The following is a 57,671-nucleotide window of genomic DNA, read 5'->3' as shown; positions in this document are numbered from 1 at the left end:
AGTCCAGGCCCACGTCGAAGGCCGACCTGCCGACCGTGACCTTCGTGCCCGGGGCGCCGGTCACCGTGTCGACGGGTGTGACGTAGTCCCCGGTGCTGGGGCTCACCCACAGTGTCCGGCCGTCCGGAGACAGGCCGAGTCCGTACGCCTGGCCGGTTACCAGGAGGGTCGGCTCGGTGTCGTTCGTCGCCGTGTCGATCGGGGTCACCGTCGAGCCGCCGGAGTTGGACACGTAGACCGTTCTGCCGTCGGGTGCGGCGACGACATTGAAGGGGCGGGGACCGACGGGGATGGCGGTCTCGGCCTTCTTCTCCGTGAGGTCGACCGGGGTGACCGTGTTGTCGTGGATGTTGGCCACGTACAGAGTCGTGCCGTCCGGGGTGATCGCCATGTTCTCGGGACCGTCGCCCACCATGACCGGCGTACCCGCCACCAGGGTCGTGGTGTTCACCGGCTGGACCGTCCCGTCCGTGTAGTTGGCCACCCACAGCGTCCCACCGTCCGGCGTGAGCGCGAGCCCGGCGGGAACGCGGCCCACGGCGACCGTGCCGGTGACCGAGCCGCTCGCCACGTCGATGACGCTGACGGTGTTCGAGCCCTGGTTGGCGGCGTAGGCGGTGCGGCCGTCGGCGCTCACGACGACCTCGCCGGGGTTGTCGCCGACCGCGATGTTCTTGGACGTGCCGGAGGCCAGGTCGATCGAACTGACCGACGCGCCACTGAAGTTGGCGGTCAGCGCCGTCAACGAACCGGTCTTCTCGGTGACCTGGACCGGGATCGCCCGGTCGAGGACGCCCGTACCCGACACCACGACCGAGTGGACGCCCTCGGTGACCCCGGTCAGCGTGACGGTGGCCGAAACGCTGCCCCCGGCCGGGACTGTCACGGTGCCCCCGGTCGGTGAGGCGGTGACGCCGTCCGGAACGTCCAGTCTCCAGGTGACCGTGCGGGCCTCCTTGTCCGAGAAGTCGAGCGTCACCGTCTCGGTGGCGCCCGGCTTCAGGGAGAGCGAGCGCGGGGAGAAGGCGGCGTCGACGCCCGGGTCGGGGGCGGTCTCCAGCATCGTCGTATAGAGGAACTGGTCCATCACACCCGGCGAGACCTGCTCCGGCATGGCATCCAACTCCTTGCGCGTGTCGCGCAGTTCGGCCCAGTACCTCGACACCGCCTCCGCGTCGCCCCGCTTGTTGGCGAGCAGCAGATCCACGGCTGTGCGCCCCGCGCTCCCGTACCGGCCGAGCTTGTCCAGCCACGCGGACGTCTCGTCGAGGAACCCCGGGTTGTCGAGCCGGGCGCGCAACTCGGCGGGTGTGGCGGCCATGTCGGTGAAGTACGAGCGCAGCGCGGCGGCGGCCCGGTCGAGGCCGCGGTCCTGCTCGTACGCCGTGCGGAAGTCGGCGATGAGCTCGGTCAGGGTGGGGGACTCGGTCGCGTCGAGCTGGGAGGAGTAGTTGTTCTCGGCGAAGATCCGCAGCCATGTGGCGGCGCCCGGACCCGCGAGGTCGCGGACCGAGGCGAGGAAGGCGGCCCGGGGATCGTAGGAGTCCGGGTTCCAGAGGTAGGCGGCCGAGGTGAACAGCGCGAGCCTGCTCGCCTCGCCCTGGACCATCGGGTTGGCGGTGACGCCGGTCGCCGCCTTGGCCACGCCGGCCTCCCGTCCCGTGTACGGGCCGAGGAGGAGGCGGCTGGTGACGTAGTCGTTGACCGGATAGTTGTCCCAGATCAGGATCGGGTGGCCGAACACCTCACGGGCCTGGGCGACCTGCGCGGCGGTGATGGCCGGCGCGATCACTCCCACGCCGGTCCACTCGACGACCACGGACGGGTCCAGCTTCTCGCGCAGGGCCGTCTTGTAGGGGGAGTCGGCGAGGTCGGAGTACTCGGTGGGGACCATCTCCAGGGGGTCGAGGCCGGTGTGGCCGGCCGAGAAGGACTTCCACGCCTTGTTGAGGAGATGCGCCTGGGCCGCGCCCGCCGCTCCTCCGCCCGTGCCGAACTCCCGCTCGTCGGCGGCGCAGTTCCACCTGGTGTAGCTGATGTCGTCCAGCGGGACCGCGAAGGACCGCACACCGATCGCGTACAGCGAGTCGAACTTGCGGGTGAGGGCCGCGATGTCGGAGTCGGACGAATAGCAGACCGACAGGCCGGGGGAGAGGGCGTAGGTGAAGCGGACGTGGTTGGCGGTGGCGCGGTCGACCAGTTCCTTGAGCCGGGCCAGTTCCGCGGACGGGTACTCGTCCCGCCACCGGTCGCGCAGATAGGGGTCGTCCTTGGGGGAGTAGACGTACACGTTCTGCTTGGTGCGGCCGTAGAAGTCGAGCTGGCTCAGGCGCTCGGCATGCGTCCAGGGAGTGCCGTAGAAGCCCTCGATGACTCCGCGCAGTGCGGTGGTGGGCCAGTCGCGGATCCTGGTCCCGGGCAACTTGCCCGAGGTGCCCAGGAGTTGGCGCAGGGTCTGGGCGGCGTAGAAGGTGCCGGTCGCGTCGGATCCGGAGAGGGCGAGAAGGGTACGGCCGTCCCGGCGCCCGGACGCCAGGGTGTAACCGCCGGAAGGGAGGCCGGCCGGGGACCGGGCGCCCAGTCGTTTCAGTGCGGCGGCGGTGCCGGGGCCATCGAGATAGACGGTGAAGGCGGCCGACGCGGGCGGCTTGTCGACCGTCACGATCCGGTCGGCGCCGGCCTCGCGCAGGGCGGACTCGACGACCTTGCGGGCCGAGGCGTCCGTGTCCGGGCCGACGACCTCCACGACCCGGTCGGGGACCGTGAACCGGTCGGGGCCGGTCTGCATGCTCCGGGGTTTCGGCCAGACCTCGGGGGTGTGGTGCCGGGGTGCGGCCGACGCCGGTGACAGGGAGGGGGTGGTGAGACCGGCGGCCATCAGCAGCACGGCGGCCACCCCCGCCGATCTCCTGGAGAGTCTCGAACGCAAGGTGAATTCATCCACCGGCAGAGTCTATTGATGTTGGTTGAATCATTCAATGGTGTCGTTGTCGGCAATCTTGACGGGCTGGATGTTACCGGTAACATTTCCTGTCGTGCTCCGAGAAACCCGTGTAGTCGAAGCCCCGGTGTTCAGCCCGGCCGCCGTCGTCGCCTCGTGCGTCGGCTTCGTTCTGATCGGTGCGCTCCAGGCTCTCTACGGGCCCGCCATCCCCGCCTTCCGTGAGGAGTTCGGGCTGTCCCCGTCGGCCGCCGGGCTGGGGCTGAGCGCGCACTTCGTGGGTGGGGTGGCCGGGGTGCTGCTCTTCGACCGGTGGTTCGGGCGGATCGGCAACCGGCGGATCCTCGGCGCCTCGTATCTCCTGATGGCCGCCGGTGCGGCGGGCTTCGCGCTCGCCCCCGACTGGCCGCTCGCACTCACCGCCGCCCTGCTGGCCGGGCTCGGCTTCGGCGGTATCGACTACGGGCTCAACCAGCTGTTCGCCGTCGGCTTCGGGCATCGATCGGCGGCGATGCTGAACATCCTCAACGCCCACTTCGGCATCGGCGCGATCCTGGGACCGGCCGTGATCGGCGCGGTCGGCGCCGAGCGCTACCCGGCCGTCTTCCTCGCCTTCGCGCTGGTCGACCTGCCGCTGCTGTGGTGTCTGAAGGGCGTACGGGACAAGGCGCCGCAGCCGTCCGACACGGTCCCCGACTCCGGTCGCGTCCTCGGCCGCAGCCTCGGCTCGGTGCTCGCCGTGTTCGTCGCGCTGTACGTCCTGCACGTCGGCATCGAGGCCGGCGTCGGCGGCTGGGAGCCCACCCACCTGGAGACCGTCGGCTACGGCGCCGGGATCGCCGCCACCGCCACCTCCGTGTACTGGCTGATGATGACGGTGGGCCGGTTCCTGGTCGCGCCGCTCGCGCTGCGCTTCTCGGCGCAGACGATCATCACGGTCTCGTGCGCCGGAATGACGGTCTGTCTCCTTCTCGCGTCCATCAGCGAGTTGGCGCCCTACGCCTATGCCGGCGTCGGTCTGTTCATCGCGCCGATCTTCCCCACCGGACTGCCCTGGCTCCACCAGGCCGCCCCACAGGCCCGGCGGGCCGGAGCCCTGGTCATCGCGGCCTCGATGGCCGGCGGTGTGGTGGCCGGACCGGCACTCGGCAAGGTCATCGAGTGGTCCGACATCAAGGCCGTACCCCTGCTGCTCGGAGGAGTTTCGGCGCTGTGCCTGGCCGCGACCCTCTGGCTGATCCGCAGTACTCCATCCCGCTCGCATTGAAGGGGAACACCCGCATGCCCGCACTGACGACGACGTCCGACGGTTTCCTGCTGCACGGCAAGCCCTTCCGCATCCTCTCCGGCGCCATGCACTACTTCCGCGTCCACCCCGACCAGTGGGCCGACCGGCTGCGCAAGGCCCGGCTGATGGGCCTCAACACCGTCGAGACCTATGTGCCGTGGAACTTCCACCAGCCCGATCCGGAGGGCGAGCTGGTCCTGGACGGCCTCCTCGACCTGCCCCGCTATCTGAGCCTCGCCAAGGACGAGGGGCTGCACGTCCTGCTCCGGCCCGGACCGTTCATCTGCGCCGAGTGGGACGGCGGCGGTCTGCCCGGCTGGCTCACCTCGGACCCGGACATCCGGCTGCGCAGCTCAGACCCCCGCTTCACCGGCGCCGTCGACCGCTACCTCGACCTGCTGCTGCCCCCGCTGCTGCCCCACATGGCCGAGGCGGGCGGTCCCGTCATCGCCGTCCAGGTGGAGAACGAGTACGGCGCCTACGGCGACGACGGCGCCTACCTGAAACACCTCGAACAGGCCTTCCGGAACAGGGGCGTCGAGGAGTTCCTCTTCACCTGCGACCAGGCCGACCCCGAGCACCTGGCCGCCGGCAGCCTCCCCGGCGTCCTGGCCGCCGGCACCTTCGGCGGCAGGATCGACGCCGCGCTGGACCAGTACCGTGCGCACCGGCCCGAAGACCCGCTGATGTGCGCGGAGTTCTGGATCGGCTGGTTCGACCACTGGGGCGGGCCGCACCACACCCGGGACGCGGCCGACGCCGCCGCCGACCTGGACCGGCTGCTCTCCGCGGGCGCCTCCGTCAACATCTACATGTTCCACGGCGGCACCAACTTCGGCTTCAGCAACGGCGCCAACCACAAGCACGCCTACGAACCCACCGTCACCTCCTACGACTACGACGCCCCGCTCACCGAGTCCGGCGACCCCGGCCCCAAGTACCACGCCTTCCGCGAGGTCATCGCCCGCCACGCACCCGTCCCCGACGAACCTGTCCCGGCCCCCGGCGCCAAACTCCCGCCCACGACAGTCGAGTTGACCCATCGCGCCGCACTGGTCCCGCACGCCGGCACCCTCGCCGCCCCGCTGCGCACCGAAGACCCCGCGATGATGGACGAGTTGGGCCTCAGCTCCGGATACGCGCTCTACCGGACCACCGTCCCCACGGCCGGCCAAGGCCTGCTGCACTTCGCGGGCGGCGTCGGCGACCGCGCCCAGGTCTTCCTGGACGGCGCCCCCGTCGGCGTACTCGAACGCCGCCACCACGACGAGGCCCTGGCCGTCCTCGTGCCCCGCGCCGGCGCCACGCTGGACGTGCTCGTGGAGAACATGGGCGGCGTCAACTACGGCCCCCGCATCGGCGCCCCCAAGGGTCTGCTCGGTCCGGTCTCCTTCAACGGCACCGTACTGCGCGCCTGGGACAACCACCCGCTGCCCCTGACCGACCTCACGGCCGTGCCCTTCACCCCGTCGGACGCCACGTCGGACGCCGTACCCGCCTTCCACCGCGGCGCCTTCGAGGTGGCGGAACCGGCCGACGCCTTCCTCGCCCTGCCCGGCTGGACCAAGGGCCAGGCCTGGGTCAACGGCTTCCACCTCGGCCGCTACTGGAACCGCGGTCCCCAGCACACCCTGTACGTGCCCGCCCCGGTCCTGCGCCCCGGCACCAACGAACTGGTCCTGTTCGAACTGCACGCCACCACCGGCACGACCGCCCATCTCACCGACACCCCCGACCTCGGCCCGGAGAATTTCTGATGCCGCACCGTCTGCGCGTTCCCGCGCCCTCCGGGCCGCCGCTCACCGGGCATCTCCCGTTCGCCGACGCGCCGGGCGTGCCCGACCCCATCGGGGTCACCAGCCGCTACCTCACCCGCGGTGGCCGTCCCTGGTTCCCGGTCTCCGGGGAGTTCCACTACACCCGCTACCCGGCCGGGGAGTGGGAGGAGGAACTCCTCAAGATGAAGGCCGGCGGTGTCACCGTCGTCGCCAGCTACGTCATCTGGATCCACCACGAGGAGATCGAGGGCCGCGTCCGCTTCGACGGCGACCGCGACCTGCGCCGCTTCGCCGAACTCTGCGCCCGCCACGGCCTGGACTTCATCCCCCGTATCGGCCCCTGGGTGCACGCCGAGGTCCGGGGCGGCGGCCTGCCGGACTGGGTGTCGGCCCGCGACTGCGTGCCGCGTACCGACGACCCGGTCTATCTGGAGGCGGTGGGCGCTTGGTTCGAGGCCGTCGCCGAGCAGCTGCGGGGCCTTGACCGGGCGAACGGCGGCCCGATCGTCGCCGTCCAGATCGAGAACGAGCTCTACGACCAGCCCGGCCACCTGCTCACCCTCAAGAACATGGCCCAGAAGGCCGGCATGAGCGCCCCGCTGTGGACGTCGACCGCCTGGGGCGGTGTCCAGCTCCCGCCCGACGAACTGCTTCCGCTGTACGGCGGCTACACCGAGACCTTCTGGACCGAGGCCGACGGCGGCTGGCCCGACACCTGCCGCAAGCACTTCTTCTTCACCCACCAGCGTGACGACGAGGGCATCGGATCCGACCTGCGCCCGGTGCACGTCCGAGGCGGTGCCCCGGACGCCAGTGCGTACCGATTCCCCTGGGCCACCTGCGAGTTGGGCGGCGGCATGGCCGTCTCCTATCACCGGCGACCGCGCGTGGACGCCGCCGACATCGCCGCGCTCGGGCTCACCAAGATCGGGTGCGGCTCGGTGTGGCAGGGGTACTACATGTTCCACGGCGGCACGAATCCCGCGGGCGAACTGACCTCCCTCCAGGAGTCCCACGCCTCCGGCTACCCGAACGACCTGCCCGTCCTGACGTACGACTTCCAGGCACCGCTCGGCGAGTACGGGCAGTACCGGGCCGCGTACGACGAACTCCGGCTCCAGCACCTGCTGTTGGCCGACTTCGGGCATCTCGTCGCGCCGATGGAGTCGGTGCTGCCCCCGACGCGGCCGCGAGGGCAGGACGACCGGGACACCTTGCGCTGGGCGGTGCGCGGTGACGGCGGTTCGGGATTCCTGTTCGTCAACAACCACCAGCCCCACGAGCCGTTGCCGGACCATCCGGGGACGTCCTTCACGGTGGAGTTCCCCGAGGGAGGTTCGGTGAGCCTCCCGAGCGCTCCCGTGACCGTCCCGTCGGGGGCCACCTTCTGCTGGCCGCTGCGGCTCGACGTGGCCGGGCTGCGCGTGGAGTGGGCGACGGCGCAACCGGTGTGCACGGTCCAGGACGGCGGTCGTACCGTGCTGGTGCTCGCCGCGGTGGCGGGGATCGCACCCGAACTCGCCCTGGACGAGGGCACGGTGGGCTCGCTGAGCGCGCCGTCCGGGGAGGTCGCGTACACCGCCGGCCGGGTACTGGTCACCGGGCTGCGGCCCGGTACCGATGCCCTGGTCGAGGTGGAGACGGCGGCCGGCGACCGTGTCGGGCTGCTGGTGCTGGACGCGGCCACGGCACGGACCGCCTACCGGGGGGAGGCGTGGGGTGCCGAGCGGCTGGTGCTGGCCGACGGCGGTGTGGTCTTCGACCGGGGTGAGGTACGGCTGCACAGCGCCGTGGAGCGGCCTTCGTTCGCCGTGTTCCCCGCGCCGCCCGGCCGGGAGGGAAGGCCGGACGGGGTGTTCACCCGGTACACCCTGCCGGCGGACGGCACCGGTGCGGGGGAGGCGTCGGTCACGCTCCTCAGACCCGCCGGTCCCGCGCCCGAGCCCGCCACCGGGGTGCAGGGGCGGGCCAGTGCGCCCATCGACAAGTACTTCGACAAGTCGGCCGCCGAGTACCGGGTCGACCTGCCGCAGGAGGTGCCGCCGGGGACGCTGCTGCGTATCCACTGGACCGGGGACGTGGGGCGCGCGTACGTGGGGGACACCCTTGTCGCCGACCAGTTCTTCTCCGGGCGGGTGTGGGACATCGGGCTGGACCGAATTCCGGCGGGGCCGCTGCGGCTGCGGGTGCTTCCTGGCTTCGAGGGCGCCGACGTGTACGTTCCGCCGGAGGCCGGGGACGGCTGGGGGAGGGCGGACATCGAGCGGGTGGAGCTGGTGACTGTTCGCCGTAGGGCCGTGGGATGACGTGTCGGCCGCGGGTGCGTGGGGGCTGGTCGCGCAGTTCCCCGCACCCCTTCGGTGCGTAGGCCGGCCGTATGCTGAAGCCGTTCCGGCAGCCTACCGAGGAAGCGCCTCCGATGAGCTCCAGCGCCGCTCCCGCCCCCAAGGGGCGCAGTCGACGCAACTTCGCGGGTGCGCGGCCGGTGATGGACGACGTGGCACGCCTTGCCGGGGTGTCCAAGCAGACCGTTTCGCGGGTGCTGAACGACAACCCGGCCGTCCGGCCCGAGACGCGTGAGGCCGTGCAGGCCGCCATGCGGAGCCTCGGCTACCGGCCCAGCCGCAGTGCGCGGTCGTTGGCCAGCGGGCGGACGCGGATGCTCGGGGTCATCTCGTTCGACGCGGCGAGGTACGGGCCCGCCAACATCCTCACCGCCATCAACACGGCCGCCCAGGAGGCGGGGTATCTGCTCAGTTCCATCGCCCTCGACGACACCGCCGACCACGACACGGTCACCGAGGCCGTGGACCGGCTGTCGGCCGAGGGGGCGGACGGGGTCATCGCCATCGCGCCGCAGCACCGCGTGGGGCGGGCGCTGGCCGACGCCGGGCTCGACACACCGTTGGTGGTGATGGAGAACGAGGTCAGGGGCAGCACTCCGCTCGCCACCGCCGACTCCTGGGCCGGCGCCCGCAAGGCCGTCGAGCATCTGCTGCGCCTCGGGCACGACACCGTGTGGCACATCGCCGGGCCGACCGGCTGGACCTCCGCCGACCAGCGCATCGGGAGCTGGCGGGAGACCCTGACGGCGGCCGGCGCCGAGATCCCCGAGCTCCTCGTCGGCGACTGGAGCTCGGACTCCGGGTACGAGACGGGGCGGCTGCTGGCCCGGCGCCCGGACGTCACCGCGATCTTCGCGTCCAACGACCAGATGGCCCTGGGCCTGCTGCACGCCCTCCACGAGGCGGGGCGCCGGGTCCCCGACGATGTGAGCGTCGTCGGCTACGACGACATCCCCGAGGCGGCTCATCTGCTGCCGCCGCTCACCACCGTGCGCACCGACTTCGCCGAGATCGGCACCCGTGCGCTACGGCTCCTGCTGGACCGCATCGACGGGCGCGCCGAGGAGCGGACCGAGCCGGTCATCCCCGTCGAGCTGATCGTCCGCCGCAGCAGCGGGCGGCCTCCGCGCGGCTGACAGGCCGCACTCCCATTTCCTCGGTCTTGGACCTTGGTCGTTCTGTGACTGGCATATGAAAATGATTATCGATAGCGTGTGCCGCGTCGAACCGGGGTGACCGAGGGGGCGGGACCGTTTGAAGACGTGGCATGAGGTGCGGAGTTTTCCGTTCGCCGTGCGGCTGTTGCTCGTCAACCAGCTGGGCGTCAACACCGGCTTCTACCTCCTCGTCCCCTACCTCGCCGTCCATCTCGGCGAGAACCTCGGTATGTCGGCCGCCGTCGTCGGGGTCGTCCTCGGGGTGCGCAACCTCAGCCAGCAGGGGCTGTTCCTCATCGGCGGGTCGGCCTCCGACCGGCTCGGGGCGCAGGGCGTCATCATCGCCGGGTGCGCGCTGCGGACGGTCGGGTTCGCGCTGTTCGCGCTCGGTGACGGGCTGGCGGTGCTGCTCGCGGCGTCCGTGCTCAGCGGGGTGGCGGGAGCGCTGTTCAACCCGGCCGTGCGGGCCTATCTCGCGCAGGAGGCGGGGGAGCGCAAGGCGGAGGCGTTCGCGCTCTTCAACGTCTTCGCCACCACGGGCGCGCTCATCGGCCCGCTGCTCGGCAGCGCGCTGCTGCTCGTCGACTTCCGTACGTCCGCGCTCACCGCCGCCGCCATCTTCGCCGTGCTCACCGTGGCGCAGGCCGCCGTCCTGCCCGCGCGGAAGGTCGAGCCGACGGGCGGCAGCGTCCTCGCGGACTGGCGTGAAGTCGTCGGCAACCGGGCCTTTCTGGCCTTCGCTCTCGCCATGGTCGGCATGTTCACCCTGGAGAACCAGCTCTATCTGCTGCTGCCCGCCGGGGCGCGTGCGGCGACCGGCTGGGACGGCGCGGCGGGCCTGGTCTTCCTCGTCGGGACACTGGCCAACCTCGCGCTCCAGCTACGGATCACCCGGGCCCTGAAGTCCCGGGGCGACAGGGGTCGTTGGATCGCCGCCGGGCTCGCCGTCACCGGCCTGGCATTCCTCCCGCCGGCCTTCCTGCCGGGTGTCGGGTCCGTCCTGGCCGGGGCGCTCCTGCTCTACCTCGGCCTCATGATCGCCGCGCCGTTCGTGATGGAACTGATCCCCCGCTTCGGCCGCCCCGAGCTGACCGGCACGTACTTCGGGATCTTCTACGCCGTCTCCGGCATCGCCGCCGCCCTCGGCAACACCGTCGTCGGCTGGGCCATGGACGCCGGGGAGCGCGGCGGCCACGTCTGGTTGCCGTGGGTGTGCTGCGCCCTGTTCGGGCTGGCCTCGGCGGGCGGGGTGGCATGGCTGCACCGACACGGAGCGCTGCCCGCCTCCACGGCGCCGGAGCGCGCGAAAACCACCGTCTGACCTTCGCCGCGCCTCCCCAACTCCACTCCTCGACACCACATCTGAAGGACAGTCATGTACGACGAACGTTTTCCCGGCCTGCGCCGACGCGGTTTCCTCGCCGCCACGACCGGAGCCGCCGCCCTCGCCCTCGTCGGCTGCGGAAGCGGTACGGACGACCAGGCGGACAGCGGCAGCCGAGGCACCCCCAAGCGCGGCGGACGACTGCGCGCCGCGTTCGCCGGCGGCGGCGCCAGCGAGACCCTCGACCCGCACCTGGCCAACCTGTTCGCCGATGTCGCCCGCGCCAAGGCCCTCTACGACAAGCTCGCCGACTACGGCGCCGACCTCTCCGCGCAGCCCCGCCTCGCCACCAGGTGGGAGGCGAACAAGACCCTCGACCGCTGGCAGGTCACCCTCCGCGAGGCCACCTTCCACGACGGCAGCCCGGTCACCGCCGAAGACGTCCTGTACAGCTACCACCGGATAGCCGACCCGAAGCAAACCTTCCGCGCCAAGGCATCTCTGGAACCCATCGACCTCGACGCAAGCCACGCCACGGGAGAGCGCGGCATCGAGTTCGTCCTGAAGCGGCCGACCGCCGAATTCCCCAACATCCTGGCCGCGTTCGGCGCGTACATCGTCCCGTCGGGCGCCAAGGACTTCGACAAGAAGCCGGTCGGCTCCGGGCCCTTCCGGTTCGTCTCCTTCGCGCCCGGCCGCTCCGCCGTCTTCCGCCGCCACGACGGCTACTGGGAAGGCGCCCCGCACCTCGACGAGCTCGAGTTCGTCGTCGCCAACGAGGAGTCCGCCCGCGTCAACGCCCTGCTCGGCGGCCAGGTCGAGTACGCCCACGAGCTCAACCCCACCACCGCCCGCGCCCACGAGGGCAAGGGCCGGATCGAGATCGTGCGGCTGCGGGGCAGCGCCATGCAGGCCTTCTGCATGAAGACCGACCGGGCGCCCTTCGACGACAAGCGGGTGCGCGAGGCGTTCTTCCTCATCGCCGACCGAAAGGAACTTGTCGACGGCGCACTGTCCGGGGCGGGCGTGGTCGGCAACGACCTGTTCGGCAAGGGCTACGAGTACTACGCCGCCGATCTGCCCCAGCGCGAGCAGGACCTCGACAGGGCCCGCGCCCTGCTGAAGAAGGCCGGTGCCGAGAAGCTCAAGGTCACCCTCGACACCTCGGCCGTCGCCGCCGGGTTCACCGAGGCCGCCGGCATCTTCCGCGACCAGGCCGCCAAGGCGGGCGTCACCGTCGACGTGAGGATGGGCAGCAAGGACTCCTACTGGAGCGACATCCTCGACTCCGGCACGCTGTCCTGCTACCGCTCCGGCGCGATGCCCATCGAGGCCCACATCTCGCAGCGGCTGCTCACCGACTCCACCACCAACGCCACCAAATGGCGGCACAAGGACTTCGACGCGCTGTACGAGCAGGCGCAGTCCCTCCGCGACAAGGCCGAACGGGCCGCCGTCTACGAGCGGATGCAGCGCCGGCTGTACACCGAGGGCGGCTTCCTCATCTGGGGGTTCGCCGACTGGATCATCGGAACGGGCCGCACGGTGAAGGGGGTTGAGACCAAGGCGCCCGCCAACACCCTCGACTGGGCGCGCTTCGACAAGGTGTGGCTCGCGTGACGGGACTCCGTTCCTTCGTCGCCCGGCGGCTCCTCCTCGGCGTGGCGCAGACCGTGGCCGTGGTGCTGCTGGTCTTCGCGCTCACCGAGGCGCTGCCGGGCGACGCGGCGGTGGCCCTCGCGGGCGACCAGCCCGACCCGGCGCGCATCGCCGCCATCCGCGAGGCCATGCACCTCGACCGGCCCGCCTACGAGCGCCTCGCCGACTGGGCGACGGGCCTGCTCCACGGCGACTTCGGCGTCTCCCTGGCCTCCGGCCGCCCGGTCACGCAGTACATCGGCGACGGCTTCGGCCCGACCCTGCTGCTGGCCGCGCTCACGCTCTCCCTCCTCGTCCCGGTCGGCTTCGGCCTCGGCGTCCTCGCCGCCCGCCACGAGGGACGGCTCGTCGACCGGCTGGTCAGCTCGGTGACCCTCGCGGTGTACGCCGTCCCCGAGTTCGCCCTCGGGGTGCTCCTGGTGACGGTCTTCGCTCTGAAACTGGCCTGGCTGCCGCCGACCGCGCTGGGATACGGCACGGACCTGCTCGCCCATCCGGCCGCGCTGGTCCTCCCGGTCCTGGTCCTCCTCTCCCGCCCGGTGTGCTCCCTGTCCCGCCTGGTGCGGGCCGGCATGGTCGACGCCCTCGCCTCGCCCTACGCCGCCCACGCCCGCCGCTACGGCATCTCCGGCGCTCGCGTCCGCTATCTTCACGCCCTGCCCAACGCGTTGGCCCCGGCGGTCCAGCAACTCGCCCGAACCGTCGACTGGTTGCTGTGCGGGGTGATCGTGGTCGAGGCGCTCTTCGTGATCCCGGGACTCGGGACGGTCCTGCTGAACGCCGTCGCCGAGCGCGATGTGCCGGTCGTGCAGGGGCTGGCGGTGGTGTTCGGGGTACTGACGGTCGTACTCAACCTGGGGGCCGATCTGGTGGCCCATCGGCTCACGCCCAGGTCGGCGGTGGCGGCGTGACGCGCGGTCGCTTCGCCCTGGGCCTGGCGATCCTCGCCGTCCCCCTCGTACTCGCCCTGCTCGGCCCCCTCCTCGTCGGCGACCCCGGACCCCGCGCCCTCTCCTTCACCCTCGGCGACGGCCACTGGCTCGGCACCGACTTCGTGGGACGGGACGTGTGGCAGCAGGTGCTGCACGGCGGACGTACGGTCGTCGTCACCGCCCTCGCCGCGACCGCGCTCGCCTATCTGGTCGCCGTACCCGTCGGACTCGTCAGCGCGCTCACCCACCTTCGCCGGCTGGAGGAGCTGCTCATGCGGCCGCTGGACGTGCTGCTCGCCGTACCGTCACTGCTGCTGATCCTGCTCGTGGCCTCGGTGTTCTCGCCCGGTGCCGTCGGCCTCGCGCTGCTCGTCGCGCTCGTCAACGTGCCCGACGCGGCGCGGATCGTACGGGCCGCGGCGGGGGAGGCGGCTGCGCGGCCCGCGGTCGAGGCGCTGCGGATGCAGGGGGAGACGTGGTGGCACATCGCCGTCGGGTACGTCGCTCGCTCCACTCTGCGCACCCTCGCCGCCGACGCCGGGATCCGGCTGACCGGCGTGCTCTACCTGGTGTCCACGGCCGCCTTCCTGGGCGTCGGCGTCGCGCCGGACGCCGCCGACTGGGCGGTCATGGTCGACCGCAACCGTACCGGCCTGTTCGTGCAGCCGTGGGCCGTGGTCGTGCCCGCGCTGCTGATCGTGGCCCTGACGACGGGCGTCAACCTGCTCTTCGACGCCGCGCTGGAGAAGAAGGGCAGGCGTTCGTGAGCGACATCGTCGCCGAGATCCGTGAGCTGCGCGTCGAGATCGACGGCCGCGCCATCGTCGACGGGGTGAACCTGCGGGTGCGGCCCGGGAAGGTCGCCGCGCTCGTCGGCGCCTCCGGCAGTGGCAAGACCACGACCGGGCTGGCGCTGCTCGGGGAGTACCCGGCCGGAGCACGCGTCTCGGGCGACGTACGGCTGACCGCGGACGGCCCGGTGGGATACGTGCCGCAGCATCCCGCGGCCGTCCTCAACCCCGCCCGCCGGGTCGGCACGCTGCTGTACGACATCGCCCGCGCCCAGGTCCGGCACCTGCCCCGGGCCGAACGCCGCGCGGCGGCCCGCGAGCGCGTCCTGCGGGCCCTGTCCGACGCCCAGCTCCCGGACGCGGAAGCCCTCTTGCGTCGGCATCCGCATCAGCTCTCCGGTGGTCAGCAGCAGCGTGTCGTCCTCGCCCAGGCCCTCCTCCTGGGCGCCCGGGTCGTCGTCGCCGACGAGCCCACCACCGGGCAGGACGCGCTCACCAAGAGCCGTGTCGTCGAGCAGCTCGCGGCGGTCGCCGCGCGCGGTATCGCGGTCGTGCTGCTCAGCCATGACCTCGACGTCGTGCGTGCCCTCGCCGACGAGGTCCTCGTCATGCGGGAGGGCCGGGTCGTGGAGTCGGGGCCCGCCGATCGGCTGTGGCGCGCTCCCCGGCACCCGTGGACGCGGCGGCTCCTCGACGAGCGGCGGGTCCCCGTCCGGGACGCGGTGGGTGGGCGGCCCGTCCTGGAGGTCCGGGACCTCACCGCCGTACACGGCACCACCACGGTGCTGCGCGCCCCGCGGCTCACGCTGCGCGCGGGCGAGTGCCTTGCCGTCGTGGGCCGTTCCGGCAGCGGCAAGACCACCCTCGCCCGCTGTCTGTCCGGCCTCCACCGCGACTTCGCCGGGGAGGTCCTGCTCGACGGTTCGGCCCTGCCGCGCAGTCTGCGCCGCCGCGACCGGGGGCAGTTGGCGGCCGTGCAGTACGTCTTCCAGGACGCCCGTGCCGCCTTCGACGAGCACCGGACCGTCCTGGACCAGGCCGCCCGCACCGCCGTCCGGCTGCGGGGCAGCGGCGAGCGGGAGGCGCGGGAGGAGGCCCTTCGGGCTCTCGCGGAGCTCGGGCTCCCGGAGGGGCTCGCGCGCCGGCGCCCCGGCGAGCTCTCCGGAGGCGAACTCCAGCGCGCGGCCCTGGCGCGCGCCCTTCTCGCCCGCCCCCGGGTGCTGATCTGCGACGAGATCACCTGCGGGCTCGACACGGTCAGCCGCCGTGGCCTCCTGGACCTCCTCACGGGCCTCGTCCGGGACGGCGCTGACGACCTCTCCCTCGTCCTCATCACCCATGACCTGGACACCGCGCGCCTCGCCGACCGCATCGCCGTCCTGGACGCGGGGGCGCTCGTCGAACAGGGTTCGGCCCGGCGTGTCCTGACCGAGCCGCGGCACCCCTTCACCGTCGATCTCATGGAGGCGACGACCCGATGGGGGGCCGAGTCCCGCTCCTGATCGAACGCGAAGGGGCGCGGTCGAACATGGGGATGAAAGGTGCCTCCGGGGCACTTCGGGACTTTGTTGTGATCGGTATCACAAAGGGTCTAGGGTGAATAACGACTGGGAGGACTCCGCCGGGGGGCGAGCCGAACGGCGGCGCGCCACCGGGCCCGTCTCCGGGTAGGGAAGTGATCCTGTTGTCCGTCGCCTGGGACGACATCGGCGGGCTCGTCGATGCCCACGAACGATTTCTGGCCGGTGCCCGAGTGGACGCGGACGTCCGGGGCTCCGTGCTCGACTCCTGGAAGCGGTGCAGGTCCGTAGGGCTGGAACCGGACCGCCTCCAGGTCCCCTACGCGCCGGACCTCACCCTGGACGGCCCGTTCCTGCACGCGGCCGAGCCGGTCCTGAAGAACCTCGCCGGCTCGCTCTCCGAGGCCGGCATGACCATCGCGCTCTGCGACGGACAGGGCCGCATGGTCCAGCGGCTCGGCGGCGGACGACAGCTGTGCGACCGCCTCGACGAGGTGAACTTCGCCCCCGGCTTCGACGCCTCCGAACGGGTCGTGGGCACCAACGGCGTCGGCACCGCGCTCGCCGAACGCAACCCCGTCTACGTCGTCGGCCGTGAGCACTTCGCCGACTGTCTCCAGCCCTTCGCCTGCGCCGGCGCGCCCGTCCGCGACCCGCTCAGCGGACGCATCGAGGCCGTCCTCGACCTGACCTGTCTGCGCGACGAGGGCGACCCCGCCATGCTGCGGCTGGTCCGTGAGGCCGCCCACGCCATCGAGGCGCGGATGCTGGAGGTGGCCACGGAACGCGAGCGGGCGCTCCTGGCCGCGTACCGGCGGGCCACCACCCGGGCGTCGACACAGTGGCGGCAGCCGGGGCGCCCGGACGGGGACGAACTCGGCCCCGTCGACCGGGCCGTGCTGCGCGAGAAGGCCGAGGAACTCCTCGCCTCCCCGCACCGCACCCTCGACGAGGTGACCCTCTCCGGCGGCCGCACCGCCACCCTGCTGCGCCGTCAGGTCCGGGGCGCGGCGGGCGAGACGGGCGTCGTCGTCGAGGCCCGCATCGTCGGCAGCCCGCACGTGCGCCAGGTCTGCCTCAGCGCACCGGCCGCCCCGGTCACCCCGACCCGGGCCCTCCCGCAGCCCACCGTCCCACCAGGGCCGGCGCCGGCCCCCTCCCCGGCACCGGCCCGGCCCGCGGTGAGATCCGCCGGGCTGCGGACGGTCGTACCGACACCTCCCGAAGTGGAGCGGGGCGCGCAGCAGGGGGAGACCGGGGCGCCCACCCGCAGCGGGACGGGCGCGGGTACGGAGAGCGGGGAGGCCGTCGGGGCCGAACCGGCTGCGGGGGTGGAGGCCAGGGCGTCCGCCGCGACGGACCCGGCTGTCGGCGTGGAGCCGGATACGGCCGTGGGCATCGCTGCCCGGAGGCCTGTCCGGCCCGGGACGTTCGCCGGGGTCGAGTTCGCCGAGGGTGCCGTGGGAGTCGCGAGTGTCGAGGCACTCCCGTCCGTCGGCACCGAGCGCGGCAGCGACGCCCCCGGTACGGACGCCCCGGGTATCGACGCCCGGCTCCTCCTTCTCGGTGAGCCCGGTGTCGGACGGCTGGCCCTGCTCGCGCGCCGGCGACTGGAGTTCCTGCACGACGCGGGCGTGCGCATCGGCACCACCCTCGACGTCACCCGCACCGCGGAGGAACTCGCGGAGGTGACCGTCCCCCGGTTCGCCGACTTCGTCGCCGTGGACCTGCCGGACGGGGTGCTGCTCGGCGAGGAGCCGGGGCCACTGGGCGCGGACACCCCGCTACGGCGGGTCGCCCTGGGCGCCGTACATGAGGAATCGCATCTGCACCCGGTCGGCGACCTCGTGCGCTACGCCCCGTCCGCACCGCAGGCCCGCGGTCTGGAGGCCCGGCAGTCGATGCTCGAACCCGTGCTCGCCGCCGCCGGGGGCTGGCTCGCCCACGACCCGGCCAGGGGCGAGCGGATCCTCGCGGCCGGCATCCACTCCCTGGTCACGGTGCCGCTGCGGGCCCGCGGCGAGACCCTCGGCCTGGTCAGCTTCTACCGCTCCGAGAAGGCCGCCCCCTTCGAGGACGACGACCTCTCCCTCGCCCAGGAACTGGCCGGCCGCGCGGCGATCTGCATCGACAACGCCCGCCGCTACACCCGTGAGCACAACACCGCGCTCGCCCTCCAGCGCAGCCTGCTGCCGCGGGGCCGGTCCGAGCAGAGCGCCGTCGAGGTCGCCTACCGCTATCTGCCGGCCCAGGCCGGCGTCGGCGGCGACTGGTTCGACGTCATCCCGCTCTCCGGCGCGCGGGTCGCGCTCGTGGTCGGGGACGTCGTGGGCCACGGACTGCACGCGGCCGCCACGATGGGCCGGCTGCGCACCGCCGTCCACAACTTCTGCTCCCTCGACCTGCCGCCCGACGACCTCCTCACCCACCTCGACGACCTCGTCGGCCGCCTCGACCGGGGTGAGGGCTGGGCGGCGGAGAGCAGCCCGGACTGCGGGATCGTCGGAGCGACCTGTCTGTACGCCGTGTACGACCCGGTGTCCCGGCGCTGCACCCTCACCCGCGCCGGGCACCCGCTGCCCGCGGTCGTCGACCCCGACGGCACGGTCACCTTCGTCGACCTGCCGTCCGCCCCGCCGCTCGGGCTCGGCGGGATGCCCTTCGAGACCGTCGAGCTGGAACTGGCCGAGGGCAGCCAACTCGTGCTCTACACCGACGGGTTGATCGAGGACCGGCACCGGGACATCGACGCCGGTCTGGAGCGGCTCGGCGCCGTCCTCGCCCAGGCCGGGCGACCGCCGGAGGAGACCTGCGAGGCGGTCCTGGACGCGCTGCTGCCGGCCCGGCCGAGCGACGACGTGGCCCTGCTGGTGGCCCGGACGCACTCCCTGGACTCCGACCGGGTCGCCCAGTGGGACGTGCCCAGCGACCCGGCGGCCGTCTCCCGCTTCCGCGCGGCGGTCACCGAACAGCTCGCGGCCTGGGGCCTGGAGGAGCTGTCGTTCACCGTCGAACTCGTCGCCAGCGAACTGGTCACCAACGCCATCCGGCACGCCCACGGCCCGGTCCAGCTCCGGCTGCTCCGCGACCGCGCCCTGATCTGCGAGGTCTCCGACGGCAGCAGCACGTCCCCGCGACTGCGCCGCGCGAAGAACGAGGACGAGGGCGGCCGCGGCCTGTTCCTCGTCGCCCAGCTCACCGAGCGGTGGGGAACGCGGTACACCCCCGAGGGGAAGATCATCTGGACGGAGCTGCCGTTGCCGTGACGGACCCGGTCACGGCCGGTCGGTCGAGCTCGAACCAGACGACCTTGCCGGTGCTCAGCCGGGACGCTCCCCAGCGCCGGGCCACCCTGTTCACCAGGTACAGGCCCCGCCCGCCCTCGTCCGTGGCCCGCGCCTGCCCGAGCACCGGGAGCCGGGGCTCGTCGTCGGTGACCTCGCAGCGCAGGACGTGGGTGCGCAGCAGCCGCACGGTGATGGGCCGGGACGCGTACCGCACGGCATTGGTGACGACCTCGCTGACCAGCAGTTCCGTGGAGTCGCTCAGCTCCTCGAGGCCCCAGCGGGACAGGGTGCGCCGGACCAGCCGGCGGGCCCGGCCGGGTGTCGCCTCCGACGGTTCCAGGAACCAGTACGCCACGTCGCTCGGCGCGATCCCCTCGAAGCGGGCGGCGAGCAGCGCGATGTCGTCGTCCCGGTCGCCCGGTCCGAGCATGTCGAGCACCTCGTCGCACAGCTCCTCCAGCGGCGGCGGACGATCGGGGCCGGTCAACCGCGCGGTCGCGGCGAGCTTCTCGCGCACCTGCTCGATACCGGTCCACACGTCCCGCAGGCGTGACTCGACGAGCCCGTCCGTGTAGAGGAGCAGGGTGGCGTCGGCCGGTGCGTCCAGTTCCACGGCTTCGAAGGCGACGCCGCCGACCCCGATGGGCGCGCCCGGAGGCACCCGCAGCACCTCGGTGCGGCCGCCCAGGTGCACCAGGATGGGCGGGGGGTGGCCGGCGTTGGCGATGGTGATGCGGTGCGCGACGGGGTCGTAGACGGCGTAGAGACAGGTCGCCATGCGGTCGGCGCCCAGCCGCTGGGCCTGCTCGTCGAGATGGTGCAGCACTTCCTGCGGCGGCATGTCGAGACCCGCCAGCGTCTGGGCCGTCGTGCGCAGCTGGCCCATGACCGCGGCGGAGGTCATGGAGTGGCCCATGACATCACCGACGACCAGCGCCACGCGGCTGCCCGGCAGGGGGATCGCGTCGTACCAGTCCCCGCCGACGCGCGCGGTCTCGGCGGCCGGGAGGTAGCGGGACGCCAGGCGTACGCCGGTCGGGCGGGGCAGGGTCTCGGGGAGCATCGCGCGCTGGAGTTCGTCGGCGATGTAGGCCTCACGGCCGTACAGGGCCGCCTTGTCGATGCCGAGGGCGCTGTGGGTGGCGAGTTGGGCGGCGAGCAGGAGGTCGTCCTGTTCGAAGGCGGGGCGTTCGGGGCTGCGCAGGAAGAGGGCGGCGCCGATGACGCGGCGGCGGCCGCGCAGGGGGGCGAGGATGGCGTGCTGGCCGTCGGGGGTGATCGACTCGCTGCCCTTGCCGAGGAGTTCGGGCAGGGCGGCCTGGGCGGCGGGAGAGCCCGTGAAGACGGGGCGTACGCCTCGCAGCACCTCGGCGAGCGCGCCACCGCCCGGCACGGTGCAGCGCTCGGCGACGAGCTCGTCCAGCGCGGGCGGCTTCGGCCTCGGGTCGTCCATGGACAGGAGACCGTCGTCCTGCGGGATCCGGTCGGTTCGGTGCAGTCGCAGGACGAGCGGTTCTACGGGACGTTCGTCGCCGACCGGCAGCGGTTCGCGGAGGTAGACCAGGATCGCGTCCGAGAACGTCGGCACGCTGGCCCGGCACAGCCCGATCACGATCTCGTCCAGGTCGATGCCGCGCGCGATCCGGCGGGTCGCCGCACCGGCGAAGCGAAGCCGGTCGCCCTCGCGGCGCATGGGCGTGGGGGCGGCTGTGGAGGCCGGGGACGGTGGGAGCGGCTTGTGCGTCCGGGCGGCGGGGGGCGGTGAGGCGGCCGTGGAGGGTGCGGAGGCCGTGGGTGGTGAGGCGGCCGTGGAGGGTGTGGAAGCTGTGGGTGGTGAGCCAGTCGTGGAGGGTGGGCAGGACGGGGAGGGTGCGGGGGCCGTCGGCGGTGGGTCGGCCGGTGCCTCGCTCACGCCGAGTGCGGCCTGTGCCGAGAGCCGGCCGGCCGTCAGGACGTCGTCGGTGTCGAAGGCCTCGCGGTCGGGGCGGCGGAGGAACACGGCCGCGCCGACCACGCCCCGCGCGTCGGACAGGGGGGCGAGGAGGACGCGATGCCCCTCTGGCAGACCTGGAGTCGGGCCCAGCAGTTCGCGAAGTGCCGGGTCGATCGCGGGGGAGAGCCGGCTCAACGTCTCACCCGCACGCAGGACTTCGGCCAGGGCACCGGACTGCGCCACCGACGCGAGAGCCGGCAGCGGAGCGCCACTCGCTTCCGCCAGGTCCTGTCCGCCTTCCGGGAACCGGCTTGCGGTCAGATGGAGTTGGCCGGGGACCGCTTCCGGCTCATGCGAGGGGCCGGGGCAGGGCGCGAGGTAGACGAGAACCGCGTCCGCGAAGTGCTCCACGCTCACCGCACAGAGTTCGTGGACGACCTCCGCACGGTCCTCGGCGCGGGCGATGCGACGAACAGCCGTGGCAAGCAAACGTTGGGGATCGGACCGCATCGCCTCTCCGCGCAGGTGACCACGGGGGTTGCCTCCCAGGGCACGGACTCCACAGTCCGGCGACAGCCATCCTGGGGGAGCCCGGAAGATCTGTCCAGCCGTTCATGGAGAGCCGGGCCTGCCAACTTGGCTTCCGCAAACGAGACTTACCCGTCCGGTGACATTTCACCGCCCGCGGGCCCGGCCCTGTCCGTTCAGCCGCCCGCCGCGCCGCCCCGCCCCAGCGTCAGCGACACCGTGAACACCGTCCGGCCCGGCTCGCCGCTCACCTCCACCGTGCCGCCGTGGGCCCGTACCAGGGCTCGGGCGACCGCCAGGCCCAGGCCACTGCCGCCGCGGTCGCGACTGCGGGCCTTGTCGACGCGGTAGAAGCGGTCGAAGACCTTCTCCTGGTCGGCGGGCGGAATGCCGGGGCCGGCGTCCGTCACACGGACCAGGGCCCGGCCGGAAACGGCCGTGACGGCCACCGACACCGGGGTGCCGGCCGGAGTGTGCACGGCCGCGTTGGTGAGGAGGTTGTCCAGGACCTGGCGGATGCGGTGCGGGTCCAGCCGCAGCACCAATGACCCGGGGCCCTCCGTCAGCGTCAACGGGCGGTCCGGGTGCGCGGCGCGGAAGGCGTCGGCCGCGTCGTGGACCAGTTCCACCAGGTCCGTGTCCTTGGGCCGCAGCGGGGTGTCCACCTCGGCGGCGTCGAGACGGGCGAGCATCAGCAGGTCGTCCAGCAGGACACCCATCCGGGCCGCCTCCGCGCGCAGCCTCGCCAGATGCCGCTCCCGCTCCTCGGGTGCGTTCGCGGCTGCGTACTGGAAGAGGTCCGCATAGCCCCGTACCGACATCAAAGGCGTACGGAGTTCGTGCGAGGCGTCCGCGACGAACCGGCGCAGCCGCTGCTCGGCCTCCGCGCGCACCGCGAGCGAGTCGTCGATGTGCTCCAGCATCGTGTTGAACGCGGTGCGCAGCTCCTCGACCTCCGGGCCGCCGCCCTTGCGGTCCGCGCGCAGCGGCAGCCGGGCCTCCGGGTCGGTGAGGTTGTGCGAGGAGATGCCGTGCGCGGTGTGCGCCATGTCGCTCAGCGGTTTCAGCCCCTTGCGCAGCACCTTCCGCCCGAACAGCACCAGCGCCAGCAGCGCGAGGCCGAACGTGACGACCTGGATCGTGATCAGCTGCCCCACGGTCTCGTCGATCTCGTCCATGGGCGCCGCGCTGACCAGGACCACACCGGGCTCGACCTCACACGCGCGCAGCCGGTAGTCGCCCGCGCCCCTGAGGTGCTCGGTGCTCAGCACCTCGGTGCCGTGGGCGGTCTGCGCCTGCGCCAGGGACGTGAAGTCGTCGACGTCCTCCGGCAGGTCGGTGGCGTCCTCGGGGGTACGCAGCTCGGCGGTGCCGTCCTTCACGTCGTACACGGCGTAGTACCAGCGGTAGTACTTCTTGCCGGCCAGCGAGCCGTTGTCCAGGATGCTCTTGGACTGGGCGACCTGGGCGATCTGGAGCTGCTCGTTGAGCTGGGCCGACAGATAGTCCCGCATGTACGTGGTCAGCGCGGTGCCCACGACGCCGAACACCAGCAGCGCCAGCACGCCCAGACCCAGTGCCAGCCGGGTGCCGAGCCGGAGCCTGCGATACGCCTGACGGAACCGCCGGATCACTCGGCCGCCTGCCGGATCACATAGCCGAAGCCCCGGACGGTGTGGATCAGCGGATCACCCGTGTCGTCCAGCTTGCGGCGCAGCCGGCTGACGACCAGCTCGACGACGTTGGAACGGCCGCCGAAGCCGTACTCCCACACATGGTCGAGGATCTGCGCCTTGGTGAGGACGGTCGGTGACTTGCGCATGAGATAGCGCAGCACCTCGTACTCGGTCGGGGTGAGCGTGAGCAGTTTGTCGCCGCGGCGCACCTCGCGGGTGTCCTCGTCCATCGTCAGATCGGCCACCTGGAGCACCGACCGCTGGAAGCCGGGCCCCGCGGAGCGCCGCAGCACGGTCCGCAGCCGGGCCATCAGCTCCTCCACCGCGAACGGCTTCACCAGATAGTCGTCGCCGCCCCGGGTCAGCCCCGCCACCCGGTCGGCGACCGCGTCCCGGGCGGTGAGGAACACCACGGGCACCATCGTGCCCGTGCTGCGCAGCCGCTCCAGGACGCCGAAGCCGTCGATGTCGGGCAGCATGAGATCGAGGACCACGATGTCCGGACGGAACGACGCGGCACGGCTCAGCGCCTCCTCCCCGGAGTTCGCCGTCACCGCGTCCCAGCCCTCGTAACGGGCGACGGTCGCCACGAGGTCGGCGATGGGCGGGTCGTCGTCCACGACGAGGAGGCGTACTTTTTCCACCCGTTCATAGTGCGTCACGCGGGCCCCGACTCCAGAGCCGATACTTCCTCACAGTCAGATCGATAACCACTTGAAAGTTGTACGACAGTAAATCGACAGGTCGCTCAAGCGAAGCTCGATTACCCAGGCCCCGATCGAGGAGCTCCGTCCGTGACGACGACCGTCAAACCGCCCACCGCGCCCCCCACGGCGATACGGCCCAAAGTGGTGGCCCGCACGGGCCTGTACGCCGTGATCGCCGCGAACGTGGCCGTGGTCGCCCTCTTCTTCGCCCAGGCCGGGTTCGCCTCCAACGCACTGATCGTGATCGGCCGGCTCGCCGGTCTCTACGGCGCCCTGTTCATGGCCTTCCAGCTGCTCCTGGTGGCCCGGCTGCCGTGGCTCGACCGCCGTATCGGCATGGACCGGCTGACCTCCTGGCACCGCTGGACCGGCTTCGGCATCCTGTGGACGCTGCTCGCGCACCTCGTCTTCATCGCCTTCGGCTACGCCGAGGGCACCGAGGTGGGCCCGATCGGCACGGTCGTCGACCTCGCCGAGACCACCGAGGGCGTGCTCCGCGCGCTCACCGCCTTCGCGATCATCCTCGTCATCGGCTGCGTCTCGGCCCGCTACGCCCGCCGCCGGCTGGCCTACGAGACCTGGCACTTCATCCACCTGTACACCTACGTCGCGGTGCTGCTGGCCTTCACCCACCAGGTCGCGGTCGGTACGACGTTCACCTCGTCGAACGCCGCGAAGACGTACTGGTACGGACTGTGGACCGTCGCCCTCGGCTCGGTGGTCCTGGGCCGGATGGTGCTGCCGCTGTGGCGCAACCTGCGCCACCAGTTCCGTATCCAGGCCGTCGTCCCCGAGTCCGACAACGTCGTCTCGATCTACGTCACCGGCCGTGACCTGGACAAGCTGCCCGCCCGGGCCGGCCAGTTCTTCCTGTGGCGCTTTCTGACCAAGGACCGCTGGTGGCAGGCGAACCCCTTCTCCCTGTCGGCGGCCCCCGACGGCCGCACCCTGCGCCTGACCGCGAAGGTCGCCGGTGACGGCACCGCCGCCCTGCGCCACCTGAAGGCCGGCACGCGCGTCTTCGCCGAGGGCCCCTACGGCGCCTTCACCGCGCTGCACCGCACCCGCCCCGAGGCCGTCCTCATCGCCGGCGGCGTCGGCGTCACCCCGATCCGGGCGCTCCTGGAGGAGCTGCACGGCCACGCGGTCGTCATCTACCGCGTGGCCACCGACCGGGACGCCGTCCTCTACGACGAGCTGCGCGAGCTCGCCCACGCCAAGGGCGCCGAGCTGCACCTGGTGACCGGCCCGCCGGTGCCCGACAAGCTGGCCCCGGCCGAGCTGCTCCGGCTGGTCCCCGACATCACCGACCGGGACGTCTTCCTGTGCGGACCGCCCCCGATGATGAACGCCGTGCTCGGCAGCCTGCGCGCGCTGAACGTGCCCAAGGCGCAGACCCACTTCGAGCGCTTCAGCCTGGCGGGATGAGGAAGAGATCGTGAAGCGAGCCATACCTGTAGTCGTCCTCAGCATCGCGGGCCTGGTCCCCATCTGGCGCTACGAGCCGTCCATCGGCGGCAGCACCTCCACGCCGGAGGCCGCGTCCACACCGTCGGCGTCCTCCTCCTCGGGGTCCTCGTCCGCCTCGGGCACCGTCGTCAAGGGTTCGACGCTGAACACCGAGAAAGGCCCGGTCCAGGTCCAGGTGACCTTCCAGGGCGGGAAGATCACCGCGGTGAGGATGCTCCAGCAGCCGAACCATCCGCAGACGACGGCGGCGGTGCCGAAGCTGATCGCGCAGACGCTGGAGGCGCAGAGCGCGGACATCGACACGGTGTCCGGTGCCACGATCACCAGCGACGCCTACAAGGAGTCCCTCCAGGCCGCCATCGACGCGAAGGGCTGACCATGCACAGGGTCGAACACGTCATGGGGTTCCCGGTCTCGCTGCGGGTCGACGACGCGCACGTGGGCGAGGAGAGTGCGGACGCCGTCTTCGCGTGGCTGCGCGAGGTCGACGCCCGGTTCAGCCCGTTCAAGCCCGACAGCGAGGTGTCGCGGCTGGGCCGGGGCGAGCTCGCCGAGGGGGCGGTGAGCGCGGATCTGCGGACTGTGCTCGACCTGTGCGAGCACTACCGGGTCGCGACGGCCGGCGCGTTCGACATACGGCTGCCGGGCCGGGGCCTCGACCCCTGCGCGGTGGTCAAGGGCTGGTCCGTACAGCGCGCCGCCGAGCTGCTGCCGGCGGCCGGCGCCACGCGCTTCGTCCTCAACGCCGGCGGTGACGTGGTCGCCGCCGGCGGGCCCTGGCGGGTGGGCGTACGCCACCCCGAACGCGCCGACAAGCTGTGCACCGTCCTGGACCTGACGGACGGCGCCGTCGCGACGTCCGCCCGCTACGAACGCGGCGACCACATCATCGACGGCCGCACCGGACGTCCGGCCACGGGGCTGCTCAGCCTGACGGTGGTGGCCGAGACCCTGACCGAGGCCGACTCGGTCGCCACGGCGGCCTTCGCCATGGGCGCCGAGGGCGTCGACTGGGCGGCGGATCTGCCGGGTTGCGAGGTCTTCGCGGTGGACGCGGAGCGCCGGGTGCTGCGGACGCCGGGGTTCCCCACGGCGTCGGCGTCGGCATCGGCGTCCGCGCCGTCGGCGGCGTGACCGGATCCGAGGGGCGCTCGCCGGTGTCTCAACGCCCGGGTGAAACAGCGGAGTTCGGGCGCCGGTGACAGCCGGGCGCTGCTAGCCTGCGCCCAGGTCGTCGCACCAGGTGGGGAAGGAGCTGAGCGCGGTGGTCCAGCCTTTCGCCGTGTACCGGGACGCCATGAAGGCGGCGTGGGGTGAGGACTGGTGGCTGGCGTGGCCCCTGCTCCAGCGCGTCGCCGTCGGAGACGTACTGCAGAACTCCCGGGGCAGCGTGCGCCCCGCGGGGACGCTCGCCGAGCGGCGGATCGATCACGAGGTGACCTCTCCCCAGGCGCGCGGTGAGTTCCTCTACGACGCCGGGGGCGGGATCGACCTCCGGTTCAAGGCGGCCGGCACCACCGATCCCCTGTTCGCCGCACTCGCGGAGGCGGACACCGGGGTCCTGCTGCGGTTCGGCCGGCAGACCGGAGCCCTCGTCGCCTACCGGGGTCTGACGGAGACCGCCGTACCGGACACCCGGCAGCTCGCCGTGCACCTCATCGGCCGCTACTGGCAGGGGAGATGGGACCAGGACCTGCTCGCGGTGACCCAGACCGTGCGTGCCGATGCCGCCGCCGTCCTGGTCACGGCCGGGGCGGACGCGGCCGTCGAGCTCAGACTGGCCACCTCCGTGGGTGCCGGGCCGGTGCAGCTGCTCGACCTGGCCGGCGGCGCCGAGGTGGCGGGCAGCCGGCACCTGGGATTCCAGTGGATCGGGGACGCCGTCACCCCGCTGTACCGGGTCGTGCGGCTGCGGCGTAAGTGGCTCGGCGCAGTGCGCGAGGAGTTCGGGCCCGTCCAGCCCGGCCGCGGGCTGGACGGTGAGCCCGTGCCCGAAGTGCTGCTGGAGGAGGCGCTCGACGATCCGTCGGCGGTACTGGAGTTCCCGAGCCGGCCCGAGGGTGATCCGTCGGCGTCCGAGGGCGACGCATCGGCACAGGGCGACCCGGCCGGGGAGATGCTCTGACCGCTGCGCTCCCCGACCGCCGGGCGGCCGTCCGACGGCACATGGTCGACGGGCTGGCCGAGGAGCTGCGGCAGTGGGAGGCGGTCAGCCGCGGCGGTGGCCCGCTGGAGAAGCACCGCACCCAGATCGACGCCGTCCTCGCCCTGCTCGACGCGGGAGTCGCCGACGCCCGGGAGCGGCTGGCCGACGGCTCGGGAGACGAGGTACCGGCCCGGATCCTGGACCTCCACCACGTCTGGGACTTCTTCCGCAGCCGGTTCCTGCTGCGCCGCGTCCGGGGCTACCGGCGCACCCTGGACGTCGCCGACGAACTGGCCTGGGAGTGTTACCGACCCGTCCTCGACCTGCCCGGCAGTCGCCCCAAGGAGCCACCGCTGGTCGGCTTCAGCAGGACGGCCTCGCCACGCGCCCACCGCCGCGGCAGCGCCTACCACGACCTGCTGCCCCGCGGCGGCATCCACACCCGCGAGGGCCGCGCCGCCGCCGCCCGGCTGCCGTTCCCCGTCATCGACGTCCCCTGGCACTACGACGTACAACTGCCCGCGCTGCTGACCGTGGCCCACGAGACGGGACACCACATCGAGGACGACTGCGCACTCGGCGACGAACTCCGTCTGCGGGTCCGCACGGCGGGCCTGCCCCCGGACCGGGTCCCCCACTGGGAACGCTGGACGGGCGAGGTGTTCGCCGACACCTGCGCGGCCGTCGTCTGCGGTACGGCGTACGCGGATGTCCTGGCGGAACTGCTGGACGCCGAGGGCGGGTCCACCGGGGCCGAGGCCTTCTCCGACGGACCACATCCGCCGCCCGCGACCCGAGTACGGTTGGCCCGCGCCGCCGCCGCGGCGGCCGGGCATCCCCGGTGCGCCGATGGACCGGGTGAACCGAACCAAGCGGATGCCCCCGACGCCCCCGAGATCGCCGCCCTCGTCTCCGCCCTCCTCGACACCGGCTACGACCGGCTCGGCGGCCGCCGTCTCACCGACCTGTTGGTCCCGCCCGACGCCGCGGACGTGTACGCCGGGGCCGAACGGCTGCTGCGCCGCAGGCCGTCCGAGTGCGGTCGTGCGGCCACCGTGCTCGCCGCGGCCGCCCTCGCCTTCCAGAGCGACCCGGCCGGATACGAGCAACGGGGAGTGGCACAGCGGGCCGAGGCGGAGGTCCTGCGGCTGCGGACCGCCGGCTCCCGCACCGCCACGTGGCGCGGGGAAGCGAACACCGAGGAGAACCAGTTGCGTGCCCATGCCGAGGCGGGTCCGCTGCTGTTGCGGGCGCTCGATGCCGTTCGGGAGCCAAGTAGGGACATCCGCCCATGAGTTCACCGAACCGGAGCTACCCTGACGAGGACGCATCGACCGGACGGGGGACCGCGATGGGGTTGCAGTGGACGCCGGCGGTCCTGCACCGGCAGCGGCACGGACGTGTGCAGTGCGTGCTGTGTCCCTTCCGCTGCTCGCTGAAGGACGGGGAGACCGGTCTGTGCGGGGTCCGCCGCCGGGCGGGCGACCGGATGGAGACCGCGACCTTCGCCTCGTCCGTACGGCACTGGGACACCGTCGAGCGCAAGCCGCTCTACCACTTCCGCCCGGGCACCCCCTGCCTCACCCTCGCGGCCCCCGGCTGCACCTTCGCCTGCGACTACTGCATCAACCACCGCATGTCCCAGTACGGCCGGGAGGACTCCGTCGGCTGGGACGCCGAGCCCGTCGACGCCGACGAGGTGGTCCGGGAGGCCGCCGCCCGCTCCGGGTGCGTGGCGATCTCGTACACCGAACCCTCTCTGGCGCTCGAACTCACCGTCGCACTCGCGGAGTCGGGCCGTGCGCACGGCGTGGACGTCGTCTGGAAGAGCAACGGCTTCCTCACCCCCGAGGCCGTCGAACTGGCCGCCCCGCATGTCGCCGCCGTCAACGTCGACCTCAAGACGCTGGACGAACACGACCACCGGGAGCTCACCGGGGCCCGCCCCGGCCCCGTCCTCGACGCGCTCACCGGGCTGCGTGAACGCGGTGTCTGGGTCGAGGTGTCGACGCCCCTGATCCCCGGACTCACGGCCGGGGAGAAGACGTTGCGTCCGATCGCCCGCGCCCTGGCCGCGCTGGATCCCGCCATCCCCTGGCACCTGGTGCGGGCCACCCCGGCCCACCGCCGCACCGGCCATGCCCCCACCTCGGTGGCCGCCCTGGAGGCCGGGGTGCGGACCGGGCACGAGGAAGGACTGCGGCACGTGTACGTGGAACGCGCCCTGGGCGCCGCCGGCCGCAACACCGCATGCCCCACCTGCCGTACCACCGTCGTCGAACGGGACGTCTGGGCCCTCGGCAACACCCTGCTCGACCACGGAAGGTGCCCGCACTGCGGCACCGAGCTGGAAGGAAGATGGTGACCCCATGGCCGACGACTCCCCCGAGTACCGCATGGTCGAGGACATCCCCGACCTCATCCAGCCCGAGGAGTACGAGGACCATCCCGAGGGCCGCCTGGTGCGCATCAGCATCAGGACCGACGGTGAGGGCGTCCAGGTGATCGGCGACGCCTTCCGCCCCGACCTGCTGGAGGGACTGCTGGAGGCGCTGGGCCCCGACGCGATCGAGCAGATGCTCTGCGGGTGAACCGCGGTGCCTACTCCTCCAGCAGCAATGCCGTGAGCGACTCCCGTAGTTCCTCGGGCGAGGGGTCGGGCGGCAGCACATGGCGGTGCCGGGCCGGCTCCCGCCACGGGATGCGCGGATAGTGCACCCGAAGCTCGCGCAGCTCGGGCAGTGGGACCGGCTGGAGATACGGGTGCGAGAGCAGGATCACCCGCGGTGGCCCCGACATGTCGGCGGTCAGCCGGCCGGCCACCACCTCCGCCTCCCGGAACGCGGTCCGGACGTCCCCGGCCTCCAGTGAACCGGCGGCCCACACCTGCACCAGGTCCTCCGGGCCCACCAGCAGCCGGGAGCGCCACGGCTCGCTCAACGGCACCAGTGCGCAAGGGCGTTGCAGACGCAGCGAGGCGGTGGTCAGCAGATGCGCGGCGAGCCGCAGCACGGACCCCACCTTGCCGTGCGTGGCGGGTGTGTCGTCCAGCAGCAGGACGACACCGTGCGGATCGCGCGGCAGCCGGCCGCTGCTGGTGCGGTACAGCAGCTCGTCGCGGGCGTGCCGGGCCCGCAACAGCTCGGTCGGCAGGGCGAGTTGGGTGGGCAGTAGTCGGGTGGCCGGGCCGTGCCTGGCCAGGCCCGTACGGCCGGTGCCGCCCAGGCCGCCGGTGGCGAGGCCGGCGTCGCCGTCCAGCAGCCGCAGACCCAGCAGCGCCCGCTGGGCCGGCCCCGGAGGAGTGAGCGACAGCCGCAGCCGGCGCATTCGGGCGGGCAGCGTGGGGTCGGCGGCGACCGCCTCGGGGCCGAGGATGCGCAACAGCGTGAGCAGCCGTTCGTCGACCGTCCCCAGGGCCGCCGTGAGTTCGGTGAGCGGGGGCGCGGACCGGAGGTGCGGTACCGAGGACCCTGCCAGGACCCGGCCCAGCGCCTGGGCCAGATCGTCGGAGGTGACCTCCGGGGGTGCCAGATACGCCGGGTCGGGGGTGAGATCCGCGACCAGCAGCAGGACCAGCCCGGCCAACGCCGGTGCGGGCCAGCTCAGTTCGCGCAGCGCGTGCAGACCGCGGTGGTCGGTCAGCGTGCGCAGCCGGGGCGGAGTGGAGCCGCGCAACAGGGCCAGGAGATCGGCCAGCAGATCCAGCGGCGTTCCGAACGCGTCGCCCGCGGCGGCCGCGCCGATCCGGATCAGCTCCTCCTGGCCGCTCGGCAGCGCCGCCGACTCCGTGTGCGAGCGCCCGGTGAACAGGTCCCAGAGCACGGCGGCCCCGGAGTTGTAGGTGGCCGCCAGCTGGTCACCGACCGGGGACCAGCGCAGGGTCCACAGATGGCCGCCCACCCCGTCCGGCGGCAGTATCACCCGGACCCGGCGCGGCTCCTCGGCGTCCCACACCTCGGCCACCGAGTCCTGGTCCGCGGACGGGAAGGCCAGCAGCCGGGAGTCCGCGCACCAGGACAGCGCCGGCGCCCAGTCCCGGCCGCCGGCCTGTCCGAAGGCCCGCAGCCGGATCCAGCTGCCGGTGTCCCACACCACCACCGGACCGCCCTCGCTGCCGGCCGTCGCGGCGAGCCGGTGTCCGTCGGGGGACCAGGCCACCCGGCAGACCATGGTGTTCGGGTCCGGCCAGTCCAGCACCCTGGTCCGCTGCAGCCGCCCGGTCGGGCCCGGTTCCCACACGATCACCCGGCCGCGGGTACCGGCCGCGATCAGCGTCCCGTCCGGCGACCAGGCGGGGCGGCGTACTCCCGCCTCGGCGGGCAGCCGCTGCAGGCCGCCGACCTCCTGATCCAGGTCGTGGACGAGCAGCCGCGCCGGATCGGCCCCGGGCTCGGGGGCGGCCCAGCGCAGTGGGCGCACCGGATCGGCGGCCACCGCCTGACCCGCGGGCCGTTCGGCCAGCACCTCGCCGGTGCGCGGGTCCACCAGCCGGTTGACGCCGCTCTCGTGGTGCGACGCCAGCACAAGGACCGGCCGGCGCCCTGCCAGACACGCCGCGTCGTACCAGCCGTGCGCGAAGCTCGGCACCGCCTGCTCACGGACGTGTTCCGGCACGTCGGCGGCGTGTTCGAGGAGCCGGCCGGGTCCCGACTCGCACCAGTGGCGGGCCCCGTCGAGGGACCACGCGAAGGCGGGCGCCACACAGCCCGTGCCCGCCTCGGGGAGCCGCGTCGGGCGCAGCACCGCCTGTGCACGGTCTGCCGAACGGGTGTGCACCTTGCCGACGGTGACACCCATCGCGTTGGCCCAGCGGCGCAGCGCGGCGGGGTCCCGGTGCCGGTGCGGGCGGGGCACCGCACCCGGTGGCTCCCACACGGCGACCGTGTGCGGGTCCAGCCGGGCCGCGAAGAGGCCACTCGCGGACAGGCTGAGCTCGCCGGGACCGGTGACCTGCCCCGGCAGCTGGCCCAGTGGGTCCAGCTGGGCGCCCAGGATCCGCAGCCCGTCCAGGGCGGAACCGGCGATCAGCAGGGAGCCGTCGTGGCTGAACGACAGCGCGTTCATCCGGTGCGGGAAGAACTCCCGCCCCAGCTCCCGGCCGGAGCCGGGATCCAGCAGTCTGATGCCCGCGTAGTCCTCCACGGCGACGGCACGCCCCTCCGGTGAACGGGCCACCCGGCGCAGCCCGTCGAAGGGACCGCCGAGCGTTCCGGTCATGGTGCGCCCCTGGGGCTCCCACAGCTGTGCGGAGGTCGAGGTGGCCACGCACAGGGTGTCCGGCGAGCCCGGGATCCAGCACACCTCCGCCACCGGGTCCAGGCCGCGCAGCCGCGTCACGGAGTCACCGGCGCGGTCCACCAGCAGCACGTCCCCGGAGTGCAGTCCGGCGGCCAGCAGCCGGGCGTCGGGGGACAGGCCCACGGCGGTGACCTCGCCCTCGGCGTGCAGCTGGGCGGGGAGTTCCAGCAGCTGCCCGGTGTCCGCGTCGAGCAGCACCAGCCGGCCCGCGCCGAGCAGCACCAGCCGGTCGCCGTCCGGGCTCCACACCGCGGCGTCGGTTCCCTCGGGCACCATGTCCACCGCTGCCGGGCCCGGCCAGGGCAGCCGCCACACCGGGCGCCCCTCGTCGTCGTAGCGCACCACCTCGCCGCCGTGGACGATCACCAGACCGGTGCCGTCGGGCGACAGACACAGACAGTGCGTGTCCTCGGCGGGCACGGTGAGGATGCGCTGGGCGTGCCGGACCCCCGGCGCCGACGCGGTCACTGCGCCTCGTCGAGCTGGGCGGCGGCACGCTCGTACAGTTGCGCGGCACGCTGGAAGTGCCCTGCCTGTTCGAGGAGTTCGGCGGCCTCGCGGTACTCGCCGCGCAGCGAGTGCTCCATGGCCGCCTGGTTCAGCCGCCGGCGCTCCGTCTCCGGGGTGCGTACGGCCGCGGGTGCCGTCGGCTCCGGTGCCGGCGCCAACCGGGCCAGCCGCCCCAGCAGCTCACGGGCCGACTGCGAGACGCCGGTCGCGAAGACGGGCGCCCGCGGCACCCACAGATGCCAGGCCGGCCGTACGTCGTCGAAGCGCAGCTCCCAGGCGCCGTCCCGGCACAACACCTTGATGACGTCGCTGCCCAGGCCGAGGACCTCCTCGCGGGCCGGGTCCGGCAGCGGCGGACTGAGCACACAGCCGCTCTCCAGGTACAGGGCGCCAGGACCGGCCTGGTAGACGCAGATCCCGAAGGGCAGGGACTCAAGGAGGCCCGGCGGCTCGGTCACCAGATGGCGCCCCGGACCGAAGGCCACCACGGCGGTCTCGTGCAGCGGGCGGGAGCGCAGGAACCGGCGCAGGCCCTCCAGTTCGGCGTCCGAGATCAGCACGGCGTCGACCCGGCTCGGCGCCCTGGGGCTCGGGACCAGCCGGACCGGCAGCGGGGGGCCCAGGGCGGGCACGGGCACCGGAGTGCGCTGCGGCTCGGCCGTGCTCAGGGCCGGACCGGCGTCCAGCAGCGCCCCCGCGGCCGGCTTGCCCAGCGGCTGCCACCGCCAGGGCGGACCGGCCGTCGTGCACTCCACCACCACATGGAGACCGTCCGCCTGCTCGTCGAGCAACAGGGTGTCCTCCAGCGGCAGTTGGAGCCGCAGATCGATCAGGACCCGGCAGTCCGGGTCGGCCGGCCGGCAGGCGACCGTTCCCGGCAGCCGCCCGCAGGCCTCCACCAGACCGGCGGGCACGGCACCGTCCGTGGCACGCAGCCGCAGCAGCAGCCAGCCCGCGTCGGTCCGGCCGCCCGGGCCGACGCGCTCCACCGGCGTGAACGTGGTGTGCACCCCGGTGGCCAGCGCGCGCCGCAGCAGCCAGCGGGCCAGCGCCCCCGGGGCCAGTACGGCGATCTCCCGCAGGCCGCGCGGCGGGGCGCCGACCGGGCTGTGCCCGGCCAGTTCGGCGAGCGGGACGTCGTCCCAGCCGATGACCGCGGTGATCCGGCCCGCGGCCCGCGCCCCGGGCGCCGACCGGTCCTCGGGCCACAACACGCCGTCGGTGTCGGCCTGGTAGACCGTGCCGCCGTAGCCCGCCACCAGGGGTATGCCCGGCCGCTGCCCCGGGCCCAGCAGCGCCCATACGGAGTTGTCGTGCGGTGATCTGCGCAGCCCCGGCGGCCCGAGGGCGGCGGTCGCCGCGACATGACCCAGGGCGGCCCTGGGGGACGGGAACCGGGCTGCGGCCGACCAGGGTGGCGGCTCCGGTTCGTACTCCGCGGGCGGTGGCTCGGACGGCGGCGGGCCGGCCTGGCTCGGCACCGGCACCGCCGCGAAGCGCGAGGGCTTCGGAGGCTCGCCGGGGGCGGGAGGGTAGCCGGGCCAGGCGGGACGCGCGGCAGGGAAGATCCTTCTCTTGTTCCGCTTTGGAGTGTTCATCCGTCCCCCGATGCGTGGATCCAAGTCTGGTGCGGTGCTACGAGGCGGGCGGGGGCGCGGGTCCCGTGGGCACGCCGGTGGTGTCGCCCAGGACCCGGGCCGCCCACTGCTGCCAGCGGTCGGCGCACCCGGTCACGCCGGCCCGGTAGGAGGCCGCGAAGACCAGGGCGCCGAGATCCGGACGGCCCACCAGCTCCGCCGCGGTCACCGCCCACAGCTCGACCTCCTCCCGTTCCCGGGCGGAGGAGAGGCCGCCCAGCCGGTCCGCCGCCCCGGCCAGGGTCTGAACCAGGGCGGCGGCCTCGCCGTACGCACGGGCCGCGGCGAGTCGGCGGCCGATCCGGCGTCGCAGCTCCTGCCCCCCGGGTTCCGGCCGGGCGGTGATGAACAACTGCTCCGCGGTGGCGAAGGACTGGGTCAGGGTGACCAGGGTCCAGCCCGCCCGCAGCAGGTCGCCCGCCGCCTCGAAACACTCGGCGGCCGCCTCGTACCGCCCGATCGACAGCAGGCACTCGGCGGCCCGGCCCGGCCGGCCCTCGCGCAGCCAGCACTCGGCGGCACGCGCCGGATCCTTGGCCTGCTCCCACAGCTCGGCCGCCTTCAGCCGGTGCCCCGCCTGCTCATGGCACCGGGCGGCCTGGGCGTAGTCGCCCGCCTCCGCGTAGCAGAAGGCGGCGCGTACCAGGAGGTCGGGCGATCTCGTCATTCCTGGAGCCGCTCCCGCTCGGGGGGCCGCTCGGGTTCGTCGGGCACGGTCAGCGCGACGGCGGGACCCGTACGGCCGTCGTCGACCACCTCCTGCACGCCCGGTCTGCGGTCCAGCACCCGGCCGATCGCATACGCGATGTCATCGTGCGCGGCGTCGTGGTCCTGCAACCGGGTGGTCCGGCCGATGTCGTCGATCTGGAACAGCTCGACCTCGCCGGTCTCCGCGTTGTAGCGGAACTCGACCCTGACCCGCATTCAGGCCTCCATCTCGAACTGGATGTTGAGCATCCCGTCCGTCTCGTCGACCTGGAGGGCCTGCGCGCCGTTCGCACGTGCGTACTCCACGATGGCGTCCCGGTAGGCCACGGCCAGTACTTCGTGCACCGGACGCAGAAAGTCCGTACGGGCGTCCGCGAGCCGGTCGGCGGCGTCCCGGGAGAGCTCCTCCCGCCGCTGCTCGGCCGTGGCCGCGACCCGCCGCTCGGCCTCCTCGCGGGCCTCGGCGTCCAGCTCCGTGCGCTGGGCGGCCAGGGTCGCCTGCCCGGCGAGGCGGGCCTTCTCCTCCTCGCGGGCGGCCTGCTCGGCGGCCTTGCGGTCGGCACGGTCCTGCGCCTCCAGACGGGCGCTGCGCTCGGCGACCTCCTTGGTGAGATTGCCCCAGTTGTCGTCGTAGTACCGCTCGGTCCGCTCGGCCGTGGTGTGGACGTCGACCGTGCCCTCGACCACGCGGGTCACCTCGGCCTCGGCGCTCACCATATCGACCAGCCGTGCGGTCATCTCGATCTCACCGGTGTCGAGGTGGTAGGCGACCGTGCCGCCGTCCAGCTCCATCCGGTAGGTGCCGTCCTGCCACGTCCAGCGGGTGTCGGCCCCGAGCGCCGCCTCGAACGCGCGGCGCGCCGCGGCGCCGAGCAGTGTCCCGAACTCCTGGCGCAGCGTCGCCTCGCCGGCCACGTCGGCGCTCGCCCGGCCTGTCCGGCGCAACTCCTCCTGCCACATACGGGTGAGTCGGCTGGAGGCCCGGACCCGGACCCGTCGGGGATTGCACATTGGGGTACCCCCTGTAATGTTCCCGCGCTCACTCGAACTGGTCGAGGAGCACGTTCACTTCGGCAATGATACGAGACAGCTCTGCCTCGGTCTGTGAGTTCACCGGCTGTTGCTCCCTCAACTCCCGTGAGAGGGCGCCGAGTTTGTGGAGCCCGTCGATCACGCTCCATTCGCTGGGGCGGCGTTCGGCGGTGAGCGGGGCGCTGACCTCACGAGCGTCCAGCAGGATCTCGTGGTCCGGGCGGCGCCGCCGGGAGGGCTCTCCGCCGTGCTTCTCCACCACGGCGTGCACGGCCTCCTCCACCGTGGTGCGGTCCGCGGGGTCGGTCCAGATGTGGGCCAGCGGCCACAGGTCCACCGGCTGGGCCGTCTGCGACTCGCGCAGCAGCGCGGCACCGGCGACCAGCTTCAGGCTGCGCACCAGCCGCCGGTCCGACAGCTTGACCCCCTGGATCAGCAACTGCCGTACCAGTTCCCGGTGTTCACCGAGGACCGGATCCAGGTCGATGTCCCGAAGCCGCAGCGAGAGCCGGGTGAGACGCTCGACCGTCAGGGTGCCGCCGCGGGCCGGGGGCGCCTCGCCGCCCGTCGCGGCCAGCCGCCGTGTCTCGTGCCGCCAGCCGACCAGCAGCAGCCGCTCCAGGTCGGTGCCGCCCACGGGTTCCACCAGCAGCCGGATCAGGAACCGGTCCGAGAACGCGGTCAGCCCCGGGTCGTCGGGGATGTCGTTGGTGGCCCCCAGAAGACTGACCAACGGGGCGCTCTCCGCCCGGGCGCCGTTGTGGTAGCGGCGCTCGTTGAGCAGCGTCAGCAGGGTGTTGAGGATGGCGCTGCTGCCCTGGAACACCTCGTCCAGGAAGACGAGTTCGGCCTGCGGCAGCATCCCCTCGGTGCGCACATGGTAGGTGCCCTGGCGGAACCGGTCGAAGTCCAGCGCCCCGAAGATCTCCGACGGCTCGGTGAACCGGGTCAGCAGATAGCTGAAGTGCCGGGCCTCGATCTGCCGGGCCAGCGCGGAGATCAGCTCGCTCTTCGCGGTGCCGGTGGGGCCGAGCAGCAGCGCGTGCTCCTGGCAGACCACGGCGAGCTGGAGCAGTCTGACGGCGCGCTCCCGGCCGACGAACTCGTCGCCCAGCTGCCGCCGTACGTACTCCAGGTCCCTGATGGTGTCGACGGTCTCCTGGCCCCAGCTCACCGTGGCCTCCTCCCTCTGCTGTCGGGTCTGTCGGGTCTGTCGTGCCGGTCAGAGCCTGCTGGAGCGCCGCTGCTGCCGGCGGGTGCGCTGGAGCTGCCCCACGATCTGGCCGAGCTGCTCGGCCGTGGGCGACACCGGCGGGTCCTGGAAGTGGGCGGCGACGAAGGCGTCACGGAACACGGAGTGGATGTCGTCGCCGTTGCGGCCCTTCAGCGCCGCCGCGATCAGCTCGTCGACCCCGCCGCTGACGTCTATCCCGAACTTCCGTGCGTGCAGGCCGATCATCTTCAACCGGGCCTCGTCGTTGGGCACGTCGATGCTGATGGTCTCGAAGCGGCTGGGCCGCAGCAGCGCCTCGTCGATCAGGTTCAGCCGGTTGGTGGTGCCGATCACCAGGGTCGGCACCTCGGGGCGGAAGCCGTCCATCTCGGTGAGGATCTGCGCCACCACCGCGTTGCCGGCCCGGGAGCCGCCGTCGGAGTGGTCCGAGCGACGGGAGGCGATGGAGTCGAACTCGTCGAAGACGACCACCGAGGGGGCGTTGCGCCGCGCCTCGGCGAAGATCTCCCGGACGTTGCGCTCGCTCTCACCGACGTAGGTGCCCATGATCTCCGGACCCGAGACCACCAGGATCGTGGCGTTCATCCGGTTGGCGATGGCCTTGGCGAACAGCGTCTTACCGGTACCCGGCGGGCCATGGAAGATGAAGCCCCGCGGGATCAGCTTGGTGCGCAGATGGTCGAACTGCGGGGGCAGCCGATGGTGGCCGATCACGATGTCGATCGCCCGCTGGATCTGCTCCTTCACCTCGTCGTAGCCCGCGATGTCGTCGAAACCGACGTCCGGGACCTCGAAGTTGCTCGACATCTGGGCCTTGAACGCCCGGATGGTGGCGTACAGATCGCGCGCGCTCGGCTCCGCGTGGTCCCGGTGCACACTCATCGCGTACCGCATCGCCTGGCGCAGCAGGACCGGGTTCATGCCCGCCACGTGCTTGTAGAACTCGACGGGGTCGTACCGGCTGAACCGGGCCGCCTCGCCCACCGTCACCAGGGCCCGGCCCAGCGGCTGTTCCTCGTCGTCGTCGCGGAACCACACCGTCCGTGGCACGCCGGTGATGGACACCCGGGTGCTGAACCGCTCGGCGAGCACCTCGGGCACCGAGAGCGAGGGCGCCGCGAAGGCGAGCATCACCCGCTCCGGAGCCCCGTGCAGCAGCTCGGTCACCTCGCGGGCCTCGGCAGACAGCGAGCCGTCGCTGCCCCCGGCGAGCAGATCGAGATGCTGGACGACCAGCACCTGGTCGTCGTTGAGCCCGCGGATCAGTTCCCGCAGCCGGGCCAGCAGCCGCTGGCGCGGATTCTGCTGCACCGGGATCAGGTCCGGCGGCGGCTGGTCCCGCGCCGACGCCTCCTCGGCGTCCTGGAGCTCCTCGGCGTCCTCCAGGACCTCCGCCCGCAGCCCGGCGCGGGTCGCCATCTCCCGCCACAGATGCGGTACGACCGGCTTCTCGGCCACGACCAGCACGGACAGACCCGCCCTGAGCAGCGAGGAGACCTGGGCGATGTCGCGGCCGTAGGCCAGCACCGTGGACTCGGCCTCGTGCAGTTCCCGGGGCTGCGGGTGCCGGTACTCCGGCTCCTGGGGCGCGGCCTCGGTGCCCGAATCCGAGGGCTGTTTGGACAGCGAGGGCGACGGGGGAGCGGTAGGGGTCTCCGGTGCCGGTGCCGGTGAATACGTCGGCGGGTAGACCGGCGTGCCGTAGGGAAGCTCGGACTGGAGCAGCAGCTCGGTGGCGACGGACTCCCAGCGCAGCAGGCCCCAGCCCGGCTCCAGCGGGGCCCGCAGCAGATAGGGGCCCGACGCCAGCGCCTGGGCGACCGTGACGTCGGACGGCTGCCGGCGCAGGGCCCGCAGCGACTCCTCGTCGGGGGCGATGACGCAGATACGGCGTGTGGCGGTGGTCATGCGGTGATCGCCTCCAGTCGTTCGACCTGTCGGTACAGGCTCACGCCCGCCAGGTACTGCCGGGTGATGCCCGTGCGGGCCCGCAGCAGCCGCGGATGCGAACGCTCCAGCCGGGCCAGCGCGGCCCACCACTGGGCGACCGGACGGGCCGAGGGCAGATCGGGCGGAACGGTGAGACACAGCCGGGCCTGTCGGATCAGCACAAGGTGCTCGGCCTGGTGCCGCAGCAGCGCGGCCTCGTACACATCCAGCACCAACTCGCGGTCCTGCATCCGTAGTTGGTCCAGAAGCCGGCCGCGCCACAGGGCCTGCCCGGGGGAGGCCGGGGCCGCGCAGTAGACGCTCGTGAGTAGACGGCGACCCTGAGGATGCGTCAGGAGGACGTCCTCCAGAAGGAGTTCGGCCGCCGACTCGCCGGGCGGGTTCGGCCGGTCCAGGACCGCGGTGAGTGGCGAGGCGTCCCGCAGCCGTTCGGCCAGCAGCGGAGTGCTCGCACAGTGCGGCAGGGCGGGTGCCACCACGGTGTGATGGGCGAGGACGTCCCACAGCGAGCGGGCGGCCGGGACCGCCCGGACGGCCTCGGCGGCCAGCTCCTCCTGCGCCCGTGCGCCTATCGCCGCCGCCAGCAGCAGCGCGCCGGCCCCGACCGGGCGACGCTCCTGTTCCGCCAGCCGGTCCAGGCGCAGCCGGGCGGCGCCGTACACGGCGACCCGGACCACCTCGTCCGTCACGTCCGGCGGCGGGGCGGCCAGGTCCTGGAGGTCCCTCAGGTCTCCCTCCGGCGGCGCCGATCGGTCCCCGTCACAGTTCCTCGACCACTGCAGCACGCTCAAGGCGGTATCGGCCGCGCTCATCCCCCACCCACTGTTCGACCTCGCGCACACCGTCGCCGAAGCGTGCGTAGAAACGCAGCAGCCGCTCGTCGCTGGTGATGTTGACAAGTCCGGCCACCTGCCAGGGCTGCCGGAAGGTGCCCAGATGCAGGTCCACGTCGATGCCCGACAGCCCTGACTCCTGACCGGAGAACAGGTGCGTGTGGTACCAGCCCATCAGCTGTTTGTCCTCGGACGCGGACAGCAGCCGGTTCACCTCACGGAAGGAGTCGCCGGTGAAGGTGAAGTGCAGGGCGCCGGCGCCCGCGTGCTCCGCCGGCGTGACATCCGTGATCTCCACCAGATAGCGCTCGGCGGACTCCTCGCCGTCCCGCTCCTGCGGCTCCGGTTCCAGGACCCGGCGCACCTTGCCGAGCAGGAAGCCGCCCTCCTCCAGTCGCCGCGAGAGCTTCATCAAATAGAGATGCTCGTACATCTCACCCGCGATGAGGACGGTCACCGGTCCCAGGGCGGCCGGATCGATGCCCAGCTCCTCGGGGGCGATCCGGGGTACCGGCGGCTCCTCCACCTTGCGGATGGCGAAGTTGCGCCGGGACTCGCGCAGATTGAGGTCCATGGTGCCCTCGACCTCGGGGGTGGAACGCGCGAGCGCCACCATGGCCAAAGAGGGATGGTCCAGACAGAACCCCCAGACCTCTTCCTCCGGGTCGATCTGCTGGACCACGTGCTGCAGCACCGGGCCGAGCAGTTCCCGGACCGAGAACTCCCGGTCCACCACGGTGTCGCCGCGCCGTGAGATCGTCACGCCGAGCCTGCCGATCTGACTGCGCAGATTGTGGATGGTGCGCGGTCCGTCGATCAGCCGCGGATCGGGCCTGCGCACATAGCGCAGCCGGATGTCCACCTCGTCCTCCGGATCGCCGGGCTCCAGCTCGCGCCGGAACGCCTCGACGAGCAGCGAGGTCAGGGACATATGGCCCAGGAGATCGAAGGACGTGCTCTTGTAGAGCAGCACCTTGGCCGTGCCGGTCTGTTTCTCAGTGCTCATCCGGGCTCGCCTCCACGCGATGGACTGTCAGGGACCGGGAACGATCGGCCCTGGCCGTCAGCCCCGCCCGGGCCAGCCAGGTGGTGCCGCCGATCTCCTTGATGCGTTCCTGGCCCTCGATCGACAGCGCCCAGGCGGCCGCCGCCTGGTCGAGGTAGCCGCCGCGCTGCAGCATGTCCCGCACCACGCTTTCGAAGTCCAGGGCGAACTTGTAGTCGTGCGGGAGGATCTCGTAGTTGCGGTAGCGGGCCATGTCGATGAGCATCTGGCACAGCGCGTACAGGCTCAGGTCGGGTGTGTAGTCGGTCATCAGCGGCCCCAGGCAGACGGAGCCCTTGCCGAGTTCCTCGTCGCGGGCGATGTTCGGGTGGAACACCTCCGACAGCCACAGCACCCGGGGCGCCTGGATGGGGAACTCGGACGGCAGCCCGATGACCAGTTCATGACGGTCGATCGGCCGGGGCTCCAGCGGCCAGGCCTCCAGGTCCTCCGGCGGGGCGAAGCCCGGGACATGGAGCTCCACCTCGAACCGCAGCGGCAGCCGGTCGTCGTCCATGCGGACCAGCGTGAACTCCTCGTGCTCGTCGGCGAAGTCGGCGATGTCCTCACGGGCCTGCGCGATGGCCTCCAGGCGCAGCAGGGAGTCGACGCCCGCCGTCGACTCGGCCGACACCTCCAGCTGACCGCCGTCGCGGATGCCCTGGTTGAACAGCGGGACATCCGGATCCAGCCGCCGGGCCTCGCCGTTCTCGTCGCGGTAGTCGACCACGGCCCGGCGCAGCTGCCCGTTGGCGTCCCGGGACACCTCGGGGCGGTACTCCGCCCAGATGGTGGGCACCAGTTCGCTGGGCAGGGTCGTGTTCGGGACGTACGGGATCTCGTACAACTGCTGGTCGGGGCCCCGGAACTGGAGGCGGGTGTACAGGGCCGGGCGGAAGTCGTGCTCCCCGTAGAGCACTTCGACGCCGGGCGCGATCCGCGCCGCCCGTTCCTGCAGTTGCCGAAGCCGGTCCTGGGGCATCTCGGCGACCTGGAACGCGGCCTGCTGGTGGTTGGCGTAGAGCTGCACGGCCCCGTGGTCGACCAGTTCGCGGACCAGCTGGAGGAACTCCGGATATGCCTCGCTGCCGACGAACTCGATGGTCCGGTACAGCGTGTCCGCGTTCCCGCCGGCTCCGGTGTGCTCGCGCTGCTCGGTGCGCAGGAACTCCCTGATCTTCTGCAGGTCGTGATTGCCGGGCCAGCGCCGGAGCGCGGTCTCCACCAGCTGGGGGACCCCTTCGCGCGGCACGGCGCCGAGTTCCAGGGCGCGTACGACCTGTCGCCAGAAGGCGACGACCTCCCGGCTCGCGTCCCAGCGGGGCCGGGTCTGCGGCGGGAAGTCCATGTCCTCCAGGAGTTCCTCGGCCTGCGCCTGGGTGACGTACACGTTGGCCAGGGTGTCGATCAGGACCTGCTTGATCTCGGTGGGCAGTTTGCCCGCGTCGTTTGTCACCGGGAGCTTCCTTTCCCGCCGGCCTCGGAGAGTTCCAGGTAGCGGATTCTTCGGGTACGTCCGGTCCCGAGGACCGGCAGGATCTCGCGGGGGGCCACGCCGAGTTCGGCGAGCGGGGTGTGCGGGGACGCGTCGGTGAGCCGGGTGGACTGCTGCGTCGGCGGGGATCCGGGCAGGGGCGCCCAGGTCATCACGGACTCCTCCGGGGCGAGATGGGCGGCGAGGTCGGCAGGGGTGGACCGGACGGTGTGTGGTGTCGGGGACACGAGCGGGGCGGGGATACGGGTATGCAGCGGGCAGTCCGGATCGCGGCGGATCCGGACCGGGGCCGCCGTACCGCTCGCCGCGTCCACCCGGACCAGGCCGGGCGTGGTCCCGGCCCCGCACACCAGCCGTACGACGGTCACCGCCAGCCACGCCCCGATCAGCGCCGAGACCGGGGCGGAGGCCCCGGCGTCGGTCGTGGTGGCGTCCGAGCAGGCCCAGGGGTCGTCCTGGGCGGCCCGGTCCCTGGCGGTGAGGCCGCAGCCGAAGCAGGCGCCGGACGGTTCGTAGAGCCGGATCTCCCCGCCCCAGGGGCTGGTGCCGCCGTCGAGCAGCGGGACACCGACGAGCTGGCAGCGCCCGCTGAGCTGGAGCCGGGCGGCCAGGCTGTCCAGGCAGCTGACGACGAGCGTGGCCTCGCGCAGCTCGGCCAGTCCCACTCCGCTGACCAGGGGGGCGGTCCGGGCGTCCACACGGGTCACGGGGGAGAGTTCGCCGAGCCGGTGCGCGGCGGTCGGTGCCTTGGGCCGGCCGATGTCCTCGGCGCGGAACAGCGGGGCCCGGCTGAGGTTGGACTCCGAGACGGAGTCGGGGTCGCACAGCACCAGGCGCCCGGTGCCGGCCAGAGCCAGTTGCTGGGCGAGCTGGCTGCCCAGGGCGCCGACTCCGACCACCACGACCGTGGCTGCGGCGAGCTGCCGTTGGTCCCAGCCCGGGATGCGCTCGTGCCGATCGAATCGCCCCATGTCAACTCCCCTTCAGCGTACGGAAGTTCATGGGGCACTGGACGACCTTGAGGTCGCTGCGCCACTGCTCGAAGCAGCCGAGGCCGCGGGCCGGATCCTGGTGGACCGCCTTGAGGCAACCGCGGTCCTGGGGGGAGCAGGGGCAGACGACGACCGTCTCGAAGAGCCGGAACGTGTGCCGGCACACGAAACAGGCGTTGCGCTGTCGGGGGTGTCCCAGGGCCGGGTCGTCGGGCATCAGCCGCATGGTGTGCAGGGTGTCCGGCGACGGGTCGGCGGCGTCCACCCCGCGGAAGAACGCGGCCTGCGCACGGGGGTCGGGCATCTCCGAAGGCGTCGCGTGGCCGCTGCACGGCAGATTGCGCAGGTGATGGGTGACGTCGGCGAGCTTGCCGTCCGCCGAATGGCGCAGATAGACCGTGTCGTCCAGGCGGAAGGTGTGTCCGCACACCCGGCAGGGCGCCCGGCGACGGTCGCCCGGCCGCCGCCAGGTACCGAGCCAGCGTGAGTCCAGCGTCGTGGAGGCCGGTCCGTCGGCGCCGGCCACCTGGGGGTTCTCCCCACGCTGCTGGCCGCGGTCGAAGGCGCTGGACACTTCGGGCGGGGCGGAGGTGGCCACGGACTCGTCGAGCCCGCCGCCCTGCTGAGGACCCGTCATGTGCCGCTTTCCGTACGGGAGATGTGACGCAGATCGTCCGGGGAATGGCCGTTCAGCCGCAGTGCCGCGCGCCCGGCCGCGCAGGCCCGCTCGATGTCGGGGGAATGGGCGAGCGAGATGTAGAAGCCCTCCGCGAAGGCGAGTCCCGCCTCGTCGTCGAGTTCACTCACCGTGCCCACCACGGTGTGCGCGCACTTGAGGAGCCCCTCCGCGTACGCCGCCGTCCAGCAGGAGTTGAGGACCACACAGTCCAGCGGGGCGTGCAGACCGAGTGCGGGGGTCAGTGCCTCGACGGGTACCGCCGCCGAGGCGCCCGTCTCGTCCTCGAAGAGCAGCCGGCCGTCGTCGGTGCCGTGCCCGGCGAAGTGCACGATCTGCGGGAGTACGGCGTCGAGTTGCGGCAGGATGTCGGCGATCCGGGTGGCGGGATGGACCGTCACGGCCAGGCGCCCCGCGGAGCGGGCCTCGGCCTCCCGGATGACGCGCTGCTCGGCGCCGAGCCGCAGCCGGGCCTCGTCGAGCGGTGCGGACATCAGACACAGCACCCGCACGGGCGCGGCCGGCGCGGCGCCGCCGGCCAGGTTCCGCAGCTCCGTGTGGCCGGGGTACCTGGCCGCCGCCGCCACGAGCAGGTCGGACGGCCTCACTCCCGCGACCCGGCCCCGGTCCAGGGCCTGACACGTGCCGCGCCACCAGTCGGCGGCGGTCAGCGGTGGGGCGAAGGGAAGCAGGATCGCCGGGTTGACACCGAGGTCTTCCAAAAGGGCGTGACTGCTCGTCACGTCCGGAAATAATTCGCCCAACAATTCGAATACACCGTCGTCGCGCATTTGTTTCCAGGTCGGACCGGCCATATCTCGTCCCCCGAGCCAACTTCCCCTGTGTGTGCGGTGGTTCGCAAGAAGAGTACTTGCCGAGCCGTCCCGTGGGTGTACTTTCGGATTGCGCAGCACACTTATCGGGGGCGGGCTTGATCGAGCGTCTGGAAATGATCACCTGTGGTGGCCGCGGTGCCGAGAAGTCGATCTTCGAGATCGACTTCGATCAGGGGGAGAAAACAAGGGACGGGTTCCGGGAACGCCGAGGCGTCCTGGTGCACGGAGGCGGCGAGCGGGTCGTGCAGCGCATCGCCTACACCGACCAGGCCCGCCGGGAGCTGGCCAATGCCGTCAGGTTCGCGGACCTGCTGGTCCGCCGGCTCGGCGTCACCAGCTATCCGCCCGAGCTCAGCCGGGTCATAGGTCACCGGCCGGACGGCCGGGCCCCCTTCCTGGTCGCCGTCCGCAGGGGCCGCCCGCTGTCCGAGCTCCGCGACGAACTCCCGCTCCCTCCCGGGGAGCTGTGGAGTGCGGTGGACGGCATCATCGCCGTCCTCACCAAGCTGAACGAGTTACGCGTGGTACACCGTGACATCCGGCCCGAGGCGCTGCTCTGGGACGGCAAATCCGTCCAGCTCACCGAGTCCGGCATCGCCGTGCACGAGGGCGAGGACCGCGGCGCGGCGGTGGGCACCGATCCGTGGCGGTCCCCCGAACAGACGGCGGCCCTGGGCAAGGCCGACTGCCGGGACGACGTGTACCCCGCCGGTGCGGTGATCTTCCAGCTGGCGACCGGCGAGGACGCCGCCGCGACCCCTGAGATGCGGGGCCGGGTCAGACTCCTCGACAGCAGTCTGCGCAACCTCCTCGAAGGGGTCTTCACCGACTCCGCCCGGCACCGGATCAGCGGGTTCACCCTGCGCACCCGCTGGGAGGGGGGATCGGTCAAGCCGGAGACGGCCCGCCCCCACACACCGGTCGAGGTGGAGATGGAGGCCCGCAGACGCTTCCACGAACTGCGCGCCCGGCAGCGGGCGTACCGCCAACGGGTCCTGGCTCCGCCGCCACCGCCCCGGGTGTCGCGCGCGCCCGCCCATACCTACGCGGGCCCCGCCACCACGCGTGGGGCCACCGTGACCGGAGTGATCGTGTTGGTGGCCGTCGTGGCCGTGGTGGCGCTCGTCGCCGCGCTGGTGTGGTGAGGAGGACGACATGGCAGCACAGGTGAGGTGCCCCATCTGCCTGAACATGGTGGACTGGGCGCGGGCCCAGATCGTCACCATGACGGCCGACAACCGTACGGAACCCCTCGTCCGCCGGGACGGCGAGGACGACGTGGTCTGGAGCCAGCGCACGCTCAACGCCTACCGGCTGTGCGAGGGCGGTGGTGAACCGCACGTCCTGCCCGGCAAATACGGCGACTTCGGCCATCCGCTCGTGATCGGAGTGGTGGGCGAGTCCGCGGCCGGCAAGAGTCATCTGCTCGCCGCGATGGTGGGCATGCTCTCGGACGCGGACCGGATGTCACGGCTCGGACTGGTCGTCGGCGGACTCGACCTGAAGAAGCACCAGGAGTACCTGAAGAACGTCGTCCGCCCCTTCCTCGACCAGGGCCAGGGCATCCCCGGTACGCCTGCCGGGCCGCCCGAGTTCACCGACGCCCTGTGGGTCCACAGCAGCAGGACCGGACGCAACTTCGCCGTGGCCTTCTTCGACGTCTCCGGCGAGTGGCTCGCCAACCACGAGGCCGAGGTGCCGTTCCTCGGCGCGGCCGGCGCCCTGGTCTTCGTCGTCGACCCGAGCCGGATCCGCGGCCTCACCGGCTCCTCCGGAAGCGTCACCGGCGACCCGTCCTTCGACGTCGTACTGAACAAGATCGCGCGACTGCGCGGGTACGAGGGGGAGGAGTTCATGCCGCTGCCCGCCGCCGTCGTGGTCGGCAAGAGCGACTTGCTCAGGCATCACGAAGCCCTGGTGGAGCGGTGGTTCAGGGACACCTCGCCCGAGGAGGAACTGGAACTGCGCACCGTGGAGGCGGAGAGCGAGGACGCCTATGCCTTCCTCAGCTCCCGGGGTGCCCGCGGCTGGCTCGCGCCCTTCGCCCGCTGCGCCCCCTCGACCCTGCACTTCGCCACCGCGACCGGCCACGGCGCCATCGACGAGGAAGGCGTCCAGCGCTCTCCCCATGGGGGCTTCGCCCCGCGTCGCACCCTCAAACCCTTGCTCGCGCTGTTCGCCATGTGCGGGGTCCTCGGACCCACCGACCTCGGTCAGGGAGCCGTCGGATGACCGCCGTCCATCAGATCCTCTTCGGCTGGGCCGAACGGGACAGCGCAGGCAACGCCGGGGTGCGCCCCGTGGCCGACTCCGGAGCGCCGACCCTGGACCGCTGGACCGGGCGGCTGCCGAGCGTCTGGGCCGCCAAGGACGAGGCCGACGACCCGGGCGAGACACGGGCGGGCCTGGTCCATCTGGTCTTCGAGGACGAGGCCGCCGTACTGCGCAAGCTCCCCGCACGCAACGCGCACGGCCGTGCCGGTGCCACCCTGACCCATGCCCTGGTCGGCGACCCGCACCTGATCGACGCGGCCCTGGCCCTGGGGCTGCACGACTGGTCCGGCTGGCGCGAGCGCGAACCGCAGGGACCGGACGCCCGGCTCGCCCCGCTCGGCATCGAGGAGCTGCGCGATGCCGCGGGGCCGGGCCTGGACGGCCTGCGCGCGGCGGTGCGGGACATCCCGAAGGACCAGCTGACCGCGGCCGTCGCCCATGCGCTCCGCGCGCCCGGCGCCGACTTCACCTTCATCACCCGGCCGGAATACGCCCTGCCGATGATGACCGCGGTGCACGACATCCTCGGACCGGTGCCCGGTCGGCCATGGACCTTCGCCGGCCGGGAGACCACCGACGTGGGCGGCCATCAACCGCGGGTGGTCTTCCTCTCCGCCCGGCCGCCGCAGTCGTACTACGTCAACCAACGGCTGCGCGTCGAACCCGCCGTCGCACCGCTCGATGCGGACGGCACCGGCTTCGCCGCGCAACTGGTGGAGCTGTATCTGGACGCCGGGTACGCGGCGGTGCACCGGGTGCGGCCGAGTGCCGGGGTCGCCACGGCCGACGACGTCACGGCGTGGCGGCGGTCGGTACCGGTCGTCGACGGCCGGATCGTCGACGACCTGCTCCCGCTCGACCTCCTCCTCGACGACGATGTGCTGCGCAGGGCCTCGACGCGCGGCAAGGTCAGCAGCGCGAGCCTGCGACTCTCCGGGGAACTGCGCGAACAGCCCGCCCATCTGCTCATCGACGTGGTCAGTCGGTGGGGACACAACGAGCCGCGGTCCGTGCGCCATCCCGAACTGCGCGAGACCGCCATGCGAGAAGCCGTGGTCGTCTGTCTGACCCGGAACTGTCCGGCGGACCTGATCCAGGAGACGGCACAGGCACGGCCCCGCCCGGAGTGGGTGGCCGGCGAGTTCCTGAGCCGGGTGCCGAGCGAAGGCCTCGACCTGTCGGAACCCTGGGCCATGTATCTGGTGGGCATGGCCCTGACACTCGGGATGGAGGTGTCCCACCTGGACCGCGAGGGGCTGTTCGCACCGTCCCCCGCGTCCGCCCTGCTGGACTTCGTCCACCGGAGCGCCGGCCCCGACCCGGGCGCCGCCGCCCTCGTGCTGCGCCGCCATCTGGGCGCCGGAACCGACAAGAAGGCACGAGAGAAGGTCGCCCGGGCGTGGTTCGAGCGCGGTCTGCTGCGTGCCGAGATCGAAGCGGCCGCCCGCGGGGACAAGGCGACAGAGGTCGACTGCTACACGGCTCTGCTCACCGCCGCCTACGGCCCCCAGCTCAAGGCCGCGGACGCCTGGGCCGTCGTGGAACGCGCCGGGGACGACGCACCGTTGGGGCTCCTCACGGCCGCACTGTGGCGGGCGGGGGAGGAAGCGGCCGAGACCCGGGTCCGGTACGCCCTGTCCGACCTGCTGCTGCGGGACGAGGGTTACGCGCTCACCGCCCCGTCCGTCCGGAGCGCGGCCCGGGCCGAAAGGCCCCCGCCGAGGCCCGTCGCCGACCCTCAGGCCCGCCCTCCGCAGGCCTGGCGGCCGCATCCCGAGCCGGACGAGAGGCATGCCCCCGAGAGGCGGGCCGACCGGCGGTCGGCGGAGCGGTCCGTGCTCGGCGGACTGGACCCCGTGAACACGGCCTTTGTGATCATCATCCTCACCATCATCCTCGCCGCCGTGGGCTACATCGTCTGGACGTCCCTCTGATCCCCGTCTCACGCCCGACCTCGACCGAATGACACCGCATGACATGGAATGAAGAGGCAAATGACCGTGAACGCGACCGTCCCGGCACCCCGGTCCGCACCCGGACCCGGCACGGGGCTGGGTGATGTCGCCGCACGGATCAGAACACTCGCCGACCGGGCCCGGGCCGACGGCACGGACACCTCGGTCCTGGACCTCGTCGCGGATGACCTGGACACCGGTGGCGTCACGCTCGCCGGCGCGGACCTGGTCGTGGCCTACCCGCCCCAGGTGCTGCTCCCCGACGCCCAGCCGAAGCGCTGGCCGAGCGTGGAGGGGTGGCTCGGGGTGCTGCGCGACGTGCTGGTGTTCGCGCCCATCGCGCTCACCTGGTGGCGGTTGCGGGACGCCCTCGACGCCTACGACGACCAGAAGAGCAGCGACCCCTTCCTGCTCGGCTGGGCCCGCGGCTTCCCCAAGGGCAACCCGGCCGAGCCGACCACCGTCACGCTGGGGACGTCCGCGGTCCATGTCACCCTGCTCATCGTCCTGGTCGTGGCGCTGACGATCGGGCTCCACGTCCTGCAGAACATCCGGGAGAAGCAGCTCTCGCGCGAGGAGGAACGGGCACGGCTGGCCACGGAGCTGGCCCGGGCGACGTTCCTGCTGGCGGCGCCCGCCGCCCGCCCGGCGGGCAAACCACTGGACAACGGCAGCGCCGACCGCCTGGCCGCCCAGCTGCTGGCCAGCACCGTCAATCTGGAAAGCGCGCTGCGCCGCACATCGGAAGAGATCGTGACGGTCCTGGAGACCGGACCCGGCAGCCGGATCCAGACGGCGCTGGACGGCTGGACACAGTCGGTCGACGAACTCACGGGTCTGGTCCGGTCACTGCTCCCGCCGAACGAGCTGGCCCGGGAGCTGATCAGGGTCAGGGAACTGACGGTCAGGGAGGGGGAACAGCTCAGGTCCACCCTCGACGCGTTCGTCACCGACCTGCGGCGCGCCCAGGAGGCCACCGGCCAGGAGATCCACCGGCACGACCTCGCCGTCGCCGCGGTCCGTGAACTGGCCCAGCGGCTCGGGGACTCGCTGCTGGTGTTCACCCAACGGGCGGACAACCTCGTCGACTCCACACACAGCATGTGGCAGCTCGTCGACCAACTGGAGCTCCTCAACGGCCACCGCCGCAACGCCGACCCACCGCGCGGGGGCCGCTCGTGACCTACCGACCCGGGCGGAGCGGGTCGGGGCGTACCGTCCTGCTCGCCGGCTGGCTCTTCGCCGACCTCCTGCTGCTGCTGTTCGTCATCGCGCTGGGCTCCCTGCCCAAGCAGGAACGGCCCGATCCACCGGGCCCCTCCCCGACCCCGTCCGAGACGGCGAGTCCGTCGGAGAGCGCCCAGGTCGCGGAGCAGGGGCTGGTGCTCAAGCCCTGCAGCTTCACCGTGAAGACGGGCAGTGCCGCCTCCGTGCGCGGTCAGTTCACCGAGCAGCTCCGCTCGGCCGGCGTCGACGGCCGTACGGCGGGCTTTGTGCTCTCCTTCGGTACGGCTCCGGAGCCGGGCCCGGGGCAGGCGGCCGCCGAGCGGGTCAACTCCGTCATCACCAAGGAGATGCCCCGCTTCAGAAACGCTCCGAAGCGGGGCTACTGGAAGGGCGGGCCCTCCGGGAACGTCAGGATCGACGTGTTCTTCCTGGCCACTCCTGACGGTGACACCGAGTTCCCGAAGGGCTGCCGCTCCTCGGACGACTGAGACCGGTCAGGAGACGTCGGTCGCGGCGAGGCGGTACAGACCGTTCCTCTCGTTCATGGCATGGAGGGGTCATGCCGGAGCCCAGGACTCGGCTCCGGAAGGGCGGTTCAGATCGGCTGCGGCTCGAAGTCCCAGTACGGCGGCTCGTCCGCGGCCGTCGACAGCGCCGCCACGCAGGCCAGCAGCAGCGGATGCCCCTCGTCGACGGCCCCCCGCGCCCGGCGCAGGGTGTCCTCGCGCCTGGCGAGGGCCTCCTCCTCAAGCCCCGAAAGTCGCCGTACCGCCGCCGTGTTGAGGGCGCAGCCGAGCGTCCACGGGTGGTCGGCGCCGAGCGCGGCCGTCATCCCGCGCAGCGCCTGGTCCACCAGCCGCCGAGCCCCCGCGTGGTCCCCCAGACGCCAGAACACCAGCCCCAGGTTGCCCTGCACGCCCACGGTGTTCGGATGGTCCTCGCCGAGCAGATGCCGGTAGTCCTCGGAGACCTGGAGCGTCAGCTCGGCGGCTTCGCGGGGATCGCCGTGCGAACGCAGGAAGGAGGCGTGGTCGGCCTGGATCATCAACGTCATCGGATGCCGTGCGCCCTGCAACTGCCGGCACTGCTCCACGAGTCCGCGCAACAGGGCCCCGGCACCCTCGTAGTCGCCCGAACGCCGCAGGCACAGAGCCTGGTTGTGCAGGGCCAGCAAGGTCTGGGTGTGGTACTCGCCCATGGTCTCGCGGTGCAGCCGGGTGTTGGTGTCCTGGAGCGCGGCGGCCTCCCGGTGGCGTCCCAGGAGCCTGAGCGAACGGGCGTACGTGAGACCGGTGAGCAGGGTCAGCCGATGGTTGCGGGGCAGCAACCGCTCCCGCAGGGCCAGCAGTTCACGGTGGACGGCGGCCGCCTCCAGATAGCGGCCCAGCAGCCCGAGGGCGACGCCGAGATTGTGCAGCGACCCCTGGGTGTGCGGCGCCTCCGGCCCCTCCAGGGCGTCGTACGCGCGCCACACCCGGTCGCAGAGCTGGTGCGCCTCCTCGAACAGGCCCAGCGCCATCAAGGTCCCACCGAGCCCGACCTGGGCCCGCAGCAGGTCCGCGTCGTCGGGCGCCCGCTCGTACTCCAGCTGCTCCACGACGGCCCGCCCGACGGCCTCCGCCTCCCGGTAACGCCCGCAGCGTCGCAGCATGTTGGCGTGCTGGTGGACCAGGACCAGCATCGACGGATGGGTCGGCGGCAGCCGTACCCGCCAGCGCGCCAGCACCTGTTCGCACAGGGTGAGTCCGGTGCTCTCCTCGTCCCGCAGCCGCAGGTACTCGATGCAGTTCAGGACGAGTTCGCGCACCGAGTCCTCGGCGCTCTCCAGCGCGCCGGACGGATACAGATGCGGCAGCAGTCCGGCGTACGTCGGCCAGGCGCGCACGTCGGAGGGGCTCTGCGGATCGGCCGAGACCAGCACCCGGCAGGCCACCGCGGACAGTTCGTCACGGTCGGCGGGGGAGAGCGTACGGCGCAGGAAGCGGTGGTAGAGGCGGTGCATCTCCACGCTGTCGACATAGGTGTCGCCGTCCGAGGTCTGCACGAAGTCCCTGCGTACGGCGGTGGACTCGGCCAGCCGGGCCAGCGCCCGCTGCCAGCGCACCGGGTCGGCGGCCAGCTCCGCCAGATGGGGCGGCAGGTCGCCGGGGCGGGCGTGCTGGAGCTGGCGCACCGGGATCGAGCCGGGCGAGAACATGGCGAACAGGCGCAGGAGTTCCGTCGTCTTGGGGTTGTCCTGCTCCAGGGAGTCGAGGGTGATGGCCCAGCTGGTCCTGAAGCCGATCGGGTAGTCGGAGGAGACCTGGATGCCGATGACGTCCGCGTCCGCCCCGCGCAGCCGGCCGATGTAATCGGCGGCCGGCACCGGGCTGTTGGCCTCCAGCCAGGCCGCGGTCTGCCCGAGCAGCAGCGGGAAGTCCTCCACGGCCTCGGCGAGTTGGTCGGCCTCCTCCTCGGTGAGCCGCTCCACGTGCCGGCGGGCGTAACTGACGCTCTCCGCCCGGGTGAACCGGTCCACCTGGATCTCCGCGACCCCGCCCGAGGCCGCCCAGCCGCGGGTGAGGGTGGTGATCGCGACATGGCCGCCGCTCTCCGGCAGCAGGTCGTCGACCTGCTCCATGTCGTCGGCGCTGTCCACGATGAGCAGCCAGCGCCTGCGGCCGGTGCGCAACGCCTCCCGCACCGCGCGCACCCGCTCGCCCAGCGCCCGGGCGTCGGTGAGTTGGAGCCGGTCGGCGAGGTCGGCGAACTGCTGGCGGGCGGTGGCCCGGAAGCTCGCGCTGATCCACCAGACCACGTCGTACTCGTTGGCGAACCGGTGCGCGTACTCGATCACGATCTGGCTCTTGCCCACCCCCGAGATCCCGCGCAGTGCCACCCGCGCCCCGGCCGGACCGCCGCTCTCGAACAGGGCGCGCAGCTCCTCCAGGACCGGATCGCGGCCCGTGAAGCGGAAGTTGCGGCGCGGCACGTTCCACACCGCCGGCGGCGCGTCCGGGAAGCGCGGCGCGACGGGTACGTCCTCCTCGGCGTCCGGCTCGGTGTGCTCCAGACCGAGCGCCGCCAGCAGCCGGCGCAGCGCCTCCGCCGGGTCCAGGTCCCTGAGGGCGGGCGGGCCCAGTACAGCGGCCGAGGCGGGCAGGGCACGGGTGGACAGGTCGACCGCCGCGAACCGGTCCAGACGCGGGGCGACCACGTCGGCCAGCGCCCCGGCCCACTCGGCCTCGGTGCGGTGGCCGAGCCGCAGATACCCCTCGTCCAGGAGCAGCAGAATGCGGCCCGGGGCACCGAGCAGATCGCTCAGCAGCCAGTTCAGCGGGACGCCCGGCGGCGGGTCCCAGCGCAGCAGATCGGTACGGCAGCCGTGCCGCTGAAGCTGGTGCGCGGTCCAGGTGGCCCAGGCACGGTGGGAGCCCGCGTAGCTGATGGTGACGTGGTCGGGGGACCAGGGGTCGGAGGGGCGGGGAGCGGGGAGCGTGCCGGGACGGGTGGAGCCGGGGAGGGTGGCGGGGCGGCCGTTCGCCGAGGGCACCACGATCTGTCCCGGTCCTGCGGGCACCGTCTCGGCGACGATCTCGCTGGGCAGCTCGACCGTACGGACCGGCACCCCCCAGCGGTTGGTGATGGTCAGCCAGATCGTGCCGGGCCCGGGCGTGCGGTCGGCGGTCACCACGAAACGCGCCGGGCCGTACGTGCCGCCGAAGCGGTGCAGGACCACGCTGGGCTCGCTCAGGGCCTCGCACACGAAGTGCGGGGCGCCGTCCAGGGCCACCCCGAAGTCGAACTCCTCCTCCTCGTAGGGCCAGTCCTCGTCCCCCGCCGGGCCGTTGAGGTCGACGGTGACGAGATAGCTCTGCCCGGCCTGCGCCTTGCGGGGCCAGCCGACCAGCGGCTCGACCAGCAAGGAGGAGGCGTCGCCGGTCATGCCCTCACCTCCTGGGCGCGCACCCGCAGCCTGAGCGTGGTGAGCGGATGTCCGAAGTAGAGGAACATGAAGCTGTAGAGAACCAGCAGGATCTCCTGCTGCCGCTCGGTGTAGGCGCGGCTGCCGACGTCGAGCCACGACAGCGGGTCGGGTAACCGGGCCACGGCACTGGCCCGGAACTCGCGCAGGGCACGGGCGACGGGCAGGTCCGGGTCGGCGCACACCCGGCCCACCAGCTCCTTGATCAGCAGATGGGCGATGTCGTCGCCGACCTTCCCGGACGTGGCGATGCAGCCGCCGGCCCCCTTGCGCAGGAACAGCTCGGCGAAGCCCCGCAGGGCGTTCTCCCCACGCCCACGGTTGTCGAACAGGCGCCCGGACTCACAGGCGTTGAGGCAGACGAGGGTGGACCCGTCCCGGAGCGCGGGCATGGCCTGCCGGTTGAGGTCGCTCCAGCTGACGGAGGCGATCCTGACCTCGTGGGCACGGGCGCCGTACTCGGCGTGGCACCCCATGTAGACGAGGCCGGCGCCGAGGTCGGGCCGGGTGAGTTCGGTGAGGAAGGTCCGCGGGGTGCCGATGTGCGCGCGGTGCACATACTCCTCGAACACCTCGACGTCCCGTCTCATCTGCTCGGCGTAGTAGCCCAGGACATGGCCCGCGCAGGACGCCGGGGTGCCGAAGGGGGTGGTCCCGGCCTCGCGGACGGTGGTCCAGCGCACCACCGTCACCAGGGCGCCCAGGATCCCGGCGACCAGCCCGTGTTCCTGGTGGTCCGTCAGATGCAGCAGCTCCCAGGGGATGTCGTAGTCCGTGTCGTCCCAGATCACCAGCTGCAGTTCCGCACCGTGCCGGGCCCGCAGCACATTGATCCAGCGGACCAGGGGGTCCTGGCCCTGGGACCATTCGGCCAGCCCCAGCAGGATCTCGCTCGGCGGCATCGAGCTGCCCGGCCGCAGGTTGTGCAGCACCAGGTCGTCCGGGCGCAGCCGGGTGTACTCGGAGTCGAGACGGCTCTCCAGCTCACCGCTGTGCCCGGTCAGCCAGAACGCGTCCTGCCCCGGCTCACCGTAGGCCCGCTGCACCGAGAGCTTCGCGAACCCGGCGGGCAGCCGGGCGTCCGGGTCCACGGGTGCGGCGGGCAGCCGTACGGCTTCCTGGGGCTCGGCCACATGATCCGGTACGGCGGCGGGGCGCGGCGCGGCCAGCGGCTCGGGCGCCGGCGGCCGGGCGGGCATGCCGGGCCCCAGCGGGATCGCCCCGCCGAGACCGCGGGGGCCGGACGGTTCAGCGGACACCGGTCACCCCCCGTGCGGTACGCCCGGCGACGGTCACTCCGCCGAGCGCGTCGGCGAGTTGGAACGTCAGGTCCGGGTACGGCTGGCGGGCGGCGTCCACGACCACGGAGTGCAGCCGCATCCGCCCCATCGCGCCGATCCGGCCGGCCGCCGAGAGCGCGTCCTCGATGCCGGTACGGCGCACCGGGCCGGGCAGCCGGTCGCCCGTGCCGGTGTCGAGCGGAACATTGCCACGACCGTCGGAGACGACCACCAGCCATGCCTCGACGAGGTTGGAGCGCTGTTGGAAGGCGCGGCGCAGCAACTGGTCGGTCATCGCCAGGCCGTGGGCGAGGGGGCTGCTGCGCCCGGCCGGGCGGTGCAGGGCACGGCCGACGCGGGGGTCCAGGACGCTGCGGGCGACGAAGTGGTCGGCCTTGAGCTCGTGTGCCGCGTCCCGGTTGCCGACCTCGACCATGCAGATGGAGGCCCGTCCGGTGTAGGCCCACTGAAGGTAGGGGGCGAGGGCGGGCTGCCAGTCCCAGCCGCGGCGGCAGGTGTGGTCGAGCAGCAGCACCAGCATGCGTTCCGCGACGGGGAGCCGGGCGTAGCTGCGGAAGTCGCCGGGCAGCACCACGAGGCGGCCGTCGCCGTCGGTGCGCAGGGCGCGGCGGCCGGGGAGGTTCTGGTGCTTGGCGGCCTCGATGGCGGTGGCGACGAAGGCGAGGTCGCGCAGGGTGGTGGCCGACCGTACGCCGATCACCGGACCGCGCGCCGAACTGGGCTCCGGGCGCCGTTGCCACGGGATCCGCAGCGGGGCGAACTCCCGCAGGAACCGGGCGTCGTCCTCGGGGAAGGGTGAGCCGACGCCGTCTCCGGTGTCGGCGGCGAAGGTGTCCAGAGCCTCGGCGGGTCCGGCGGGCACGGCGACGGCGGCGCCGGGTATCCGGTCCGCGGGGCCGTCGTCGGAGACCGGTTCCGGCTTCGCGGGCCCGGGCTCGGGCCGCCGCTCGCCGTCGCCGTCGTGGGTGACGGGACCGCGGTCGGCGGGCAGCCCGGAGCCGGGCGGCACGGGTGGCCGCGCGGCGACGCCGATGAGCCGGGCGGCCTCGTCGACCCGCTCGGCCCCACAGCTGTCGTCACCCCCGAACACGGCCAACGCCCGAGCCAGCCGGGCCAGCCCCAGGGCCCGCCGACTGCCCCGGTCCCCGTCGAACAACGCCACGACCCGAGCGGCGGCCTCCTCCTCCATCCCACACCCGCCCCGCCGCCCCGCCACCAGCAC

Annotated in this window: 41 protein-coding genes and 1 pseudogene (1 of these 42 running past the window's edge); 22 read left to right on the top strand and 20 right to left on the bottom strand. The window is 72.6% G+C overall.

Translation table 11 applies throughout. The features are described 5' to 3' along the window. Window positions 1–2,878: the 5' portion of a beta-N-acetylglucosaminidase domain-containing protein gene (locus TN53_RS17330; protein ID WP_095046543.1), read on the bottom strand. It extends 143 nt beyond the left edge of the window; only the first 2,878 of its 3,021 coding nucleotides appear in the window; the start codon lies at window positions 2,876–2,878; the stop codon falls past the left edge of the window. 133 nt (window positions 2,879–3,011) lie between these two features. Between TN53_RS17330 and TN53_RS17325 the strand changes: the two genes are divergently transcribed. The 10 genes from TN53_RS17325 to TN53_RS17280 all read left to right on the top strand — a co-directional run bounded on the left by TN53_RS17325 (window position 3,012) and on the right by TN53_RS17280 (window position 19,001). Further along, window positions 3,012–4,208, top strand: coding sequence for an MFS transporter (locus TN53_RS17325; protein ID WP_199924592.1), 1,197 nt, complete (start codon window positions 3,012–3,014; stop codon window positions 4,206–4,208). Between the two features lie 14 nt (window positions 4,209–4,222). Further along, window positions 4,223–5,986, top strand: coding sequence for a glycoside hydrolase family 35 protein (locus tag TN53_RS17320; RefSeq protein ID WP_046259409.1), 1,764 nt, complete (start codon window positions 4,223–4,225; stop codon window positions 5,984–5,986). Continuing rightward, complete coding sequence (locus tag TN53_RS17315; RefSeq protein ID WP_046259408.1) at window positions 5,986–8,313, top strand: beta-galactosidase; 2,328 nt, start codon at window positions 5,986–5,988, stop codon at window positions 8,311–8,313. The genes TN53_RS17320 and TN53_RS17315 overlap by 1 nt, the downstream gene beginning before the upstream one ends. Window positions 8,314–8,426: 113 nt before the next feature. Next, window positions 8,427–9,488, top strand: coding sequence for a LacI family DNA-binding transcriptional regulator (locus TN53_RS17310; RefSeq protein ID WP_046259407.1), 1,062 nt, complete (start codon window positions 8,427–8,429; stop codon window positions 9,486–9,488). 118 nt (window positions 9,489–9,606) lie between these two features. Further along, window positions 9,607–10,830, top strand: coding sequence for an MFS transporter (locus TN53_RS17305; protein ID WP_046259406.1), 1,224 nt, complete (start codon window positions 9,607–9,609; stop codon window positions 10,828–10,830). A gap of 54 nt (window positions 10,831–10,884) precedes the next feature. Further along, window positions 10,885–12,453 (top strand): ABC transporter substrate-binding protein, encoded by a 1,569-nt coding sequence (locus TN53_RS17300; RefSeq protein WP_046259405.1) that lies wholly within the window; start codon window positions 10,885–10,887, stop codon window positions 12,451–12,453. Next, window positions 12,450–13,403 (top strand): ABC transporter permease, encoded by a 954-nt coding sequence (locus TN53_RS17295; protein WP_046259404.1) that lies wholly within the window; start codon window positions 12,450–12,452, stop codon window positions 13,401–13,403. Before TN53_RS17300 ends, TN53_RS17295 begins: the two co-directional genes overlap by 4 nt. Continuing rightward, the gene (locus TN53_RS17290) at window positions 13,400–14,191 is read left to right on the top strand and encodes an ABC transporter permease (RefSeq protein WP_046259403.1); all 792 of its coding nucleotides are present in this window, start codon (window positions 13,400–13,402) and stop codon (window positions 14,189–14,191) included. Before TN53_RS17295 ends, TN53_RS17290 begins: the two co-directional genes overlap by 4 nt. After that, on the top strand, window positions 14,188–15,717 hold the full coding sequence (locus TN53_RS17285; RefSeq protein ID WP_046259402.1) for an ABC transporter ATP-binding protein: 1,530 nt from the start codon (window positions 14,188–14,190) through the stop codon (window positions 15,715–15,717). Before TN53_RS17290 ends, TN53_RS17285 begins: the two co-directional genes overlap by 4 nt. Before the next feature lie 173 nt (window positions 15,718–15,890). Further along, window positions 15,891–19,001, top strand: a complete 3,111-nt coding sequence (locus TN53_RS17280; RefSeq protein ID WP_046259401.1) for a SpoIIE family protein phosphatase — start codon at window positions 15,891–15,893, stop codon at window positions 18,999–19,001. Here the strand turns inward: TN53_RS17280 and TN53_RS17275 are convergent. The 3 genes from TN53_RS17275 to TN53_RS17265 form a co-directional block, all read right to left on the bottom strand. After that, window positions 18,973–21,444 (bottom strand): SpoIIE family protein phosphatase, encoded by a 2,472-nt coding sequence (locus TN53_RS17275; RefSeq protein ID WP_420719105.1) that lies wholly within the window; start codon window positions 21,442–21,444, stop codon window positions 18,973–18,975. The genes TN53_RS17280 and TN53_RS17275 overlap by 29 nt on opposite strands. Before the next feature lie 215 nt (window positions 21,445–21,659). After that, window positions 21,660–23,117 (bottom strand): sensor histidine kinase, encoded by a 1,458-nt coding sequence (locus TN53_RS17270; RefSeq protein ID WP_046259400.1) that lies wholly within the window; start codon window positions 23,115–23,117, stop codon window positions 21,660–21,662. Beyond that, on the bottom strand, window positions 23,114–23,803 hold the full coding sequence (locus TN53_RS17265; RefSeq protein WP_199924591.1) for a response regulator transcription factor: 690 nt from the start codon (window positions 23,801–23,803) through the stop codon (window positions 23,114–23,116). Before TN53_RS17265 ends, TN53_RS17270 begins: the two co-directional genes overlap by 4 nt. A gap of 150 nt (window positions 23,804–23,953) precedes the next feature. Here TN53_RS17265 and TN53_RS17260 point away from each other — a divergent pair, with 150 nt between their 5' ends. From TN53_RS17260 to TN53_RS17230, 7 genes are all read left to right on the top strand, one after another. Then, entirely contained in the window at window positions 23,954–25,294 is a 1,341-nt protein-coding gene (locus TN53_RS17260; RefSeq protein WP_046259399.1) for a ferric reductase-like transmembrane domain-containing protein, read from the top strand. A 10-nt stretch (window positions 25,295–25,304) separates the two neighbouring features. Further along, the gene (locus TN53_RS17255) at window positions 25,305–25,712 is read left to right on the top strand and encodes an FMN-binding protein (protein ID WP_046259398.1); all 408 of its coding nucleotides are present in this window, start codon (window positions 25,305–25,307) and stop codon (window positions 25,710–25,712) included. A gap of 2 nt (window positions 25,713–25,714) precedes the next feature. Further along, window positions 25,715–26,470 (top strand): FAD:protein FMN transferase, encoded by a 756-nt coding sequence (locus TN53_RS17250; protein WP_046259397.1) that lies wholly within the window; start codon window positions 25,715–25,717, stop codon window positions 26,468–26,470. 130 nt (window positions 26,471–26,600) lie between these two features. Continuing rightward, window positions 26,601–27,461, top strand: a complete 861-nt coding sequence (locus tag TN53_RS17245) for a hypothetical protein (protein WP_046259396.1) — start codon at window positions 26,601–26,603, stop codon at window positions 27,459–27,461. A 41-nt stretch (window positions 27,462–27,502) separates the two neighbouring features. Further along, the gene (locus TN53_RS17240; RefSeq protein ID WP_046259395.1) at window positions 27,503–28,777 is read left to right on the top strand and encodes a hypothetical protein; all 1,275 of its coding nucleotides are present in this window, start codon (window positions 27,503–27,505) and stop codon (window positions 28,775–28,777) included. Beyond that, window positions 28,774–29,847, top strand: coding sequence for an AmmeMemoRadiSam system radical SAM enzyme (amrS, locus tag TN53_RS17235; RefSeq protein WP_199924590.1), 1,074 nt, complete (start codon window positions 28,774–28,776; stop codon window positions 29,845–29,847). Before TN53_RS17240 ends, amrS begins: the two co-directional genes overlap by 4 nt. Window positions 29,848–29,851: 4 nt before the next feature. Next, window positions 29,852–30,073, top strand: a complete 222-nt coding sequence (locus TN53_RS17230; protein WP_046259393.1) for a radical SAM-modified peptide, FtsH ternary system-associated — start codon at window positions 29,852–29,854, stop codon at window positions 30,071–30,073. Between the two features lie 10 nt (window positions 30,074–30,083). On the opposite strand, the gene TN53_RS17225 is transcribed toward TN53_RS17230, so the two are convergent. Genes TN53_RS17225 through TN53_RS44090 form a run of 13 tightly spaced genes read right to left on the bottom strand, consistent with a single transcriptional unit; the run spans window position 30,084 to window position 45,683 of the window. Continuing rightward, window positions 30,084–33,248: a hypothetical protein gene (locus tag TN53_RS17225; protein WP_046259392.1), complete on the bottom strand. Its 3,165-nt coding sequence runs from the start codon at window positions 33,246–33,248 to the stop codon at window positions 30,084–30,086. After that, complete coding sequence (locus TN53_RS17220) at window positions 33,245–34,888, bottom strand: hypothetical protein (protein WP_159038137.1); 1,644 nt, start codon at window positions 34,886–34,888, stop codon at window positions 33,245–33,247. Before TN53_RS17220 ends, TN53_RS17225 begins: the two co-directional genes overlap by 4 nt. A 37-nt stretch (window positions 34,889–34,925) precedes the next feature. Continuing rightward, window positions 34,926–35,594 carry a hypothetical protein gene (locus TN53_RS17215; RefSeq protein WP_046259390.1) on the bottom strand — a complete coding sequence of 223 codons (669 nt, stop codon included), beginning with the start codon at window positions 35,592–35,594 and terminating at the stop codon, window positions 34,926–34,928. After that, window positions 35,591–35,851 (bottom strand): hypothetical protein, encoded by a 261-nt coding sequence (locus TN53_RS17210; RefSeq protein WP_046259389.1) that lies wholly within the window; start codon window positions 35,849–35,851, stop codon window positions 35,591–35,593. The genes TN53_RS17215 and TN53_RS17210 overlap by 4 nt, the downstream gene beginning before the upstream one ends. Then, window positions 35,852–36,646 (bottom strand): hypothetical protein, encoded by a 795-nt coding sequence (locus TN53_RS17205; RefSeq protein ID WP_159038136.1) that lies wholly within the window; start codon window positions 36,644–36,646, stop codon window positions 35,852–35,854. Window positions 36,647–36,674: 28 nt separating this feature from the next. Beyond that, window positions 36,675–37,841, bottom strand: a complete 1,167-nt coding sequence (locus tag TN53_RS17200) for an AAA family ATPase (protein ID WP_052745218.1) — start codon at window positions 37,839–37,841, stop codon at window positions 36,675–36,677. A gap of 48 nt (window positions 37,842–37,889) precedes the next feature. Beyond that, a complete protein-coding gene (locus TN53_RS17195) occupies window positions 37,890–39,809 on the bottom strand; it encodes an ATP-binding protein (protein ID WP_052745217.1) in 1,920 nt (639 codons plus the stop codon). Next, window positions 39,806–40,636, bottom strand: a complete 831-nt coding sequence (locus TN53_RS17190) for a hypothetical protein (protein ID WP_046259387.1) — start codon at window positions 40,634–40,636, stop codon at window positions 39,806–39,808. The genes TN53_RS17195 and TN53_RS17190 overlap by 4 nt, the downstream gene beginning before the upstream one ends. Further along, on the bottom strand, window positions 40,611–41,690 hold the full coding sequence (locus TN53_RS17185; RefSeq protein WP_046259386.1) for a JAB N-terminal domain-containing protein: 1,080 nt from the start codon (window positions 41,688–41,690) through the stop codon (window positions 40,611–40,613). Before TN53_RS17185 ends, TN53_RS17190 begins: the two co-directional genes overlap by 26 nt. Continuing rightward, on the bottom strand, window positions 41,680–43,185 hold the full coding sequence (locus tag TN53_RS17180) for an effector-associated domain EAD1-containing protein (protein ID WP_046259385.1): 1,506 nt from the start codon (window positions 43,183–43,185) through the stop codon (window positions 41,680–41,682). Before TN53_RS17180 ends, TN53_RS17185 begins: the two co-directional genes overlap by 11 nt. Continuing rightward, the gene (locus tag TN53_RS17175; protein ID WP_052745216.1) at window positions 43,182–44,195 is read right to left on the bottom strand and encodes a ThiF family adenylyltransferase; all 1,014 of its coding nucleotides are present in this window, start codon (window positions 44,193–44,195) and stop codon (window positions 43,182–43,184) included. The genes TN53_RS17180 and TN53_RS17175 overlap by 4 nt, the downstream gene beginning before the upstream one ends. A 1-nt stretch (window position 44,196) precedes the next feature. Next, window positions 44,197–44,853 (bottom strand): hypothetical protein, encoded by a 657-nt coding sequence (locus TN53_RS17170; RefSeq protein WP_046259384.1) that lies wholly within the window; start codon window positions 44,851–44,853, stop codon window positions 44,197–44,199. Then, on the bottom strand, window positions 44,850–45,683 hold the full coding sequence (locus TN53_RS44090) for a CHAT domain-containing protein (RefSeq protein WP_267886542.1): 834 nt from the start codon (window positions 45,681–45,683) through the stop codon (window positions 44,850–44,852). The genes TN53_RS17170 and TN53_RS44090 overlap by 4 nt, the downstream gene beginning before the upstream one ends. 158 nt (window positions 45,684–45,841) lie before the next feature. Between TN53_RS44090 and TN53_RS17160 the strand changes: the two genes are divergently transcribed. Genes TN53_RS17160 through TN53_RS17140 form a run of 5 tightly spaced genes read left to right on the top strand, consistent with a single transcriptional unit; the run spans window position 45,842 to window position 51,672 of the window. Continuing rightward, window positions 45,842–46,873, top strand: coding sequence for a protein kinase domain-containing protein (locus TN53_RS17160; RefSeq protein WP_046259383.1), 1,032 nt, complete (start codon window positions 45,842–45,844; stop codon window positions 46,871–46,873). Between the two features lie 10 nt (window positions 46,874–46,883). Beyond that, a complete protein-coding gene (locus tag TN53_RS17155; protein ID WP_052745214.1) occupies window positions 46,884–47,960 on the top strand; it encodes a TRAFAC clade GTPase domain-containing protein in 1,077 nt (358 codons plus the stop codon). After that, the gene (locus TN53_RS47295) at window positions 47,957–49,936 is read left to right on the top strand and encodes a hypothetical protein (protein WP_046259382.1); all 1,980 of its coding nucleotides are present in this window, start codon (window positions 47,957–47,959) and stop codon (window positions 49,934–49,936) included. Before TN53_RS17155 ends, TN53_RS47295 begins: the two co-directional genes overlap by 4 nt. A gap of 60 nt (window positions 49,937–49,996) precedes the next feature. After that, window positions 49,997–51,139 carry a hypothetical protein gene (locus tag TN53_RS17145; protein WP_046259381.1) on the top strand — a complete coding sequence of 381 codons (1,143 nt, stop codon included), beginning with the start codon at window positions 49,997–49,999 and terminating at the stop codon, window positions 51,137–51,139. Continuing rightward, window positions 51,136–51,672, top strand: coding sequence for a hypothetical protein (locus TN53_RS17140; RefSeq protein ID WP_046259380.1), 537 nt, complete (start codon window positions 51,136–51,138; stop codon window positions 51,670–51,672). The genes TN53_RS17145 and TN53_RS17140 overlap by 4 nt, the downstream gene beginning before the upstream one ends. A gap of 107 nt (window positions 51,673–51,779) precedes the next feature. Here the strand turns inward: TN53_RS17140 and fxsT are convergent, their stop codons facing one another. The 3 genes and pseudogenes from fxsT to TN53_RS17125 form a co-directional block, all read right to left on the bottom strand. Continuing rightward, a complete protein-coding gene (gene fxsT, locus TN53_RS17135) occupies window positions 51,780–55,109 on the bottom strand; it encodes an FxSxx-COOH system tetratricopeptide repeat protein (protein WP_052745213.1) in 3,330 nt (1,109 codons plus the stop codon). Next, window positions 55,106–56,407 (bottom strand): CHAT domain-containing protein, encoded by a 1,302-nt coding sequence (locus tag TN53_RS17130; protein ID WP_052745212.1) that lies wholly within the window; start codon window positions 56,405–56,407, stop codon window positions 55,106–55,108. Before TN53_RS17130 ends, fxsT begins: the two co-directional genes overlap by 4 nt. Next, window positions 56,397–57,671, bottom strand: a pseudogene (locus TN53_RS17125) (hypothetical protein); the annotation flags it as partial. The gene TN53_RS17130 and the pseudogene TN53_RS17125, both read right to left, overlap by 11 nt.

This window comes from Streptomyces sp. WM6386, assembly GCF_000972385.1.
Taxonomy (GTDB): Bacteria; Actinomycetota; Actinomycetes; order Streptomycetales; family Streptomycetaceae; genus Streptomyces.
This window is presented reverse-complemented; position numbering and strand designations above follow the sequence as displayed.

What these genes read in the sequence shown, in the direction of transcription:
- TN53_RS17325 (WP_199924592.1), top strand. Translation starts at nt 3,012, where the DNA reads ATGTTACCGGTAACATTTCCTGTCGTGCTCCGAGAAACCCGTGTAGTC.
- TN53_RS17320 (WP_046259409.1), top strand. Translation starts at nt 4,223, where the DNA reads ATGCCCGCACTGACGACGACGTCCGACGGTTTCCTGCTGCACGGCAAG.
- TN53_RS17315 (WP_046259408.1), top strand. Translation starts at nt 5,986, where the DNA reads ATGCCGCACCGTCTGCGCGTTCCCGCGCCCTCCGGGCCGCCGCTCACC.
- TN53_RS17310 (WP_046259407.1), top strand. Translation starts at nt 8,427, where the DNA reads ATGAGCTCCAGCGCCGCTCCCGCCCCCAAGGGGCGCAGTCGACGCAAC.
- TN53_RS17300 (WP_046259405.1), top strand. Translation starts at nt 10,885, where the DNA reads ATGTACGACGAACGTTTTCCCGGCCTGCGCCGACGCGGTTTCCTCGCC.
- TN53_RS17250 (WP_046259397.1), top strand. Translation starts at nt 25,715, where the DNA reads ATGCACAGGGTCGAACACGTCATGGGGTTCCCGGTCTCGCTGCGGGTC.
- TN53_RS17240 (WP_046259395.1), top strand. Translation starts at nt 27,503, where the DNA reads ATGGTCGACGGGCTGGCCGAGGAGCTGCGGCAGTGGGAGGCGGTCAGC.
- amrS (WP_199924590.1), top strand. Translation starts at nt 28,774, where the DNA reads ATGAGTTCACCGAACCGGAGCTACCCTGACGAGGACGCATCGACCGGA.
- TN53_RS17230 (WP_046259393.1), top strand. Translation starts at nt 29,852, where the DNA reads ATGGCCGACGACTCCCCCGAGTACCGCATGGTCGAGGACATCCCCGAC.
- TN53_RS17220 (WP_159038137.1), bottom strand. Translation starts at nt 34,888, where the DNA reads ATGAACACTCCAAAGCGGAACAAGAGAAGGATCTTCCCTGCCGCGCGT.
- TN53_RS17215 (WP_046259390.1), bottom strand. Translation starts at nt 35,594, where the DNA reads ATGACGAGATCGCCCGACCTCCTGGTACGCGCCGCCTTCTGCTACGCG.
- TN53_RS17210 (WP_046259389.1), bottom strand. Translation starts at nt 35,851, where the DNA reads ATGCGGGTCAGGGTCGAGTTCCGCTACAACGCGGAGACCGGCGAGGTC.
- TN53_RS17205 (WP_159038136.1), bottom strand. Translation starts at nt 36,646, where the DNA reads ATGTGCAATCCCCGACGGGTCCGGGTCCGGGCCTCCAGCCGACTCACC.
- TN53_RS17195 (WP_052745217.1), bottom strand. Translation starts at nt 39,809, where the DNA reads ATGACCACCGCCACACGCCGTATCTGCGTCATCGCCCCCGACGAGGAG.
- TN53_RS17185 (WP_046259386.1), bottom strand. Translation starts at nt 41,690, where the DNA reads ATGAGCACTGAGAAACAGACCGGCACGGCCAAGGTGCTGCTCTACAAG.
- TN53_RS17175 (WP_052745216.1), bottom strand. Translation starts at nt 44,195, where the DNA reads ATGGGGCGATTCGATCGGCACGAGCGCATCCCGGGCTGGGACCAACGG.
- TN53_RS17170 (WP_046259384.1), bottom strand. Translation starts at nt 44,853, where the DNA reads ATGACGGGTCCTCAGCAGGGCGGCGGGCTCGACGAGTCCGTGGCCACC.
- TN53_RS44090 (WP_267886542.1), bottom strand. Translation starts at nt 45,683, where the DNA reads ATGCGCGACGACGGTGTATTCGAATTGTTGGGCGAATTATTTCCGGAC.
- TN53_RS17160 (WP_046259383.1), top strand. Translation starts at nt 45,842, where the DNA reads ATGATCACCTGTGGTGGCCGCGGTGCCGAGAAGTCGATCTTCGAGATC.
- TN53_RS17155 (WP_052745214.1), top strand. Translation starts at nt 46,884, where the DNA reads ATGGCAGCACAGGTGAGGTGCCCCATCTGCCTGAACATGGTGGACTGG.
- TN53_RS47295 (WP_046259382.1), top strand. Translation starts at nt 47,957, where the DNA reads ATGACCGCCGTCCATCAGATCCTCTTCGGCTGGGCCGAACGGGACAGC.
- TN53_RS17145 (WP_046259381.1), top strand. Translation starts at nt 49,997, where the DNA reads ATGACCGTGAACGCGACCGTCCCGGCACCCCGGTCCGCACCCGGACCC.
- fxsT (WP_052745213.1), bottom strand. Translation starts at nt 55,109, where the DNA reads ATGACCGGCGACGCCTCCTCCTTGCTGGTCGAGCCGCTGGTCGGCTGG.